General features: G+C 63.2%; 49 protein-coding genes, 2 pseudogenes and 2 CRISPR repeat arrays (1 of these 53 cut by a window edge). Of the genes and pseudogenes, 11 read left to right on the top strand and 40 right to left on the bottom strand.

Features of this window, described 5'->3' with window-relative positions; translation table 11 throughout:
- The 6 genes in view from LDZ24_RS14280 to LDZ24_RS14255 are tightly spaced (at most 29 nt apart) and all read right to left on the bottom strand, a layout consistent with a single transcriptional unit that may run on beyond the window.
- A protein-coding gene (locus LDZ24_RS14280; RefSeq protein ID WP_248322895.1) for an electron transfer flavoprotein subunit alpha/FixB family protein crosses the window boundary here: on the bottom strand, positions 1–204 show its beginning. The gene continues 963 nt to the left of window position 1, outside the view; 204 of the gene's 1,167 nt are visible here — the first part of the coding sequence; its start codon is at positions 202–204; its stop codon lies beyond the left edge, outside the window.
- A 3-nt stretch (positions 205–207) separates the two neighbouring features.
- A complete protein-coding gene (locus LDZ24_RS14275) occupies positions 208–2,121 on the bottom strand; it encodes a (Fe-S)-binding protein (protein WP_248322894.1) in 1,914 nt (637 codons plus the stop codon).
- A 15-nt stretch (positions 2,122–2,136) separates the two neighbouring features.
- A complete protein-coding gene (locus LDZ24_RS14270; protein WP_248322893.1) occupies positions 2,137–4,200 on the bottom strand; it encodes an NADH:flavin oxidoreductase in 2,064 nt (687 codons plus the stop codon).
- A 22-nt stretch (positions 4,201–4,222) separates the two neighbouring features.
- Positions 4,223–4,765: a DUF5943 domain-containing protein gene (locus LDZ24_RS14265; protein ID WP_175940849.1), complete on the bottom strand. Its 543-nt coding sequence runs from the start codon at positions 4,763–4,765 to the stop codon at positions 4,223–4,225.
- Between the two features lie 29 nt (positions 4,766–4,794).
- Positions 4,795–5,766, bottom strand: coding sequence for a dipeptidase (locus LDZ24_RS14260; protein ID WP_206469039.1), 972 nt, complete (start codon positions 5,764–5,766; stop codon positions 4,795–4,797).
- Between the two features lie 21 nt (positions 5,767–5,787).
- Positions 5,788–7,062, bottom strand: a complete 1,275-nt coding sequence (locus tag LDZ24_RS14255; protein WP_248322892.1) for a serine hydroxymethyltransferase — start codon at positions 7,060–7,062, stop codon at positions 5,788–5,790.
- Between the two features lie 449 nt (positions 7,063–7,511).
- Between LDZ24_RS14255 and LDZ24_RS14250 the strand changes: the two genes are divergently transcribed.
- Entirely contained in the window at positions 7,512–8,507 is a 996-nt protein-coding gene (locus LDZ24_RS14250; RefSeq protein WP_175940846.1) for a GlxA family transcriptional regulator, read from the top strand.
- Positions 8,508–8,564: 57 nt separating this feature from the next.
- Here LDZ24_RS14250 and fdhA read toward each other — a convergent pair whose 3' ends face one another.
- From fdhA to LDZ24_RS14150, 20 genes are all read right to left on the bottom strand, one after another.
- Positions 8,565–9,761: a formaldehyde dehydrogenase, glutathione-independent gene (gene fdhA / locus LDZ24_RS14245; RefSeq protein WP_206469037.1), complete on the bottom strand. Its 1,197-nt coding sequence runs from the start codon at positions 9,759–9,761 to the stop codon at positions 8,565–8,567.
- A 141-nt stretch (positions 9,762–9,902) separates the two neighbouring features.
- The gene (locus LDZ24_RS14240; RefSeq protein WP_248322891.1) at positions 9,903–11,321 is read right to left on the bottom strand and encodes an MFS transporter; all 1,419 of its coding nucleotides are present in this window, start codon (positions 11,319–11,321) and stop codon (positions 9,903–9,905) included.
- A gap of 1,209 nt (positions 11,322–12,530) precedes the next feature.
- Positions 12,531–12,845 carry a hypothetical protein gene (locus LDZ24_RS14235; protein ID WP_248322889.1) on the bottom strand — a complete coding sequence of 105 codons (315 nt, stop codon included), beginning with the start codon at positions 12,843–12,845 and terminating at the stop codon, positions 12,531–12,533.
- A gap of 715 nt (positions 12,846–13,560) precedes the next feature.
- Entirely contained in the window at positions 13,561–13,872 is a 312-nt protein-coding gene (locus tag LDZ24_RS14230) for a hypothetical protein (protein ID WP_248322888.1), read from the bottom strand.
- On the bottom strand, positions 13,872–14,264 hold the full coding sequence (locus LDZ24_RS14225; protein WP_248322887.1) for a hypothetical protein: 393 nt from the start codon (positions 14,262–14,264) through the stop codon (positions 13,872–13,874). The genes LDZ24_RS14230 and LDZ24_RS14225 overlap by 1 nt, the downstream gene beginning before the upstream one ends.
- Before the next feature lie 672 nt (positions 14,265–14,936).
- A CRISPR array of direct repeats spans positions 14,937–15,879; the repeat unit is 29 nt; unit sequence GGGCCTATCTCCGCGTACGCGGAGGAACC.
- A gap of 88 nt (positions 15,880–15,967) precedes the next feature.
- On the bottom strand, positions 15,968–16,267 hold the full coding sequence (gene cas2e / locus LDZ24_RS14220) for a type I-E CRISPR-associated endoribonuclease Cas2e (protein WP_248322886.1): 300 nt from the start codon (positions 16,265–16,267) through the stop codon (positions 15,968–15,970).
- A gap of 63 nt (positions 16,268–16,330) precedes the next feature.
- On the bottom strand, positions 16,331–16,843 hold the full coding sequence (locus tag LDZ24_RS14215; RefSeq protein WP_248322885.1) for a CRISPR-associated endonuclease Cas1: 513 nt from the start codon (positions 16,841–16,843) through the stop codon (positions 16,331–16,333).
- A gap of 290 nt (positions 16,844–17,133) precedes the next feature.
- Complete coding sequence (gene cas6e / locus LDZ24_RS14210) at positions 17,134–17,898, bottom strand: type I-E CRISPR-associated protein Cas6/Cse3/CasE (protein WP_248322884.1); 765 nt, start codon at positions 17,896–17,898, stop codon at positions 17,134–17,136.
- A complete protein-coding gene (gene cas5e / locus LDZ24_RS14205; protein WP_248322883.1) occupies positions 17,885–18,547 on the bottom strand; it encodes a type I-E CRISPR-associated protein Cas5/CasD in 663 nt (220 codons plus the stop codon). The genes cas6e and cas5e overlap by 14 nt, the downstream gene beginning before the upstream one ends.
- 102 nt (positions 18,548–18,649) lie before the next feature.
- Positions 18,650–19,825 carry a type I-E CRISPR-associated protein Cas7/Cse4/CasC gene (gene cas7e / locus LDZ24_RS14200; protein ID WP_248322882.1) on the bottom strand — a complete coding sequence of 392 codons (1,176 nt, stop codon included), beginning with the start codon at positions 19,823–19,825 and terminating at the stop codon, positions 18,650–18,652.
- Positions 19,826–19,871: 46 nt separating this feature from the next.
- A complete protein-coding gene (casB, locus tag LDZ24_RS14195; RefSeq protein WP_248322880.1) occupies positions 19,872–20,420 on the bottom strand; it encodes a type I-E CRISPR-associated protein Cse2/CasB in 549 nt (182 codons plus the stop codon).
- 74 nt (positions 20,421–20,494) lie between these two features.
- On the bottom strand, positions 20,495–22,108 hold the full coding sequence (locus tag LDZ24_RS14190; protein WP_248322878.1) for a type I-E CRISPR-associated protein Cse1/CasA: 1,614 nt from the start codon (positions 22,106–22,108) through the stop codon (positions 20,495–20,497).
- Between the two features lie 10 nt (positions 22,109–22,118).
- Positions 22,119–24,758, bottom strand: coding sequence for a CRISPR-associated helicase Cas3' (gene cas3 / locus LDZ24_RS14185; RefSeq protein WP_248322877.1), 2,640 nt, complete (start codon positions 24,756–24,758; stop codon positions 22,119–22,121).
- A gap of 333 nt (positions 24,759–25,091) precedes the next feature.
- Positions 25,092–26,812: a CRISPR direct-repeat array (repeat unit 27 nt; unit sequence GTTCCTCCGCGTACGCGGAGATAGGCC).
- A gap of 7 nt (positions 26,813–26,819) precedes the next feature.
- Positions 26,820–27,083 carry a hypothetical protein gene (locus LDZ24_RS14180; protein WP_248322876.1) on the bottom strand — a complete coding sequence of 88 codons (264 nt, stop codon included), beginning with the start codon at positions 27,081–27,083 and terminating at the stop codon, positions 26,820–26,822.
- The gene (locus LDZ24_RS14175; RefSeq protein WP_248322875.1) at positions 27,080–27,508 is read right to left on the bottom strand and encodes a dihydroneopterin aldolase; all 429 of its coding nucleotides are present in this window, start codon (positions 27,506–27,508) and stop codon (positions 27,080–27,082) included. Before LDZ24_RS14175 ends, LDZ24_RS14180 begins: the two co-directional genes overlap by 4 nt.
- A complete protein-coding gene (locus LDZ24_RS14170) occupies positions 27,505–28,170 on the bottom strand; it encodes a sarcosine oxidase subunit gamma (protein ID WP_248322874.1) in 666 nt (221 codons plus the stop codon). The genes LDZ24_RS14175 and LDZ24_RS14170 overlap by 4 nt, the downstream gene beginning before the upstream one ends.
- Positions 28,160–31,162 carry a sarcosine oxidase subunit alpha family protein gene (locus LDZ24_RS14165; protein WP_248322873.1) on the bottom strand — a complete coding sequence of 1,001 codons (3,003 nt, stop codon included), beginning with the start codon at positions 31,160–31,162 and terminating at the stop codon, positions 28,160–28,162. Before LDZ24_RS14165 ends, LDZ24_RS14170 begins: the two co-directional genes overlap by 11 nt.
- Entirely contained in the window at positions 31,159–31,458 is a 300-nt protein-coding gene (locus LDZ24_RS14160) for a sarcosine oxidase subunit delta (RefSeq protein ID WP_248322872.1), read from the bottom strand. Before LDZ24_RS14160 ends, LDZ24_RS14165 begins: the two co-directional genes overlap by 4 nt.
- Before the next feature lie 13 nt (positions 31,459–31,471).
- Complete coding sequence (locus LDZ24_RS14155; protein WP_175940837.1) at positions 31,472–32,716, bottom strand: sarcosine oxidase subunit beta family protein; 1,245 nt, start codon at positions 32,714–32,716, stop codon at positions 31,472–31,474.
- A gap of 25 nt (positions 32,717–32,741) precedes the next feature.
- Entirely contained in the window at positions 32,742–34,136 is a 1,395-nt protein-coding gene (locus LDZ24_RS14150) for an L-serine ammonia-lyase (protein ID WP_248322871.1), read from the bottom strand.
- Positions 34,137–34,444: 308 nt separating this feature from the next.
- Here LDZ24_RS14150 and LDZ24_RS14145 point away from each other — a divergent pair, with 308 nt between their 5' ends.
- The 3 genes from LDZ24_RS14145 (at position 34,445) to LDZ24_RS14135 (ending at position 36,752) form a co-directional block, all read left to right on the top strand.
- Complete coding sequence (locus tag LDZ24_RS14145) at positions 34,445–34,759, top strand: hypothetical protein (protein ID WP_244849699.1); 315 nt, start codon at positions 34,445–34,447, stop codon at positions 34,757–34,759.
- A 118-nt stretch (positions 34,760–34,877) separates the two neighbouring features.
- Positions 34,878–35,963, top strand: coding sequence for a GlxA family transcriptional regulator (locus LDZ24_RS14140; protein WP_248322870.1), 1,086 nt, complete (start codon positions 34,878–34,880; stop codon positions 35,961–35,963).
- A 24-nt stretch (positions 35,964–35,987) separates the two neighbouring features.
- Positions 35,988–36,752, top strand: a complete 765-nt coding sequence (locus LDZ24_RS14135; protein WP_248322869.1) for a class II aldolase/adducin family protein — start codon at positions 35,988–35,990, stop codon at positions 36,750–36,752.
- A gap of 39 nt (positions 36,753–36,791) precedes the next feature.
- Here the strand turns inward: LDZ24_RS14135 and LDZ24_RS14130 are convergent, their stop codons facing one another.
- From LDZ24_RS14130 to LDZ24_RS14100, 7 genes are all read right to left on the bottom strand, one after another.
- A complete protein-coding gene (locus tag LDZ24_RS14130; RefSeq protein ID WP_248322868.1) occupies positions 36,792–37,784 on the bottom strand; it encodes a GlxA family transcriptional regulator in 993 nt (330 codons plus the stop codon).
- A gap of 7 nt (positions 37,785–37,791) precedes the next feature.
- The gene (gene choW / locus LDZ24_RS14125) at positions 37,792–38,694 is read right to left on the bottom strand and encodes a choline ABC transporter permease subunit (protein ID WP_175940831.1); all 903 of its coding nucleotides are present in this window, start codon (positions 38,692–38,694) and stop codon (positions 37,792–37,794) included.
- Positions 38,687–39,865, bottom strand: coding sequence for a glycine betaine/L-proline ABC transporter ATP-binding protein (locus LDZ24_RS14120; protein ID WP_175940830.1), 1,179 nt, complete (start codon positions 39,863–39,865; stop codon positions 38,687–38,689). The genes choW and LDZ24_RS14120 overlap by 8 nt, the downstream gene beginning before the upstream one ends.
- Positions 39,866–40,120: 255 nt before the next feature.
- The gene (locus LDZ24_RS14115; protein WP_248322867.1) at positions 40,121–40,738 is read right to left on the bottom strand and encodes a flavin reductase family protein; all 618 of its coding nucleotides are present in this window, start codon (positions 40,736–40,738) and stop codon (positions 40,121–40,123) included.
- A 233-nt stretch (positions 40,739–40,971) separates the two neighbouring features.
- Positions 40,972–41,124 carry a hypothetical protein gene (locus LDZ24_RS14110; RefSeq protein ID WP_248322866.1) on the bottom strand — a complete coding sequence of 51 codons (153 nt, stop codon included), beginning with the start codon at positions 41,122–41,124 and terminating at the stop codon, positions 40,972–40,974.
- Positions 41,125–41,338: 214 nt separating this feature from the next.
- Positions 41,339–41,974 carry a hypothetical protein gene (locus LDZ24_RS14105; RefSeq protein WP_248323358.1) on the bottom strand — a complete coding sequence of 212 codons (636 nt, stop codon included), beginning with the start codon at positions 41,972–41,974 and terminating at the stop codon, positions 41,339–41,341.
- 120 nt (positions 41,975–42,094) lie between these two features.
- Entirely contained in the window at positions 42,095–42,778 is a 684-nt protein-coding gene (locus LDZ24_RS14100; protein ID WP_248322865.1) for an MgtC/SapB family protein, read from the bottom strand.
- 105 nt (positions 42,779–42,883) lie between these two features.
- Here LDZ24_RS14100 and LDZ24_RS14095 point away from each other — a divergent pair, with 105 nt between their 5' ends.
- Positions 42,884–43,996 (top strand): AGE family epimerase/isomerase, encoded by a 1,113-nt coding sequence (locus LDZ24_RS14095; RefSeq protein ID WP_248322864.1) that lies wholly within the window; start codon positions 42,884–42,886, stop codon positions 43,994–43,996.
- On the opposite strand, the gene LDZ24_RS14090 is transcribed toward LDZ24_RS14095, so the two are convergent.
- Complete coding sequence (locus LDZ24_RS14090) at positions 43,993–45,534, bottom strand: methyl-accepting chemotaxis protein (protein WP_248322863.1); 1,542 nt, start codon at positions 45,532–45,534, stop codon at positions 43,993–43,995. The two genes, LDZ24_RS14095 and LDZ24_RS14090, sit on opposite strands and share 4 nt — an antisense overlap.
- A gap of 247 nt (positions 45,535–45,781) precedes the next feature.
- On the opposite strand from LDZ24_RS14090, the gene LDZ24_RS14085 reads away from it, so the two are divergent.
- Positions 45,782–46,219, top strand: coding sequence for a PaaI family thioesterase (locus tag LDZ24_RS14085; RefSeq protein WP_206469020.1), 438 nt, complete (start codon positions 45,782–45,784; stop codon positions 46,217–46,219).
- Positions 46,220–46,286: 67 nt separating this feature from the next.
- Here LDZ24_RS14085 and LDZ24_RS14080 read toward each other — a convergent pair whose 3' ends face one another.
- The 4 genes from LDZ24_RS14080 to LDZ24_RS14065 are packed head-to-tail and all read right to left on the bottom strand — an operon-like array spanning position 46,287 to position 49,868.
- A complete protein-coding gene (locus LDZ24_RS14080) occupies positions 46,287–47,135 on the bottom strand; it encodes an ureidoglycolate lyase (RefSeq protein WP_175940823.1) in 849 nt (282 codons plus the stop codon).
- 45 nt (positions 47,136–47,180) lie between these two features.
- The gene (locus LDZ24_RS14075; protein WP_248322861.1) at positions 47,181–47,924 is read right to left on the bottom strand and encodes an SDR family oxidoreductase; all 744 of its coding nucleotides are present in this window, start codon (positions 47,922–47,924) and stop codon (positions 47,181–47,183) included.
- A 52-nt stretch (positions 47,925–47,976) separates the two neighbouring features.
- Positions 47,977–48,825 (bottom strand): amidohydrolase, encoded by an 849-nt coding sequence (locus tag LDZ24_RS14070; RefSeq protein ID WP_248322860.1) that lies wholly within the window; start codon positions 48,823–48,825, stop codon positions 47,977–47,979.
- Positions 48,822–49,868 carry an aldo/keto reductase gene (locus LDZ24_RS14065; protein ID WP_248322859.1) on the bottom strand — a complete coding sequence of 349 codons (1,047 nt, stop codon included), beginning with the start codon at positions 49,866–49,868 and terminating at the stop codon, positions 48,822–48,824. Before LDZ24_RS14065 ends, LDZ24_RS14070 begins: the two co-directional genes overlap by 4 nt.
- A 191-nt stretch (positions 49,869–50,059) precedes the next feature.
- On the opposite strand from LDZ24_RS14065, the gene LDZ24_RS14060 reads away from it, so the two are divergent.
- Together LDZ24_RS14060 and LDZ24_RS14055 are read left to right on the top strand one after the other, a co-directional pair.
- The gene (locus tag LDZ24_RS14060; protein ID WP_248322858.1) at positions 50,060–50,860 is read left to right on the top strand and encodes an IclR family transcriptional regulator; all 801 of its coding nucleotides are present in this window, start codon (positions 50,060–50,062) and stop codon (positions 50,858–50,860) included.
- An 87-nt stretch (positions 50,861–50,947) separates the two neighbouring features.
- A complete protein-coding gene (locus tag LDZ24_RS14055; protein ID WP_248322857.1) occupies positions 50,948–51,493 on the top strand; it encodes a hypothetical protein in 546 nt (181 codons plus the stop codon).
- On the opposite strand, the gene LDZ24_RS14050 is transcribed toward LDZ24_RS14055, so the two are convergent.
- Positions 51,490–53,916: a GNAT family N-acetyltransferase gene (locus LDZ24_RS14050; protein WP_248322856.1), complete on the bottom strand. Its 2,427-nt coding sequence runs from the start codon at positions 53,914–53,916 to the stop codon at positions 51,490–51,492. The genes LDZ24_RS14055 and LDZ24_RS14050 overlap by 4 nt on opposite strands.
- A gap of 240 nt (positions 53,917–54,156) precedes the next feature.
- Here LDZ24_RS14050 and parA point away from each other — a divergent pair, with 240 nt between their 5' ends.
- The 3 genes and pseudogenes from parA to LDZ24_RS14040 form a co-directional block, all read left to right on the top strand.
- Positions 54,157–54,819: a ParA family partition ATPase gene (gene parA, locus LDZ24_RS14045; protein ID WP_248322855.1), complete on the top strand. Its 663-nt coding sequence runs from the start codon at positions 54,157–54,159 to the stop codon at positions 54,817–54,819.
- Between the two features lie 24 nt (positions 54,820–54,843).
- Positions 54,844–54,949: pseudogene (locus LDZ24_RS28130) on the top strand (chromosome partitioning protein ParB); the annotation flags it as partial.
- A gap of 71 nt (positions 54,950–55,020) precedes the next feature.
- Positions 55,021–55,908 (top strand): annotated as a pseudogene (locus LDZ24_RS14040) (ParB/RepB/Spo0J family partition protein); the annotation flags it as partial.
- 43 nt (positions 55,909–55,951) lie between these two features.
- Here the strand turns inward: LDZ24_RS14040 and LDZ24_RS14035 are convergent.
- Positions 55,952–57,316 carry a replication initiation protein gene (locus LDZ24_RS14035; protein ID WP_248322852.1) on the bottom strand — a complete coding sequence of 455 codons (1,365 nt, stop codon included), beginning with the start codon at positions 57,314–57,316 and terminating at the stop codon, positions 55,952–55,954.

Raw genomic sequence — 57,316 nt, 5'->3', positions numbered from 1 at the left:
GCGATCGGTATGCGCCGCCACCAGCACGCTGCGTCGCGCGGGCTTCGTCGTGCGACGCGGCTTTGCCGCATCGCGATGCGCGGCATGCGCCGACGCGAAATCCTGCAGTGCGCCGGTACCGACTTCGCCCAGCGTGATCCGCCGCAGTCCCGCTGTCGTGACGATGAACGGCCGGCGCGGATCGATTCGTTTGATCGTGTTCATGCGTTACTCCAGTGCTGCGGCGACCAGCTCCGCCACGTCGAGCACTTCGGGACGAGCACCGACCACGCCTTCGAGCATCGCGGTGCATTGCGGGCAGCCCACCGCGACCACATCGGCACCGACCGCCTTCGCGTCCGCGATGCGAATGTCGGGAATGCGCTGCTTGCCGGGAATATCCGTGAGCGGCGCGCCGCCTCCGCCACCGCAACAGCGGGCGCGCATGCCGTGACGCTCCATCTCGACGACCTGTATGCCGATGGTCTTCAACATCTTGCGCGGCGCTTCGGTCTCGCCGTTATAGCGGCCGAGATAGCAGGGATCGTGATACGTGATCTTCTTGTCCGCGAGCACGGCGGCTGCCTTCGGCGTGAGCTTGCCGCTTGCCACGAGTTCGGCCATGAACGCCGTGTGATGCTGCACTTCGTAGAAGCCGCCGAGCGCGCGATACTCGTTGCGCAGGCTGTGCAGCACATGCGGGTCCGCCGTGACGATGCGCCGGAACGTATAGCGCGACAACGTCTCCATCAGCTTCGACGCGCATTGCTGGAACGTGGCTTCGTCGCCCAGGCGGCGAGCGGTATCGCCCGTATCGGTTTCGACGCCGCCGAGCACCGCGTAATCGACGCCCGCCTTGTTCAGCACCTTCACGAATGCGCGCAGCGTGCGTTGATAGCGCATGTCGAATGCGCCTTCGCCTGCTATCAACAACACGTCCACGGGGCGACCCGGCTGCGCGACCTGCACTTGCAGATCCACCGACCAGTCGTAACGCGCGCCGATGTCATAGCCGTTCGCGCTGCCGGTCTCGCGCAGATTGGCGAGCGTGATCGGACCTTTGCCCGGCACGTCGCCTTCGACGAGCGTCTGGTTGCGGCGCATATCGACGATCGCATCGACATGTTCGATCAGCATCGGGCACTCCTGCACGCACGCGCGGCACGTGGTGCAGGACCAGATGGTGTCCGCTTCGATCATGCTGGAGATCAGCGGCTTGCCCGGCGCGCCCGCATGCTTGCCGACGGGAATGCCCGGCGTGGGGCTGCCCGCATACGCCGCGTCCGTGCCGCCGACCATGCCGGTCACGAGATCCTGTATCAGCTTCTTCGGGTTCAACGGCTGGCCCGATGCGAACGCGGGGCACGCCGCTTCGCACTTGCCGCACTGCACGCAGGCATCGAAACTCAGAAGCTGGTTCCAGCGAAACTCGACCGGCTTGCCGACGCCGTATTCCTTGGCATCGAGCACGGGCTTCTTGAGCGCCGTGGGCGGCACCACGTCGTGTTCATGCTGCGCCTTGAAACGCTCCTGACGCGGATGAAACGCGAGATGCAGAAGACCCGCCATCGCGTGCTTCATCGGTCCGCCGCGCGCCGCGCCGAAGGTCATCGTGTAAGCGCCCGCCGCGATCGACAAGGCGACGATGATCGCAAGCGCGCCCGACATCCACGTTGCAGGCAGCAGCGTGAACAACGCGAGGCCGAACGCGAACGCGCCGAGCAAGAGCGGCAACGCGTCCCACGGTCCGCGCGACAGACGCGCCGGCACTTGCTTAGCGCCGTGCCTGCGCTTCCACACGAAGAACGTGCCGCCCAGCATGACGAGCGCCGCGATGAAGATCAGCTTGTCGATCCACGGCGAATAGATCGCGAGACCGTAGTTGACGAAGACGAGCGCCATCGCGAGAATCGCGCCGCCCGCTGTCGCGACGTGCGTCTTCGCGATGTACGGATCGCGCGCCACGACATGGTGCAGGTCGACGAAGTATCGCTTCGGGATACTAAGTAGATCGGCCCATCCGTACGCGCCGGCCGCGGTGGCGCGGCCTTCGCGCCAGTAGGCCGCGCGCTTCATGACGGCGAAGGCGAGACCCGCCACCGAAAGCCACAGCAAGGCGGTGATGACAAACACGGGGTTCATCGTGCAATGCCCTCGTCAAAAGTCTTTGCAAAGCCGCAGCGCGTCGTAGATCGCGCCGTGGATGTTGTGCATCGAGATGCAGTCGCCGACTCTGAACAGCAGAAAGCGCCCGTTGCCGAGTTCTTCGGACAAGCACGGCTGCGCTTGCGCCGCGAAGAGCGTGTGCACGTCCACCTGGCCGCGATTGAGCGATTCGGGCTTGAGCTTCCAGTACAGCGCGTCGTTGGGCGTGCTGCCGTTCTCGATCACCACCTGATCGACCGCGCGCTCTTCCTGTTCTTCCGTGTACTCGTTGCGCAGCACGGCGATCTTCTTGCCGTCTTCCTCGTACACCTTGTCGAGCCAGTAGTTCGGCGTATGGATGACCCCTTGCGCATACAGACGGCGATAGAAGATGGGGAACGTGGTGCCGCCCACGTCATCGGCCACTTTCACATCGGGCGTCACGATCTCGACGTTTCCACCGCGCGATGCGATGAAGTCCGCCACGCCCGCGCCCGCATGCGTGCTCACGCCGTCGTAGACGAGCACGTTCTTGCCCGGCTCGACCTTGCCCGAGAGAATGTCCCACGCGCTCACGGCGAGCCCTTGCTCGACGCCCCACGCAGGCACCTGATCCGTGAACGACGATCCGCCCGTCGCGAGCACGACGATATCGGGCTTCTCCGCCATGATGGCCTTGTCGTCGGCCGCGACACCCAAGCGCCGGTCCACGCCGAGCCGCTTCGTTTCCATGTCGAACCAGCGCACGATGCCCGCCATCTGCTCGCGCTGCGGCGCCTTCGCGGCAAGCATGATCTGACCGCCGACGTAATCGTTCTTCTCGAAGAGCACGACGTCATGCCCGCGCGATTTCGCCACGCGCGCCGCCTCCAGTCCCGCAGGCCCCGCGCCGACGACCACCACCTTGCGCTTCGGTCCACGCGACTTTTCGATGACATGCGGCATGGTCGATTCACGCGATGTCGCCGCGTTCTGCACGCACAGCACGTCGAGGCCGTTGTACTGGCGGTCGATGCAATAGTTAGCGCCGACGCATTGCTTGATCTCGTCCTCGCGGCCATCGCGAATCTTGATGACCATATGCGGGTCCGCAATCTGCGCGCGCGTCATGCCGACGAGATCGACCATGCCGTTCGCGAGCAGACGCTCGGCCTGCCCTGCATCGCGAATACTCTGCGCATGCATGATGGGCAGCTTCACCACCGACTTGATGCCCGCGGCCAGATGCACGAACGGCTCGGGCGGGAGCGCCATCGGCGGCATGCAGTTGGCGAGCGTGTTGTGCGTATCCGCGCCCGAGCCGATCACGCCGATGTAATCGATAAGGCCCGTCTCCGACATGGCCTGCGCGATCTCCTTGAGGTTCTCGTGCGACAGGCCGTCTTCATGAAACTCGTCGCCGCACATGCGCAGGCCCACGCAGAAGTCCGCGCCGACCGCTTCGCGCACGGCCTTCAGCACTTCCACGCCGAAACGCAGTCGGTTTTCGAGCGAGCCGCCCCATTCGTCCGTGCGAAAGTTGGTGCGCGGGCTCCAGAACTGATCGATCAGATGCTGGTGCGCCGCCGAGATTTCGATGCCGTCCATGCCCGCATCTTTCACGCGCTTCGCAGCGGCCGCGAAGTCTTCGATGATGCGGCGAATCTCTTCCACTTCGATGATCTTCGCGTTACCGCGATGCACCGGCTCGCGCACGCCCGAGGGCGTCATCAGATGCGGCCAGTTCTCGCCATGCCATGCCGAGCGGCGGCCCATGTGCGTGGCCTGGATCATGATCTTCGCGCCGTGGCGGTGCATGGCTTCGGCAAGACGCGAGAGCGGATCGATGATCTTGTCGGTCGACAGGTTCACCGACTTCCACCAGCCTTGCGGGCTGTCGATCGACACCGGGCTCGAGCCGCCGCACACGGCGAGCCCCACGCCACCCTTCGCTTTTTCCTCGTAATAGCGGATATAGCGATCGCCGGGCAGGCCGCCCGGTTCGGCATAAACCTCCGCGTGCGCCGTGCTGACGATGCGGTTACGCAGAGTCAGCTTGTTCAGCGTGAGCGGCTTGAAAAGGTTCGGGTAACGCATGGCGGACGACCTCGGATTGAAGCTACGCGTGGAGTTGCAACGGCGACACTTCGAACACGCAATGCTCGTGGCCTTCGGCCGCGCATTGCGTTTCGATGGATCGCGAGCGCGGGCCCTTCTTCGCGCTGTCTGATACCGTGTCGTTGACCCAGTCCATCGCGCCGGCGAACCAGCCCGCGAACATGTAGCAGAGCTTGCCCTGCTTGCCGGGCTGCGCGAGCACGAACGACGAGTGCCGCAAGTGGATGCGCGCCATCGCGCTTTGCGGGTCCGATTCGACGATATCGAAGAGACCCCAGCCGCGCTGCGACAGGCGCTTCAGGTAATGCTCGAACACGTCCATGCCGGCGATGCCGTGCTTCGCGGCTTCCTTGTCGCACCAGTGATACGCGGACTTGTAGCCGGCCTTGTAGAGAATCTCGGCATACGTCTCGCGTCCCAGTGCTTCTTCCACGGCCACATGGTTGTTCGTGAAGAAGTGACGCGGCACGTAAAGCATCGGCAGCGCGTCGGTGGTCCAGACGCCCGTTTGCGCGTCGACGTCGATAGGCAGTTGCGGTTGCATCTCAGATTCCTGTTCTTGTGTCGTTGCGTTCACACGTTCCAGACTTCGCCGAATACGCGCAGCCAGTTCTCGCCCATCACCTTCTTGATGCGCGATTCGCTCCAGCCCGCGCGCTCCATCGCCGCCGTCAGGTTGGGGAACTCGCCGATCGTTCGGATTCCTTCCGGATTGACGACCTTGCCGAAGTTCGTAAGCTGGCGATAACGGCCCTTGTCGTGCGTGATCCAGTCGAAGAACTCGGTGCTGTAGCCTTGCGTGAAGTCCGTGCCGATACCCACGCGGTCTTCGCCGATGAGATCGACCACGTATTCGATGGCCTCCAGATAGTCCTCGACGGTCGCGTCCGGGCCGCGCTTCAAAAACGGCGCGAACATCGTCACGCCGACGAAGCCGTTGGCGTCCGCGATTTCCTTCAGTTGCTCATCCGTCTTGTTGCGCGGATGTTCCTTGAGACCCGACGGGCAGCAATGCGAATACGTGACGGGCTTCTTCGAGCAGGCGATCGCATCCGATGACGTCTTCGCGCCCACGTGCGAGAGATCGACCATGATGCCGACGCGATTCATTTCCTGAATCACTTCGCGGCCATAGCCGGACAGACCGCCATCGGCTTCATAACAGCCGGTGCCGACGAGGTTCTGCGTGTTGTAGCAGAGCTGCACCACGTTCACGCCGAGTTCCTTGAACACTTCGATATAGCCGAGGTTGTCCTCGAACGCATACGAGTTCTGGAAGCCGAAGATGATGCCCGTCTTGTTCTCTTTCTTCGCGCGCAGGATGTCGTCGGTCGTGCGCACGAGCGTGAGGATCTCGCTGTAATCGCGGATCTGCTGCTTCATTTCCGCGATGTTGTCCACGGTCTTCTGAAAGTCTTCCCACACGGACACGGTGCAGTTCACCGCCGTGACGCCGCCCTTGCGCATGTCCTCGAACACGGAGCGCTCGAACTTCGAGATGTTGAGGCCGTCGATGATGATGCTGTTATCGTGCAGAGTGCTCATCGCTTGTTGCTCCGTGTGTGCTCAGTAGATGGGGAAGCGTTCGCACAGCGCGAAGATTTCGCGGCGCACGCGTTGTTCGGTTTGCGGATCGCCCTCGGGATGCGCGCGCAGCGAGTCGAAGACTTCGAGAATCAGGCGGCCGATATCGCGGAACTCGTTCACGCCGAAGCCGCGCGTCGTGCCGGCCGGCGTGCCGAGGCGAACCCCTGACGTGACGGTGGGCTTCTCCGCATCGAACGGAATGCCGTTCTTGTTGCAGGTGATGCCCGCGCGTTCCAGCGCCTGCTCGACCTGGTTGCCTTTCAGGTTCTTCGGACGCAGATCGACGAGCAGCAGATGGTTGTCGGTGCCGCCCGTTACCAGATCGACGCCGCCTGCCTTGAGCACTTCGCCGAGTGCTTGCGCGTTGGCGAGTACGTTGTCGATATAGCTCTTGAAATCGGGCTGAAGCGCCTCGCCGAAGGCCACCGCCTTGCCTGCGATCACATGCATCAGCGGACCGCCTTGCAGCCCCGGAAACACGGCGGAATTGATCTTCTTGGCGATGTCTTCGTCATTGGTCAGCACGAAGCCGCCGCGCGGACCACGCAGCGTCTTGTGCGTGGTGGACGTCACGACATGCGCGTGCTCCACAGGATTGTCATGACGCCCAGCCGCGATGATGCCTGCGATATGCGCCATATCGACCATCAGCTTCGCGCCTGCGTTGTCCGCAATCGCGCGCAGCCGCTTGAAGTCCAGCTTGCGCGGATAAGCCGAGAAGCCCGCGATGATGAGCGAAGGCTTGTGCTGCTGCGCCAGTTCCTCGATCTGCTCGTAATCGATGAGCAGGGTGTCGCGACTCACGCCGTACTGCACCGCGTTGAACCACTTGCCCGAGAGCGCCGGCTTCGCGCCATGCGTGAGATGGCCGCCTGCATCGAGCGACATACCGAGCACGGTGTCGCCCGGCTTCGCCAGCGCGAGCATCACCGCGCCATTGGCCTGCGCGCCCGAATGCGGCTGCACGTTCGCGAACTTCGCGCCGAAGAGTTGCTTGATGCGATCGATCGCGAGCGCCTCGACTTCATCGACGAACTCGCAGCCGCCGTAATAGCGCTTGCCCGGATAGCCTTCCGCATACTTATTCGTCAGAACGGAGCCTTGCGCTTCCAGCACGGCGCGCGACACGATGTTTTCCGACGCGATCAATTCCACCTGCGATTGCTGGCGCTCCAGCTCTTTCAGTATCGCGCTGCGCACCGAGGCATCGCGGGCCGCGAGCGGCGCTTCGAAGAAGGGATTCGAGTTCGACATGGGCTTGAGTCCGGGTCAGAAAGAACGGTCGTTGGATGAAGCTCGCGTCGCGTGTTTCAGGCCGCTCGTGTCTTCATCGTTGCGTCTATTCTTGACCCTCGCCTTGCTGGTCAATTTATGAATTCAGACGTGTTCTTGGCCTTTTCCGACATGCGCGTCCTTTTTCGACAAGTGGCGAAAAGGCTTTGGGTGTAGGGCGCTTTACTCGCGCGCGCTGCACTGCGGAGGAACGATCGTGCGCTTAATGAGTGCTTTGAAACGGGCGTTCGCGCCGCGTTAGTGCGTGCTTTGACGCGTGAATCGCCGATGCATGAAGCCGCTCAGGGTTTAGCCTGATGGCATGCTAGTTGCACTCGAAATCAAAATGCAGAAGTGTCAAACAATGACAGAAGCAACAAGCGCCGCGAATGACGGCGTCGAACATCAGATTCCAAGGAATCAACTCCCCCATGTCCTCCGATCGCACGGCGTCGCTGTCGCACTTCGCCTTCATGCCGCTTCCCAACTTCACGATGATGGCGTTCACCAACGCCATCGAAGTGCTGCGCATGGCGAACTATCTGACGGGACAGCCGCTGTATCGATGGTCCATCGTGAGTCCCACGGGCGGACCGGTCACGGCGAGCAATGGGCTTTCCGTCGATACGGGACCCGTGGAATGCGTGGGCCAGCCGGATATCGTGTTCGTGGTCGGCGGCATCGACGTGCAGCGTTCGACTGCGCTCGAGCATCTCTCGGCGTTGCGCCGCTTCGCGCGCACGGGCTGCGTGCTCGGCAGTCTGTGCACCGGCACGTATGCGCTCGCGCGTGCCGGTTTATTGGCGGGCTATGCCTGCGCGATTCACTGGGAGAACATGTCGGCGCTTAAAGAAGAGTTTCCGGACACGCGCTTCCTGAAGGAACTCTTCGTGATCGACCGCGATCGCGTGACGTGTACCGGCGGCGTCGCGCCGCTCGACATGATGCTGAATCTGATCGCCTCGCGCGTCGGCACTGCGCGCGTCACGCAGATCGCCGAGCAGTTCATCGTCGAACACGTGCGGGACACGAGCGCCCAGCAGCGCATGCCGCTGGTCGCGCGGCTCGGATCGGCGAACAAGTCCTTGTTCGAAGTGATCTCGTTGATGGAGAACAACATCGAAGAACCGTTGTCGCGCGAAGAACTCGCGCGGCTTGCCGGCATGTCGCAACGGCAATTGCAGCGGCTCTTCCGCGAGCATCTCGGCATGACGCCGACGCATTACTATCTGACGCTGCGTTTGCGACGCGCGCGCGAGCTGCTGTTGCAGACGGATATGTCGATCATGCACATCACGATGGCGTGCGGATTTCAGTCCGCATGCCACTTTTCGAAGAGTTATCGCGATGCATTCGGCACTGCGCCCACGCGCGAGAGAAGGAAGCAGGTGCCGCCTTTGAGTGCAGTGCCGGTGATGGTGGCTTAAGTTTGTTCGGCGGTACACGGAAATGCGCCCCTTCTTCAAGGGGCGCATTGTTTTTGTTTAGGCCGCTTTGAGCATGCCGTGCGGATCGAGCACGAACTTGCGCGGCGCGCCGCCATCGAATTGACGATAACCGTCAGGCGCCTGATCGAGCGATACCACCGAGACGTTCACGATATCCGCAATCGGCAAACGATCCCACAGAATCGCTTGCATCAAGTTGCGGTTGTATTTCATCACCGGCGTTTGCCCCGTGTGGAACGAATGCGACTTCGCCCAGCCGAGGCCGAAGCGGATACTGAGGCTGCCCTTCTTCGCGGCGGCGTCGGCGGCGCCGGGATCGTCGGTGACGTAGAGGCCCGGAATGCCGATCGCGCCCGCTGCCTTCGTGATTTCCATCAGCGAGTTGAGGACCGTTGCCGGCGCTTCGGCGTTGTGCTCGCTGCCATGACCGTGCGCTTCGAAGCCGACGCAATCGACGGCGCTATCCACTTCCGGCTTGCCGAGAATCTGTTCGATCTGTTGCGCGAGCGTCGCGTCTTTCGATAGATCCACCGTCTCGAAGCCCATCTTGCGCGCGTGCGCGAGACGCTCTTCGTTCATGTCGCCGACGATGGTGCAGGCCGCGCCCAATAGACGCGCCGATGCCGCCGCCGCCATGCCGACCGGTCCCGCGCCCGCGACATACACGGTCGCGCCGGGCTTCACGCCCGCCATGACGGCGCCGTGATAGCCGGTCGGGAGAATGTCGGAGAGACAGGTGAGGTCGCGAATCTTCGACATCGCCTGCGCCTTGTCGGGGAACTTAAGCAGGTTGAAGTCGGCGTACGGGACCATCACGTACTCGGCTTGTCCGCCGATCCAGCCGCCCATGTCCACATAGCCGTATGCCCCGCCCGCGCGCGACGGGTTCACGTTGAGGCACACGCCCGTGTGCTGCGCCTTGCAGGTGGGACAGCGTCCGCACGCGACGTTGAACGGCACGGACACGAGATCGCCGATGGCGAGCGTTTCGACGTCGCGGCCGATCTCGATGACTTCGCCTGTGATCTCGTGCCCCAGCACGAGACCGATGGGCGCGGTGGTGCGGCCGCGGACCATGTGCTGGTCCGACCCGCAGATATTGGTGCTGACGACTTTGAGAATGACGCCGTGGCCGATGTCGCGGCCACGCGGATCGACCATTCTCGGATAGTCGATGGACTGGACTTCGACCTTGCCCTGACCGAGATATACGACGCCGCGATTCGTGCTCATGTGACTCGTCTCCTTGGATTCGTGGACGGCGGGCGCGAGCTCGTTCTGTGCGATGCTCGCGGCCGTGCGGGAAGAGTACGCTCGGCCGCGAAAATCACTTGCGTCGAATGCGACGTGGGTTTGGTTGGGAGCGACAGGGGGTCAGTTCTCCGCCGAAGCCCAGACCTTCGCGCCTTCATCGTGCTCGGCTTCCGAGACGAGCTTTTCCAGCGCCACGCCTCGCGTCTCCACGCCCAATACCCAGACCGCCGATGCCGCCACCACGAAGCACAACGCCCCGAGCGAGAACACGCCGCCCTGCCCGAACACCGGCAACACGACGCCCACGACATACGGCCCGATCAACGATCCGACACGCCCGATCGCCGACGCGAAGCCCGATCCGGTGGCACGCGCGCCCGTTCCGTACAACTCAGGCGTGTAGGTGTAGAGCGCGGCCCACATCGCGAAGAGAAAGAACTGCATCGCAAGTCCGGCGCAGATCAGCAACGTGGGCGTCTCGGCGTGCAGCGCGGTTTGTCCGTAGAGGTAGGCCATCACGCCACTGCCGACAAGCGATGCGATGCACGTCGGCTTCCGTCCCCACCGCTCGACGAGCCACGCCGCGCACAAGAAGCCGGGCACGCCGCCGAGCGAGATCAGCACCGTGTAGAGCACGGACTTGGTGACCGCGAAACCCGCTTGCTGCATCAGCGCGCCGAGCCATGACGTCAGCCCATAGAAGCCGAGCAGCGCGAAGAACCACAACATCCACACCATGATCGTCCGACGCCTGTACGCCGCGCTCCAAATCTCACGAAATGCGCCGACGCCTTTCGCGACCGGCGGCTCGGCGAGCATCGAGGGCGGCGGCAACTGGCGCAAGCCGGTCGCCTTCATCACCTTCGCTTCGACATTCGCGAGCACGCTGTCCGCGTCCGCGGTGCGCCCGCGATGTTCGAGCCAGCGCGGTGACTCGGGCACCACGCGCCGCACGATCAGCACGAACACAGCGGGAATGGCGAGCAACGCGAACTCGGTACGCCAGCCGAAGTGCGGCAACACGAAGTACGACACCACGCCGGATGCGATGAACCCGAGCGGCCAGAAGCCATCCATTAGGGCAATCACTCTGCCGCGCGATGCGGTCGGCACGAACTCGGACAACAGCGTCTGCGCGATCGGGAATTCCATTCCCATGCCGATGCCGAGCAGCACGCGATAGAAGATCAGCGATTCGACGGAATGCGCCGTCGAACAGAGATACGACGCGACGCCCCAGAGCACCATGCTCCACTGGAACACGGGACGTCGGCCGAAGCGATCGGCGAGCAGGCCCGCGACGGCCGCGCCCAGCACCATGCCGAAGAAACTCGCGCTCGCGACGAGGCCGGCCGTCGCCGTCGACAGGCCGAACTCGGTTTTGATCGAGCCGAGCACGAAGGTCATGGTGCCAAGGTCGACGGAATCGAAGAAGAAAGCCACCGCGATGATGATGAAGATGGTGCGGTGATAGCTCGAGAACGGCAGGCGTTCGAGCCGCGCCGCGGCGCTCGCGCGGGGCTGTGTGGCGGTGGACATTTTTTGGTTCCTCTCGATGCGGTTTGTGGCCGCTTTGGTTCGTTGCAGGCCTTTTCAGTAGACGCCGACATAAAGCCGCGACATAGAAGGAATGCGTCATGGGGGTGGAATGGGGGCGTCATGGGGGGACGGGCTGGCTGGGGGTACGGGGGCAGCCGGCTCGATTAGGTCGTGATTTGGTCGGCGAACGGGGTTTCTCCGCGTAGCTGGAGGAAGCGGCTACAGCGGCGGCGGCATGATCGGCTCGATGGGCCTATCTCCGCGTGCGCGGAGGAACCGCGATCGCCGTCGAGCGCGCCTATCAGCGCTGGCGCATATCTCAGCGTACGCGGAGGAACCACATGCCGATGACCGGCCGTTTGTCAAGAATGGGGCCTATCTCCGCTTGCGCGGAGGAACCGCAGCGATTGACGAAGCGCAGCGTGGCCTCGTGGGCCCATCTCCGCGTACGCGGAGGAACCGGCTACGCCGAGCGGGCCATCGAGTATCCGCATGGCGTATCTCCGCGTGCGCGGAGGAACCGGCGGGTCGCTCGCGGGCATGACGCTCGCGCAGGGCCTATCTCCGCGTGCGCGGAGGAACTCCTAGCGGCGCGAGGTTTTCATCGATCCACCGCGGCCTATCTCCGCGTACGCGGAGGAACCCAACTCGCCGGCATGTTGCCGCGCGATCCTCAGGGCCTATCTCCGCGTACGCGGAGGAACCCGCGTTGATCTTGCGGATCGTGGCCTTCTCCAGGGCCTATCTCCGCCTACGCGGAGGAACCGGGGCTACGCGTCGCGCCTGTCCGCGGGCATAGGGCCTATCTCCGCCTACGCGGAGGAACCGCAGGACGAGATGTACAACCTCCGACTGATCAGGGCCTATCTCCGCCTACGCGGAGGAACCCGCTGGTACTGGCCCAGCCAGATGTGCGCGTACGGCCTATCTCCGCCTACGCGGAGGAACCTCGGCCATGTATTGCGAGTCTTGCATTTGACGGGGCCTATCTCCGGCTACGCGGAGGAACCTCTCTCTCATAACTCGATGATCGGAAAGGCAAAACGCCCAACCCCATCCGCCAAAGAATCTAGATTTTTAGAGAACAAATGTCAGCTCGCCTACCGCGCTTCTCGCCTCACCAGATACATCCCAACCATATAGGACTCGCTTTTTGGCGCGCAGCAAATTCGGCGTGAGAAGCCTCTACAGGATCAATTTCGTGGCCGCTTACCGATCGGATTTGCTTCTGTTGTCGATCGCGGCCCAATCCATCGTGTTTGCTGTCCGGAATTGGAAACGCGGTCGAAGTTCGGGAAACCGTGAACCAAGGTTGAGCATGACTAACCCGCCCAGTTCGTGCAATGCTTGATCTGTTATCGGCGCAATGCTGTCGTCTCCGCGTAGCGGAATGTTCAGAGCGGAGCCGCGCGCAACCTCTCGACTGATGCACTGCTGCACTTCTGCTTGATCCACCATGCAAACCTGGACTTGCTGCGATTGCTCATTGAAAAAGACGATGCTTACGCGTGCGGGTTTGGTCATCAAAAACTTCGACATGTTTGGCAATTGGAAAACGCTTTTCCTTTGCAGACTGCATAAGCACGATTGTCTTGGTCATCGCCCTGACGAATGCGCACCGGTCAAGCTCATGTTCTGTAAGCCGTGAAGCACTAGCTTTCGTCAAACTACTCGCCGGCCGAGGTACGGTATAGCAGCGCAACTGACAGAACAGTAGGGCGACTTCCGATGCATACGGGAGATCTCCGCGAGCGCCGGAGCAACCGGCAGATATTCGATCCCGGTCAATTAGCACCCGCAGTCGTCTTTCGGTTTCGTCAGCCCTGCATCAATTTCGCCCTATTCCATCGTGCCTGGAGTATCAAACCGGAACCGGCACCGAAGTTCGGGGTGTGCGATGCCTTGACTCAGCACCGCAACTCCAATGTGTTGTCGTCATCTGCACCGAGCGGCAGGTTCATGGCCAGCCCACGCGATAATCGTCGGTCGATCACGCTCTGCACTTCAGTCAGGGGCACGGTGCATAGCTGCAGTTGATGGCTCTTTGCGTTGTAGAAAACGATCGTAGCGCGTGGTAGTTTGGACATCACGGTTCTTTGTCGTCTTCCACGTCGTTGCGTGGCGCTCTTGTTTCAGTTCGGGCTGACCTAACGCCAGAAGGCTGGCCATGCGACGCCAAGTGCTTTCATCGCCAGCGGGCTGTCGCTACAAGCCCAATTGTTGAAGCGACAAACCGTACTCAGTTTCCGCCGTCTCGATCTTTTTCAGGCCCAGCATCCCAATGCATCGGCTCCTTGAGAGTGAGACGCAGGCGCGCTCGCAGTTCGGGATGGTTCTGTGCTTGACTAAGAATGGCCATGTAACCGATCTGACGTGCGTGTTCATCCGTCACAGGTTCCGTGCTGAAATCTTCTCTGTCAGTGGGAATATTGAATACAAAGCCGGCGCGATCGATGGCCGACTGCACGCGATCGCGGAATGTGCCGCATAGTCGAAGTTGCTGGGTGTCCTCGTCATAAAACACGACCGTTGCGTAAAGACGTTTAGTCATCAATATCCTCGACAGGCTTGATATCTTTCGAACGCACGCTCTTTGCAGAGCGCAAGCGTGCGCAGATCTTGGAAGGTGGCGCGAGCAGCCTCGCACATCGTCAGATTCATCTCATACTCGCCAAAGCAGTCCGCCTCATCGGCCTCGCTCACGCCTCTCGCTGCTAGGTTAAGCACATCGCCCAGCGAAGTATCCTCAGAATACTCGAATGGCGAAGCGTCACTGAGCGGTGTGCGGTCATCGCCGAAGGTCATCGCCTGCGAACTGGCGTCATCAGATTCGAGATCGTCGGTGGCCGCCCGTGCGACCGTCATCATGATTCCAGCGAACTGCGAGCCGCCCTCTGTCAGCGGCGTAGCGATGCGCCCGTCTGGCAGCACGTCACCCGGCATTGACCGGAAGATCGCAGGTCCGTCTTCAGCCGGAAGCCTCTGCCATGACCGGACGACGCGCCCGAGCGCGCTGTCTGGTCTTTCTGGCGCAGCTTTGCGATAAAGCTGCGAAGGCGTTACCGTCGCATAAGAGGGACGCGGTGGCGGCTCTGCTCGACCGCCCGAGTCTGCTTGTCGCGACTCCCGTGGGGACGAGACGGCCACAATGTCGCCGCTTGCCACCCCGTCCTTCAGCCGACGCAAGACGTCCGAAGGATGGGTGTCTGACGACAAGTATCCGCCGCTCGTATGCCTGCCTAGGAACCTGCGCAGGCTGTCCGAACCGTCTACCGATAGGTGAAGTGTTTGTGCTGATTCGATCGCTCGGCGCGCCTCGAAGTCTCCGCGTTTGGTCGATTCGTTGCGGGAATACAAGGTGACGTCAACAAAGCCAACCGATAACCGACAAGCCATGATGTGCTTCTCTGCCTGCTTCTTTTCATTAGGAACGCAGAATATCGACTTGGAGCGTTTATGTGCCGGCCGTTGCGCGTCAAAAATTGTGGGCGGTGTAGTAGGTATGGGAGAGGCTTTCCCGTTCCCATGAGGAAATCGCGTGCGGGCAGAACGGCAGAGACGAGAGTTGCAGTTGGTCAGCGTCTGCCTGCGCCGGCCGTGGCCCGCGATGACGACGGGCCTATCTCCGCGTACGCGGAGGAACCTACAAGACGGCTGGCGGACGAACACCACCGCCGGGCCTATCTCCGCGTACGCGGAGGAACCTGAGGTCCAGTCCAGAACCAACAGTCTCCCGACGGCCTATCCCCGCGTACGCGGAGCAACCCGGACGCCCGCCATTTGCGTCGTCGCCTTGTTGGGCCTATCTCGCGTACGCGGAGCAACCGCCAGCCCACTGGTGCTTGAGTTCCTTGCTGGGGGCCTATCTCCGCGTACGCGGACCAACCACACGGTCTCTCACCGTGAAGGGCGCCTTCGCGGGCCTATCTCCGCGTACGCGGAGGAACCAGGGCCGCGCCGTAGGCGCTTCGTGCTCGCCCGGGCCTATGTCCGCGTACGCGGAGGAACCCCGACAACATCAGGTCGCAGGCCGCTCTCAATGGGCCTATCTCCGCGTACGCGGAGGAACCCCTAAACATCAGTCCGACTATTGCCTTCATGGCGGCCTATCTCCGCGTACGCGGAGGAACCGCTGATCGTGACGGCGACTCTCGACATCACAACGGCCTATCTCCGCCTACGCGGAGGAACCCGAAGTGTCAATTCCGGCGGCTGCGCCACCTTGGGCCTATCTCCGCGTACGCGGAGGAACCCGAACCGGCGACATGCAGGATGGAAGCCTGCCGGGCCTATCTCCGCGTACGCGGAGGAACCCCGCGCGCCACAGAAACACACCGTATTGATTCGGGCCTATCTCCGCGTACGCGGAGGAACCCCCGCGCCCGCGAGCGCGGAGTCGATGCCTGGGAGCCTATCTCCGCGTACGCGGAGGAACCCCGTCCATCGAAAGCCACCAAAGCGGCGTCATGGGCCTATCTCCGCGTACGCGGAGGAACCTATGCGAACGACGGCGTGGCGCAGGTTGCTGCGGGCCTATCTCCGCGTACGCGGAGGAACCTCTCCCACATAACTCGATGATCGGAAAGACAAAACCCCCGCCCCATCCATCGAGAAATCCAGATTTTCAGAGAACGATGACGGCTCACCTACCGCGCTTCCCGCCTAACCAAATACATCCCATCCACATCCACGAGCTTCCTCGCAGGCGATCCCAACTGCGCGATCCCGATTCCGCCGACCGCATCGAGCTCCCGCCAAACCATCACGACGCTGCCCCTCGGCTCGGCGCCGTGCCACTCGGCGAGCACGGACCACGTCCGCTCGCGCACGCCTCTGTTTATCCGCGGCGCGACGTACACGCCAGCCGACACCTCGAGCATCACCGAGGCCAGATACCCCCGAAAGCGGTCCGCCACGTCGCGCGTCACCACTACGACCAGCGCCATCCGCCTCCTCCAGCTTCTCGTCGACCCGCAGCACCTGCTTGATACGATCGATCATCGCGGGAATCACCTGCTGCTTGCGAAAAACGCGCGCCGCCTCTCGTCGCACGAGCCGGTCGATGGTCTCCGCGCCACGCTCAGCTGCTTGACTGCGGCGAAGGCTATCGAGAGCGTCACGTCATCGCGGAAAAGATCAGCGATATCCAGGACAAATGCCTGACCCGAATCCTCGTGGATGAGCCCCAACTGAGGCACAGCCGCAAGCGCCTGCACGGCGATGGCCGCCGCCGCTTGCACAGCCGTCGCCGCGTGATTGATGGCCTGATTGGCGAGATCGGCGGCATCGGGATTCGCGCGGTCGTAGTGCCGCCCGTTCCAGTCGATGCCGAATTGCTGCGCGCGCAACCGATAGATCGTCTTCACGCGTGCCCCTTCGATGCCGCGCAGCGTATCCAGATCGCGATGCGGCAACACCTCGCCCAGCCGCAGCGCATACATGTGCCGCGCAACGGCCAGGCGTCGGCGCGCGCTGCCCCACAGCTCGGCCTGCCGCCGCGCGACGTCCGAACGATCCGGCATGAGCGGGTGTAACTGCGCATCCCGCTCGTGCCGACTGCGGCAAGCAGGGTGCCGTGGCGCGCGAGCAAACGCAGTGCGTCGTGCGTCACGCTGCCGCCCGGGCCGAGCAAAATCATGGATACCGACTGATGCGGAATCTGATCAACGTATTGGCCGCTCGTGAAATGCAGGCATCCATCGATGACGCTCAGTTCGCCGCGCTCCAGCCACAGCAGCCCGTGACGATCCCCATGCGGCACGCGCGACGTGTCGAGCGGGAGCCGCCCCTTCAGCACGTGGCGCCTGTGCGATCAACCGTCGATAGAGGCGGGCTTCAGCACCAGCATGCCGAACCCGAAAGCCCGATGCCGTCCGACGCCGCGCGCAAGCAGCCGAGCGAAGGCATCCGACTCTTCGACGCGCAAGTGTCCGGTGAACACCGCATCGGGGCCGTCGATGGAACGTGACTGCCGAGGCGTGTGGTCGCCGGATACGACTTGCGTGCGACGAAGCACCGGCGTGAGCTGAAATCGCGTCATGCGAGCTTCGACCACCCTGGCCGCTCCGGTCGATCGGAACTGTTCGTTGAGCCATTCGGCGTAGACGGCCTCGCGTCGCAGATCGTCGTCTTCGGGTCTTTGCGAGCACGCGACAAGGAACGCATCGCGTTCGCGGACTCTTTTCTCGTCGGCGCGCTCGCGGCGTCGGGTGGGCCGCACGCGCACTTCGAAGCCCAGCACGCGCCCTGGTTGCCATTGCGTCGGAAAAGCGCGGATGTTGAGGCCTGCGCTACGCGGGCCTGCATCGAGGCCGAGCGCATCCGCCAGTTCGGGCGCGGCGCAGAGCGCGCTCGCCTCGCGCAACGCTTGGGGCGAGTGCGGGGAATAGGCGATCAGCCCGGCGCGAGCGTCACGGTAATAGAAAGGCTTGGGCGCGAGCGGACCGAAGACTGCGTGCAGCGCCGCATGCAATGCGTAGCCGAGATCGCCGCCGGACGGCAGCACGCCATGCCGCGATGCCCACAGCCCGAACTTCTGCGGATCAGGCTGACAGTGAATGAGATTAAGCGCGGTCATACGAGAATTCCGGCGATATCGATGGATGTTCGACGAACGATGCCCGCTTCGCGCTCATTTCCAGAACGGGACGCCATCCGCCATGCACGCCGCTCGTCCAATTGCGCTCGTCGCAGACGTCGAGCGCCTCTGTCTTTGCCTCCGGCATCGTGCCTTCGTCTTTCGGCCATTGCATGCGGAAGGCGTCATCGGGCGCGCCTGAAGGCAAGGGGGCGCGCAGCAACGCATCGAGCACATGCTCGGCGTCGATGAAACCCGCGAACACGCGCGTGGACGGCAAGCATGGCTTGCGTCCGATAAAAAGCGGACGCTGCGGCCGGTCGAGCGCGCGGGCAATGTCGGCGAGCGTGGGCGACTCGTCGGCGGGTTCGAGCCGCAATGCGACGAGCGCATCGAGGCCGGCGTGATAATCGCGGTATCGCAGATGCGGGCTTTTGTACGTATCCTCGCCGCCATCGCGCGACTCGGGAATGCCTCGCCACGTCCAGCCGCTATCTTTCCTCGAGATCTGCGCCGTCTGAAAGTCGCAGAGCCGCTCGCCGGAATTGTCCAGCCGCGTTCCCATCACGAGACGCGTCTGAAGGCGATCATGTTTGTCGCATTCGCCGCGGTCCCAGCCGAGTGCGTTCGCGATCAGCCCGGTAACCATCGATAGCGCCGGTAAATCGCGGATCACGCCGTACCTGTCATTGCCTCGCCTCCGAACGCGACGAGCGGCGCACGCAGGCGCATCAACATGTGACGCCGCATCTCATGCGCCCTTGACGATGCGCGTCTGCACCCAATTCGCGAGCTTATCCAGCGAATAGTGCTTGGCGTTCGGGATATCGGCGGGATTGAGAGCGACAAAGCCTCGGTCCAGCGCGCCGTATGCGGCATCGTGCTTCTTCAACTCTTGCGCGATGCGATCGACAGCGGCGTTGCGTATGTCATGGCCCCTCAACGGCAACGCGGTTTCGAAGGCCGCGCTCAGGCTGCGCGGCTGCCAATCTCCCGTCTCGACCAGCATGAGATTCGCATAGCCGAAAGGAGCGGTCGATCCGCGTTTCGCGCCGGGGCTGACGGTAGCGATCAAATGTAACAGGTGATGCACGACCTGTGCGGCAAGCTCGCGCCGGTCCGGCGATGCATTGAAGCACTCGCTGGCGGCGATGCCTTCCAGATTCGCCACCAGTTGCGGAACATCCACGACGACGTAACCGTAATAGAGGCCCGATGCCAGTTCGGTATCGAAGATGCCGGCGGAGCCTTGCTCGCCCGCTTCCCGAAGAAGGTCGTCGACAACCGTGAAGTAGTCGTTCTCCACCTGCGCCTCGTGGACCGTGAACGCATGCGCGACGTACACAGCGGCATCGCGCTGAGCGAGCACGTCGGACGTCACCATGCGTCCGAACAACGCCGATTCGAGACCGCTGCCGTGCTTGAGCGCGACAATATTGGCGGACTCGTTCTTCAGGAAAGCCGCGACTGCCGCCTTGAGGCCGTCTTCATCCTGATGCTCGCGCGCAAGGGCCGTGCAACGTTCGACCAGGTACTTGATCTCCGCCGTGCCAAGCAGCACCGCCTGGCCTGTCTTGACTGCTTCGTCTCCTTTGCGGACTTTGCCGGCCTTGTCCAGAAGACCGCCGAAGCGCAACGCTTCGACGGCTGTCTGAGCCAAGGCTTCCGAGACGCCGTTCCTGACCAACTCGTCGCGGACCAGCGCGAGCGTTTCCCGAGAACGGACGGCCATCGGAACGCCGAGCGTCGAAAGCGCATGACGGTCTTCCGCAACGCGCCAGTGTCGCTTTAGACACTGCGATGAAATGCGCGTGCGAATGGCATCGCCCATAGGCAGCCGCTTGGCCATGCCGGAATCGTCGCGGTTGAGCAAGGCGGCGGAATAGCTGTGCAGCGTGTGAATCTGAATAAAGCGCGGATACGTCATTTCGTTATCCTAGACTTGTCGAACGTTGTTGCCAGCCTTCTCGTCTTCAATCGTGCCGCGACTCGCTCGGTCCTGCAGAGAAGAACGCATGCGCGATATCGCGGCGCGTCTTCTCAGCGATGCGCCGTCCCTTGTCATCGCGCGCGCCTTCGTTCAGGACGAGCCTCGCGAGTTGTACCCAGTTCGGTTTCACGCTTTTGCTCGCCAACAAGCGAAGAACACGGCGCAGCAACTGGAAGAACACCGTTCCGCGCGCGTCGAGCAGCCGCGTCACGCGTGCCTCCGACACACCGGCCGTCGCGAGTTGTCGGCCAAAATTTGCGCCGATGCCGCCGCTCTCCGCGCCCCGATCGTGCCCGGCAAGCGCGATGCCGTATGCGATGAACGCCCATCGGCGCCATCGGTCGAGACTCCAGTGAATGGTGTCCAGCTTCGCGCGCTCTGCCGCGTGGGTGAGCGCGGCGATTTGCGCGGTGGTGAGTTCCTCGGCTTCCGGGTCGAGACGCGCGAGCGCCACGCGGTCGTTCTTCGATGCCTTGACTCCCTCGCCGGCGTCTTTCAGAAATGCAGCGATGGCTTCTATTTGGTAGCTCATGCTGGGCGTCGCAGTTTGTACGGCAGCTTGCCCCGCAGACTGTTCCGGTGCTCCGGCCGATGTATCTGTCGACTTCATATGGCACGTCCTTGCATATCCGATTCCATAGCCGCCTTGCGCGCTTGCGAACGTTGCTTCAACACACGCGCCATGGTCTGCAGTTCCTTCTTTGAATGGATACTGACGCGAAACCGCGAGAGCGCTGTGCTCTGCGCACGGTATCGCCGCGTACTCGCACGCGGCCCCGCGACGAACGCGCGAGTCAGCAGCTGTTCCGCGCGATCCGCCAGTTCGCCGAGCCATTGCTTGTGCGCGAGTTGCCGTTCTTCAGACGTGTTGCCATCGATTTCCAAGATCAGGTCGTCAAAGAAGCGACGGTCTTCGGCCTGCTCGAATGACTTCGCAAAGCGACTCGCCTTGTCCTTCGCGTTGTCGGCAGCGGTGTCGTCCCCGTTGCCAAACAGAGCGCACAGCGCACTCCAAAGCACCGTGCGCATATCGCCGATCACGCTGATACGCCTGTCGGCGGCGTGGGCGAGTTCATCGATGCGGCCGTTCAGGAACGCCTCGCGCATACTCCGGGATATGGGCATGCGTCGTTCGTGATAGCCCTCTGTCTTTCCCTGCCCCCGCGCGACAGCTTGAGCAAGCAGCACGATGCCCTTCTCGCCGTCATCGCGCGTTATCTTGCGAGTGATCGTCTCGGCGTAGTCGCCTTTGAACGCGAGCTTGCTCATCAGCTTGTAATCGAAACCCCGAGCCGTGATGGACAACGCTTCGCCACCCGCGACGGCGACGGGCGTCCACGCATCGCCCGTTGCGCCCAGGCGGTCTTTTGCCGCGATGCGCGTGGTCTTGCTACTCGTCGTGAGCGCGAAGAGCTTGCCATTCGCCGAGTCCAGGCGCACGCGGCGGCACACTTCGATATAGAACGGATCGAGTTCGCCGAACGAAAGACTGCTAACGCCGTCCCAGGGCTTCGTCCAGACCAGCGCGAGTCCGTTGGTCTCCTTGAGCCCGATCTCGTCGACGATCTTCTGACGATGCTGGAGCAGCCGCCGCGTGTCTCGCTGCCACCGCTTGCCCCAGAGTCCTTGGGGAACGGCCCCGAAAGCCGGCCGGCTGGACAGACCGCCGTTCATGCGCGAGATGCCGTAGTTGCCGGCGCCCATGACGCCCTCTTGCGTCTGCAAACTCACGAGCGCGTACACCCAGTCCTCCGGCTGCGCGTTGGCCATGCGCGCGGCTTTCACGTCGTGATTGCGCGAAGTCACCAGCATGTCCAATGCGTCGGGCGTCACAAGCGGCGCTTTCTTCCACGTGTGCGATTCCCCTGGCGTGCAAGGCGCTTGCAAAAACGCGGGACGGTCGTCAGGCGCAACGAGCGAAAACGCCGCGCCATCCGGATCGTCCGGCGTCAAAGCGAGAAGCGCCGTCCGCCAATCGTCCGCTGTTTCGAACGGCTCCGATCGCCCCGCTGCGTGCAACGCGATCGCCGCCAGTTGTGTTAAGAACGCATGCCACGGATGCCGTTGATGCGGCCGCAGCGCAGGGAAGTCGCGGACGGTATCGGCCGTCATCGCGACGAACAGATCGGGCAGCGTGGCATTGTGCGCGTGACCCGAAGCATCGCGATAGCGCAGCAGGTGGTCGTCGAGCAAGCGATGGTGAAGGGTCATGTCAGTCATCGTCCATGCGTTACGCGTTCACTCGCTCGACGCCGTAGCGGCCATAGCGGAACACGTTGGTGCCAAGCGTGAATTCGAAGCCGTGCTCAATAAGCTCAATGCCGGAGGGTTTCGCGTCTGCATCGACGTCGTCGTCCAGCATGTGATGACGCAGCGCGAGACGCTGCACAGCGACGCCGAACGGACCGGGCACGGGTGGATCGAATTCGACCAAGCGGTCTTCCATGCCGAGCCGTGTCGTCAGCCGTCGCTCATCGTCCGGAAACAGAAGGTCGAGGAATGGCGTCTTGTAGTCGAGCGCATGCATGCGGGCAAGAGACCGCTCGGCCCCTTGTCCGCCTTCCAGTTGTTGACCGAGCTTCTCCCACTCGGGTCCGAGTTCGCTTTGAATTGCAAGCAAACAGTCGGGGTGCGTCGCGCGCTCGACCAGAAGACGGTTATCGCGAGGAATCACGCGGCACGGCGCTTCTTCGATGAGTCGTCGGGTGGCTTCGATCATGCTCAGATCGGGGTACACGCCGCCGCCGTTCTTCGATCGCCCGAGTCCATTGCGGGGCTTGTGGAGATACATTTCGAACGAATTGCCGGCTGGTGTCAGGACCCACGCGTGCGCGTCCCTGAAGCCTTCGGGCCGCTCTAGCGCATCTCGCTGGTGCCGATGCAGACGGCCAATGCGTTGCAGCAGCACATCCATCGGGCAAATGTCGGTGATGAGCAGATCGGCGTCGATATCGAGGCTCTGCTCGAGCGTCTGCGTGCCGACCACGATGCAGCCCTTTAGCGCCGCGCGTATCTTGCCGAGGCGCGATTCCACCGCTGCATCGAGCAGCGGACGGTCCTGGCGGCTGAACCGGCTGTGATGCAGCGTGACGACGCCATTAAGGTCGAACAGTATTTCTCGATCGCCCGAACCGTCGATGAGACTCTCGATGGCTTGCTGCGTCGCGACGGCCGACGGGACCGTGTTACGAACGATCAGCACGCGTGCGCCGCGGCTCGCTGCATCGATCGCCAAACGCGCGATGCGCTCGTGGTCATCCATTGCGTCGAGCGTGGACCAGTGGACGGTCTTGGACGCGCCACTGGCCGTCAAGCCACGGATTTTGGCGGCGTCAGTCAGCGCGGGATAAGGCAACGCGCAGGCTTGCTCCACGCTCGGCAAAGCGAGCGCCGCCGCCGACCGCTGCGCGATCTGCTGAAAGCGCGTGCGCTGCCTGGAACCGAGCGTCGCCGACAACAGCAATGCATGGCCGCCCGTGCCAACGTGCGCGCTCAACACCTGCTCCAGCAGTTCCGACATATAGATGTCCGACGCATGCACCTCGTCGACGACCAGCAACGAACGGCTCAGCAAGGCATGACGCATGTGCGCGTGACGGACCATGAGGCCGGCGAGCAGAACCTGGTCGATGGTGCCGACCGCGATGGTGGCCGCCAGAAAACGCTTCGGCGATTCCGCTGCCCAGCGGGTCGCGGCTCTCGCGTCGTCGGGGTGATCGGACCATTGCACGATGAAGTCCGGCAGCGCGATCTTGTCGCTGCCGTCGGCGCTTTCATAGCCCGGAAGCGCGCGAACGACAACAGGCGCATCGAGCGGCCATAGACAACGCACGAACTTCAGCACGCGCTCGTAGACCTGTGGAGCGGCGACGCGCGTCGGCAGCGCGAAGTACAGCGAATCAACCTTATGCTCGGCTAAGACCCGGACGAAGCGCCATAGCGCGGCTTCCGTCTTGCCGCTACCCGTCTCCGATTCGAGGATGAGCAACGGTCCGAGGTCACTGTCGCCAAGCGCGGCTTGCACGGGCCTCGGCGCTTTGCCCTCGAATGCGGACTCGAACGAGAGAGGGCGTTGCAGGAGTTCGATGCGCGCGGCGCACGCATCGAGGCCGATTGTCGATATAGCACGTGTCGCGCGTTCTTCGGCCTCCGCTCGCGTCCGGCGTGTGCCCGGCTCGCTGTAGGGAAAAAAGCCGGGATGTGATCCGAGCCAATCCGCGAACTGCATGACGCCCGCGAAAAGATGAACGAACGCCGGAGTCGACGGCAGCGATTCGCCATCGGGCTCCAACGCGCGGGGAAAGTCTCGCTGCAACTGCTCGCCGATTTTTCGTATTGCTTCTTTGGGACTATAGATAACGGAGCCTGCGCGGTCTCGCACCGGCTTCCAGATGATCGGGTCTTGACCGTTCGGAGCCGGCAATGGACGGCCGTGATGCGAAAGGCTCGCCAGCAGCAACGACTCCGCGTCCGGACTCCACGTTTTGATGGATTCGAGCGGCAAGCACGAAGCGAGGTCGTCGTCGCGAAACAGCAAGAATGCTTCGACGCCATGACCCGCGGGCGATGGCCAGCCAGCCGGCGCCTTGCCTTTCCAACGCTTTGCCTGGAAGCCGCTGTTCGCCTTGCCTAGATCATGGAGGCAGGCGAAGACCGCGAGCCGCTCGATGTCTTGCTCGCTCAAGACTCGACCCGCCACGGTGTCGAAGGCGTTGCGCAAACGCGTGCCTTCTTTTAGCGCGGTTAGAAAGCAGGCGGCGACGTCCAGCATGTGGTCGTACAGCGGGTGCATGCTGCGTTCGCCGATGCAGTCGGCGGCGTCGCGGCTCAGTTTTCCCCACGCCTCTAGCGGATGCGCTTGCGGTTCCATGATTGCCTGCTGTGGTCCTCGTCGTGCCTTATATCCCTTACAGCGATTTGTTCGGAATGCTTAGGTTAGCATCGACGACGCGAGGATAAAACTTCTTCAAGTGTCAAAGTTCATCGATGCAAGGAAGCAGCGATGTGAGCCGTTGCCTCATTGCTCCATTGCTTTCGATAGCTGCATTCGGACGGGCGAGGCCGTCCGCCGCACATGCAAACGGCGCTCAACGACCGCATTTGACAACGGATTGTCGACTCACCATACTCGCGCGCAGAGGCGCGAATCCCAAACATCGGATATGCGGTTTGTTCTTTAACATCATTGAGTTAGGCGGGAGGGGTTCCTCTGCGTACGCGGAGATAGGCCGCAGTGAGGACGTATAGCGCAGCTCCCACAACAGGTTCCTCCGCGTACGCGGAGATAGGCCCCCGGATCAAGTGTCCGACTACATGGTGGAATCGGTTCCTCCGCGTACGCGGAGATAGGCCGCGTGGCAAACTTTGCACGATACGTCGGCACGTGGTTCCTCCGCGTACGCGGAGATAGGCCCGAGACGTCATCCGTGTACTGAATGACGATGCAGGTTCCTCCGCGTACGCGGAGATAGGCCCGTAAAGCGCGGCCGCGCGGCGATGAACCGCGCGGTTCCTCCGCGTAGGCGGAGATAGGCCCTCAGCCATCCGTCCTTCAATCGCGTCAAGCTTGGTTCCTCCGCGTACGCGGAGATAGGCCGCATCGCCTGCTGCGCCGAGCGATAAGCCGGTGGGTTCCTCCGCGTACGCGGAGATAGGCCCTACGCGTACCGGTACGAGGAAGCACGGGAAGAGGTTCCTCCGCGTACGCGGAGATAGGCCCAAGTCCGACAGGATCACGCAGATTGAGGCCGAGGTTCCTCCGCGTACGCGGAGATAGGCCCATTCTCGGCTTCGACGCATCGACGGCCATCGAGGTTCCTCCGCGTACGCGGAGATAGGCCGCGGCGATTCTTGAGGCGACTGGCTGGGACAGGGGTTCCTCCGCGTACGCGGAGATAGGCCTCTTCCGCGTCCGCCGCAATCATCATCCCCGCGGGTTCCTCCGCGTACGCGGAGATAGGCCCTCGGCGTCCCAGATGAAGCTTCCAGGTACTGCGGTTCCTCCGCGTACGCGGAGATAGGCCTCAGCTATACGGCTGTCCGCCAGCTCATGAGCCGGTTCCTCCGCGTACGCGGAGATAGGCCCAACAGGAACGCAGTGAGCCGGTTACCGCGGACGGTTCCTCCGCGTACGCGGAGATAGGCCGCCTTTGAGCTCGTGATTTTTTGACGTCTCTAGGGTTCCTCCGCGTACGCGGAGATAGGCCCCGCAGCCCGCCGTAATCAGTGCAGCAATTTCTGGTTCCTCTGCGTATGCGGAGATAGGCCCGTACCGTTCTCAGCGTTTTCTTTTTCGTGTGCGGTTCCTCCGCGTACGCGGAGATAGGCCTTCACTCATCGACGCTTTTGGCGCACCGCCGCCGGCTCCTCCGCGTACGCGGAGATAGGCCCTACTGGATGTCCTACGCGCCGACATCGTGGTTCCTCTGCGTACGCGGAGATAGGCCCCTGTATCTCGACGCCTATGGGTATGCGATCGAAGTTCCTCCGCGTACGCGGAGATAGGCCCGCAATCTATCCGCTACGACCTGTTACCGCGCTGGTTCCTCCGCGCACGCGGAGATAGGCCCATGGGCGATGCTTACGCCGGGTCCTGAGGCGCAGTTCCTCCGCGTACGCGGAGTAGGCCCCGGCGAAGGTACATGTCCTCCTTCCAGAGTTCGGTTCCTCCGCGTACGCGAAGATAGGCCTTCGCTGTACGAGAGCGGCTTCGACTACAAAGGTTCCTCCGCGTATGCGGAAATAGGCCCTACTGGATGGACGGCCTACGCGCCGACATCGTGGTTCCTCCGCGTATGCGGAGATAGTCCCTACATCGGCATTACGATCTATGCAGTGCCGTTGGTTCCTCCGCATAAGCGGAGATCGACCGCACACGCTCTCGCTCTCGCTCTCGCGCTTCCTCCGCCCACACGGAGACAACACGAACCCCTCACCCCCCCAACCTCCCCCGCGCCGCCTTCACCACCCCCACCAACGCCTCCCCACTCAACCTCGAAGCAATCTCCTCAACATACACATGATGCCGCCCCTCCAGCGCCGCACCGAGATACTGCGCGTGCAAATACCGAATCAGCGCAATCCGCCGATGCCCCAACGCGATACTCCGATCAAGCAACGCCAGCGCCGCCTGCGCATCATGCTCTTTGCAAGCGCGTTCAGAAAGCCGCGCCGCCGCATCGCGCGATGCGTTCATGCGCTCGATACAGCCAACGCCTGCTGCGCACGCCACGCATCGTAATCCGCGCGCCGCCAGTCGAGTTCCAGCGCGAGCCTTCGAGTGCCCTCGCGAATCTTCGGCTTGGAGAGCGCGAGCGTCAGCGCATCGAGCGCCGGCCATGCATCGAACGATAACGCGGCAATTTCCACCGCAAGCGTTTCGAGCAAGCGCGTATGCGTCTTCTCTTGCAGATACGCCGTCACGCGATTGCACCACGCCTCGTAATCGATCAGCTCGTCTTCGCGAGGCATGCCGCGATACCGCAGGCTCGCATCGATGGATAAAGCCTGCGGCGCGCGATGCTCGTGCTCATAGAGCCCGACGCGCGTCATCACGACGAGTTCATCGACGATGACGCGCCATCCTTGTCCGCCCGCATGCAACGGCTCGTACGGCTTCATGCGAGCAGCGGCTCGGCCGCATCGAGCATGATCTTCACGAAGTAATCCGCGAAGCTGCGACGCACGATGATTTCGAAGCGATCGCCGCCCAGCGGCACCAGCGTGATCGACGCCTTGAAGTAGTGGCTCTGCGCACACTGTCCCGCGCCGAAGACCTTCGGATGCAAATCGAGCGGACAGCCGCGCGAAAGCACATCGCGCGTGCGAGGACCATCGATATCGAGCACCGTATAACCGCTGCCGATATCCACCGCCGATGCGAACGCGCCCGCGAAGGCATCGCGCAGTCGCGCTTCGAGCGGCGCCGCGCGCGATGCATCGTGCTGCGCCTCGGACACCACGAGCCATTCGTCCGGCCCGAGCCACAGCATGTCGTAGCCGTTGCCCTTCGCGATGGTGTTCGGCATCGAAGGCGGCGCGCAGCCGATCACGCTTTCCGCCGCGCGCATGAACGCGGAATCGCGTGTATCGCCGCGCACGTTCACGAGTTGCAGGAACGGACGCTCAGTCAAGCGAAACGCCTTCGATGCGCCCGCATGATGCGCCTTCATCAGCGCATCCGCGCCCACGAGCGGCGACTCCTGCCACGTCGGGCCGAGGCTGCTCTGCCCGACCGTCATGCGATCCACAACGTTCGAGGAACCTTTGGTTTCATTCCACATGTTGACGTGCTCCTTCGCTGTCGTAGAACACCGAACTGGTGATTTTCGCGTTGATCTGCTTGCCGCTCGCAAGCGGAATCGTGACGGTTTCGCCGATCTTGTCGAGCCCGCCCTTCACCACGGCCAACGCAATCGAACGCTTCAAAACAGGGCTGTAATAGCTGGACGTCACGTGACCGAGCATCGGCGCGGTATCGCCCTGGAACGGACCCGCGACGATCTGCGATCCCTCCGGCAGCACGAACGAAGGATCGTCCGTGAGCAAGCCGACGAACTGCTTGCGTCCCGCCTTCGCGGTATCCGAGCGCGTGAGCGAGCGCTTGCCGATAAAGTCCTTCGACTTCGCGACGAGGCCGCCCATGCCGAGGTCGAACGGCGTCATCGAGCCATCGGTATCTTGTCCGACGATGATGTAGCCCTTCTCCGCGCGCAGCACGTGCATCGTTTCGGTGCCGTACGGCGTGATGTCGAACTCCGCGCCCGCTTCCATGATGGCTTCCCACACCGCGCGGCCCACGTTCGCCGGCACGTTCACTTCGTAGGCCAGTTCGCCCGAGAAGCTGATGCGCATGACACGCGCCGATGCACCCGCCACCGTGCCATCGCGATAGCTCATGAACGGGAACGCGGCGTTGGCGAAGTCGATGTCCTGACACACCTTTTGCAGCACCTTGCGGCTATTCGGTCCGACCACGGCGAACGTCGCCCAATGGTCCGTCACCGATGCGAGCCGCACGCGCATGTCGGGCCATTCGGTTTGCAGCCAGCGTTCGAGCCACGTGAGCACGCGCGCCGCGCCGCCGGTGGTCGTCGTCATCATGTAATGATGTTCGGCGAGGCGCACGGTCACGCCGTCGTCGAAGATCATGCCGTTCTCGTCGAGCATCAGGCCATAGCGGCATTTGCCGACTTCCAGTTTGCTCCACGGGTTCGTGTAGACCCAGTTCAGCAGCTTCGCGGCATCGGGGCCTTGGATGTCGATCTTGCCGAGCGTCGATGCATCGAGAATGCCGACGCTCTGACGCACCGCGAGCGATTCACGCGCGACCGCCGCATGCATGTCTTCGCCGCCCTTCGGGTAGTACCACGGGCGCTTCCAGTTGCCGACGTCCTCGAACTTCGCGCCGTTCTGCACGTGCCATTCGTGAATGGCCGTCTTGCGCACGGGATCGAGAAACTCGCCCAGTTCGCGGCCCGCGAAGGTGCCGAACGTGACAGGCGTGTAGTTCGGGCGGAACGTCGTGGTGCCCGTCTCCGGAATGGTCTTGCCGAGCGCCTGCGCAAGAATCGCCATGCCGTTGATGTTGCCGAGCTTGCCCTGATCCGTGCCGAAGCCCATCGCCGTATAGCGCTTTACGTGCTCGACCGATTCGAAACCTTCGCGCGCGGCGAGATAAATGTCGGCGGCGGAAACGTCGTTCTGGAAATCGACGAACTGCTTCGGTCCGCGCGTCGCGAGTTCGCGTCCGCCGACGAGCCACAGCGGCATGATCGGCGCTTCCGCGATCTCCGCGACCTTCACCGGCTGCGTCCGCGCCACGATATGTCCCGCTGCGCGCGCTGCTTCTGCGCCCGCTTCGAGACCGAAGCGAATGCCGCGTGCCAGCGTGAAGTCGCCCGCGCATGCGCCGACGCTCGTCTCCGCCTGCATCGCCTTGCCGGGGACGAAGCATGCCTTCTCTTCGTGCCAGTGCGCCTTGCCGCCGGATTGCGCGAAGAGATGCAGCACCGGGCTCCATCCACCGGACATCGCGACTAGATCACAAGGCAGGTCTGCTTGCTTCGCGCCGACCGCGCCGTTCGCATACGAAGCCACTTCCACCGACGACACGCGCAGCTTGCCGTGCGCTGCCGTCACCACGGCGTTGTTCATCACGCGCACGCCGTAGCGTCGCGCGGCCGCGGGCAATGCGCCCTTCGTTTCGGCCGGACGCGGATCGACAACCGTGACCTGCGCGCCCGCCGCCTTGAGATCGAGCGCGCATTGATAGGCGTCGTCGTTGTTGGCGAACACCACGGCGTTGCGGCCCGGCAGCACCGCATAGCGATGCAGATACGTCGATACAGCGGACGCCAGCATCACGCCTGGCAGATCGTTGTTGCCGAACACGATGGGACGCTCGTGCGCGCCCGTCGCGAGAATCACGCGCTTCGCCCGCACTTTCCACATCAGTTCGCGCGTGCCCTTGCGCATCGACACGGGCAAGTGATCGGTCAGGCGCTGCGTCACCGTCACGAGATTGTGGTCCTGATAGCCGAACGCCGTGCTGCGCGAAAGTATCTTCACGTCCGGCATCGTGCGCAGTTCGGCTTCGATCTTCTGCACCCAGTGCAGCGCGGGCTTGCCGTCGATCTCCGCGCGACACGAGAGCAGCGAGCCGCCCAGTTCGCGCTGATCGTCGACGAGAATCACGCGCGCGCCGGACAAGCCCGCCGCATACGCCGCGGCGAGACCCGACGGCCCGCCGCCGACCACGAGCACGTCGCAATGCGCGAAGCATTTGTCGTAGCGGTCCGCGTCGCGTTCCTCGGGCGCCTTGCCGAGACCGGCCGCATCGCGAATCACTTCCTCGTACTTCGGCCACAGCTTGCGCGGCCACATGAACGTCTTGTAGTAGAAGCCCGCCGGAAGGAAGCGCGCGAACTTCTGATTGATCGCCATGCGATCGTTCTCGATGTTCGGCTTCGCGTTCACGCTCTCCGCGACGAGTCCCTGATACAGCTCCACTTCGGTCGCGCGCGCGTTCGGCACCGTATAAGCGCCCTTTTCGAGCTGCACGACCGCATTCGGTTCTTCCACGCCCGCCGTCACGATGCCGCGCGGCCGGTGATACTTCCAGCTACGCGCGACGAAGTGCTGCCCATTCGCGAGCAGCGCGGACGCGAGCGTGTCGCCCTGATAGCCTTGATACGTCTTGCCGTTGAACGTGAAGGTCAGCGCGATGGCGCGATTGATGCGCCCGCCCGTGGCGAGTCGGTCTTTCTGGCTCATTTCGACGCTCCCTCCTTGTTGTCCATCGCAGCCAGCGGACGGTCGAACGTCTCGTAGCCCTGAATCTCGTAGGTTACCGTGTCACGCTGCGCCTTGAACCAGCGGCGGCAGCCTTGCGCATGCATCCATTGCTCGCGATGCACGCCGCGCGGGTTCTTGCGCATGAAGAGGTAATCGCCCCATTCTTTGTCGGTGAGCTTTTCCGTTTCCAGCGGGCGCGCAATGTCCGCTTCGCCGCCGCACGAAAATTCGCTTTCGGCGCGCGGCCCGCACCAGGGGCATTCGATCAGCAACATGTTCAGTACTCCTTCAGTGCGCCACGGCTGCCGCGCCGTGTTCGTCAATCAGATGGCCGGTATAGAAGCGGTCGAGCGAGAACGGCGCGTTCAACGGATGCGGCTCGTCTTTCGCGATGGTGTGCGCATACGCCCAGCCCGAACCCGGCGTCGCCTTGAAACCGCCCGTGCCCCAGCCGCAATTGAAGTAGAGGCCCTTCACGTCGGTCTTGCTGATGATCGGGCATGCGTCCGGCGAGACATCGACGATGCCGCCCCACTGGCGGTTCATGCGCACGCGCGAAAACACGGGGAACATCTCGACGATCGCTTCCAGCGTGCCTTCGATGATCTGGAAGCTGCCGCGCTGCCCGAAGCCCGTGTACTGATCGACGCCCGCGCCGATCACGAGATCGCCCTTGTCGGACTGGCTGATGTACGCGTGCACGGCGTTCGACATGACCACTGTGTTGACCACCGGCTTGATCGGCTCGGACACGAGCGCCTGCAACGGATGGCTTTCGAGCGGCAGCCGCACGCCCGCCATGTCCGCGAGAGTCGTGGTATTGCCGGCCGCGACGATCGCAACTTTCTTCGCCTTGATATGGCCTTTGGTGGTATCGACGCCGGTCACGCGGTTGCCCTCGCGCCGAATGCCCACCACCTGACAGTTCTGGATGATGTCCACGCCCGCCTGATCCGCGCCGCGCGCGAAGCCCCAGGCCACCGCATCGTGACGCGCGACGCCGCCGCGACGCTGGATCGACGCGCCCAGCACCGGATAGCGGCTATTGAGGTTGATGGTCGGCTCGATCTCCTTGATCTGCGCGGGCGTGAGGAACTCGGCATCGACGCCATTGAGCCGGTTCGCGTTCACGCGGCGCTCGGTATCGCGCACGTCTTGCAGCGTGTGCGCGAGGTTCATCACGCCGCGCTGGCTGAACATCACGTTGTAGTTCAGGTCTTGCGAAAGACCTTCCCACAGCTTCATCGCCTTCTCGTACAGCGCGGCGGATTCGTCCCACAGATAGTTGGAACGCACGATGGTCGTGTTGCGCGCGGTATTGCCGCCGCCGATCCAGCCCTTCTCCAGAATCGCGACATTGGTAATGCCGTGCTCTTTCGCCAGATAGTAGGCCGTCGCGAGGCCGTGCCCGCCGCCGCCGACGATCACCACGTCGTATTCGCGCTTGGGCTCCGGGCTGCGCCATTGGCGCTCCCAGTTCTCGTGATACGACATGCCGTTGCGCAGCAGGCTGAATATCGAATAGCGGCTCATGTGTCTCTTCCTTCGTAGCGGTGTTTCAGCACTCGATGACGTTCACGGCCAGCCCGCCGCGCGACGTCTCCTTGTATTTCGTCTTCATGTCCGCGCCCGTTTCGCGCATGGTCTTGATGACCGAATCGAGCGACACGTAATGCTGGCCGTCGCCCTTCATCGCCATGCGCGCGGCGTTGATCGCCTTGATCGCGCCCATCGCGTTACGCTCGATGCACGGAATCTGCACGAGGCCGCCGACGGGATCGCACGTCATGCCGAGGTTGTGTTCCATGCCTATTTCAGCGGCGTTTTCCACTTGCGCGGGCGTGCCGCCCATCACGGCTGCGAGCGCGGCGGCGGCCATCGAGCACGCGACGCCCACTTCGCCCTGACAGCCCACTTCCGCGCCGGAGATCGAAGCCGTCTCCTTGTAGATGATGCCGATGGCTGCCGCTGTTAGAAGAAAGCGCACGATGCCTTCGTCGTTCGCGCCGTGCATGAACTTCACGTAGTAGTGCAGCACGGCGGGAATCACGCCGGCCGCGCCGTTGGTCGGCGCAGTGACCACGCGCCCGCCCGAAGCGTTTTCTTCGTTGACGGCCATCGCGTAGAGGTTCACCCAGTCGAGCATCGAAAGCGGATCGCGCAGCGATTCCTCGGAACGCGAGCGCAGTTGCGCGCACAGGTCCGCGGCGCGGCGCTTGACCTGCATCGGTCCCGGCAAATCGCCGCGCTCCTTGCAGCCGCGCTCGACGCACGCGGCCATCACGCGCCACACGGCCAGCATCCCCTCGCGCACTTCGTGTGCGCTGCGATTCGCGCATTCGTTCTTCATCGCGACATCGGCGATAGACAGACCTGTCTCCCGGCAGATGCGCATGAGATCGTCGCCGGTGCGAAACGGATACGGCACGCTCGCCCCCGCGCGCACGCCGTTGACGCGCTCGCCTTCGCGGTTCGTAACGAACCCGCCGCCGACCGAGTAATACTCTTTCTCGACGAGCAGTTGACCGTTTTCATCGAACGCCTGAAAACGCATGCCGTTCGGATGCACCATGCTCGATCCTGCCGCGCCCGGCATCAGCTTGCGATAGAAGCCGATATGCTCGCGCTCGTCGAACACGATCGCGCGCTTGCCGAGCAAGTTCAGACGCTTCGTCGCGCGGATGTCGGCGAGGCGCGGCGCGATCGCGTCCGGATCGATCAGATCGGGGAGATTGCCTTCGAGGCCGAGCAGCACGGCCTTGTCGGTGCCGTGGCCCTTGCCCGTCGCGCCGAGCGAGCCGAACAACTCGGCCCGCACGCGGGTGACGAAGCCGAGCAGGTTCGCGTCCTCGATATGCGACGCGAAGCGGCATGCCGCGATCATCGGCCCGACGGTATGCGAGCTGGAAGGTCCGATGCCGATCTTGAACAGATCGAAAACGCTGACATTCATGGCGTGGCCTCAAGGTTGGCGGTTCGCGTCGTTCGAATGAGCGAGCGCGTTCGACATGGCCTCATTGCACCAAACCGCAATTCCGGCAGATAGAACAAAAACGGCATGGAAATGGGATGGCGGCGTCAGCGCTTACCAGAGCGCGCAGGCCGCAGCGCGTTCCTGCGCAGTTTCGTTGCAAACCGGGGCATTTTTGAGATTGCTCCGAACGGCTAAACAAATACGTCTCGGTATATTCCCTAGGTCCGTGAGAGCCCGCGCGAATGCGTCTCTCGTCTTCCAGTCCCCCGTTTAACCGGTTTGCAGCAATGGAAAGTCACGCTCTTCCCGATCAGTTCTTCAAGTCCTGGGTCTTCGCGTTTCTTGTCGGCGTCGGCGTCGTCGGCGCGCTTCAGGCGACAGGCGTCCTCGCTCCCGAACACGTCCTCACCCGCGAAGCGCCTTTGTGGGCCGCGCTGATGCTGGTCTGCTCGATCGATCCGGTTTTGCGCTACTTCGGCGTGTTGAAGGCCGAGGTCGAGCAACGCTGGGGCGATTACACCGTCGCGAGCCTGCTCGGCCGTTCGACGGGCGCGCTGATCGGCGGCGTGTTCGCCTGGGCGTTCGCGGTTCTCGGCGCCTGATTCATCGCTTCACGCCGCGCGTTCTGCGCGGCGTTTCCTTCCTTTCTGACGATGCGCCCGTTGCGCGCGCCCGGTGTTATGCTCGCCGCATACCCCAGAGCCGCCGCATCGCACGCGCATGAATCCCGCAGAATCTCTTCCGCCGCTCTCCATCGACGGCCAATCGAAATCGCGCATCCGCTTCGGCATCGTGCTGTTGCCGAACTTCACGCTGACCGCGTTCTCCGGCTTCGTCGATCTGCTGCGTCTTTCCGCCGACGAAGGCGACTTCAGCCGCCCGGTGCGCTGCTCGTGGAGCGTGATCGGCGAAACGCTCGCGCCGGTGCGCGCGAGCTGCGGCATCCAGATCACGCCGTGGGAAACCTACGAGCAGGCCGAACCGTTCGACTACGTGGTCGTCGTAGGCGGCCTGCTGCATTCCGGGCCTTCCGCGAGCGATGCCACGCTGCAATTCATTCGCCGCGCCGCCGCCCGCGACGCGACCATCGTCGGCATGTGCACGGGGGTTTTCACGCTGATGCGCGCGGGCGTGCTCGACGGCCATCGCGTCTGCGTGAGCTGGTTCCACTACTGGGACTTCGTCGAGCGTTTCCCGCAAGCGGATGAGCAACTGCTCGTCGCGGACCGGCTATTCGTGATCGACAGACGGCGCATCACATGCTCGGGTGGGCGCGCTTCCATCGACGTGGCCGCCGCCATCCTGCTGCGGCACTTTGAGACCGCGACGGTGCAAAAGGCGCTGCGCATTCTGCTCGTCGACGACCTGCAGAAAGGCAACGCGCCGCAGCCGCATCCGCCGGGCCTCGCGCCCGCCACGCATCCGAAGGTCAAGCGCGCGATTCTTCTGATGGAGCAGCACGTCGGCCGTTCGCTCACGCTCGATGAACTCGCGCACAAGCTGGATATGTCGACGCGGCAACTCGAACGCCTCTTCAAAGCCGAGACAGGCAAGGCGCCGCAGGCGTACGCCAAGCAGGTGCGGCTGCGCACGGCCGCCTGGCTGCTGACGAGTTCCGACAAGACAGTGGCCGATATCGCGTCGAGCTGCGGTTTCTCCGATGCATCGCATCTCGGCCGCGAATTTCGCAAGCAGTTCGGCCTGCCGCCGATGATGTATCGCGAGCAGCGCGGCGCAGACACCGAGGAAGTGCATCACGCAATGGACTACGACGAGACGTTTCCCGGCCGCGCGCAGGCCATCTGACCAATTCCAACGAAGGAGACTGGCATGGAGACTCACGGATATTCGGAGCAAGAGTGGGCGCTACGCTGTGACCTGGCGGCGCTGTATCGCGTGATCGCGCATTTTCGCTGGACCGACATGATCTTCACGCACATCAGTGCGCGCGTGCCGGGGCCGGAGCATCACTTCCTCATCAACCGATACGGCGTGCTCTTCGACGAAATGCGCGCGTCGGACCTCGTGCGCATCGACAGCGAAGGCCGTCCGGTCGATGCGAACGCGGCCGAGCATCCCGAGCGGTATCGCGTGAATCCGGCGGGCTTCACGATTCACTCGGCCATTCACATGGCGCGGCCGGATGTGGTCTGCGTCGTGCATACGCATACGCCGGCGGGCGCGGCGGTCTCCGCGCAGAAGCAGGGGCTCTTGCCCATCAGCCAGCATGCGCTGAAGTACTACGGGCAGATCAGCTATCACGACTACGAAGGCATCGCGCTGGATCTCGCCGAGCGAGACCGTCTCGTCAACGATCTGGGCCCGCATAACGCGATGATTCTGCGCAATCACGGCCTGCTTGCATGCGGCCGTTCGATTCCCGCTGCGTTCCAGGAAATCTATTTTCTGGAACGGGCCTGCGAGATTCAGCTGCGCGCGCTCGCGGGCGGCGGCGAGTTGAATCTGCCTTCGCCCGAAGTGTGCGAAACGACGGCCGCGCAGTATCGCAGCGACAGCATGGAAAGCATTACCGCGCTGCAATGGCAGGCCGCGTTGCGCATGATCGAAGGCGGCAAGACGGATTATCGAACGTGATCGTCAGCTAGCGTCGTGACGCAACGCGCAGCGGCGGCGTCAAGCGGAAAGACGCCGCTCTGCGCTCGGCGCATGGCCGAATTGCGCGCGATACGCCTTGCTGAAGTGGCAAGGCGAATGAAAACCGCAGATGCTCGTCACGCGCGCAATCGATGCATCCGTGTTGCGCAACAGATCGCGGGCGCGTCGCAGGCGCAGCGTCAGGTAGTAGTGCGTCGGCGACACGCTGAGGAACATCTTGAACATGCGCTGAAGATGCCGCTGCGAAAGATGCACGAGCCGCGCGAGTTCGTCGAGCGAAAGCGGCTCTTCGATATTCGCTTCCATCAGCCGCACGACTTCCACCAGTTCCGCCCGCGAGAAGCCGACGCGCGCATCGACCGGAATATGCTGATAGTCGGTCGAGCCACGTATGCGCTCGACGATGAACTGCTCCGACACTTGCGCCGCATGCGCCTGCCCGAGCCGCAGGCTCACGAGATTGAGCATCAAATCGAGCGGCGCGGTGCCGCCCGTGCAGGTCACGCGGTCACGATCGATCACGAAAAGCTCGTCGGCAAAGCGCACATGCGGGAAGCGCTTGTTGACCGGCGACATGTCTTCCCAGTGCAGCGTGCAACGGTAGCCGTCCAGCAGCTTCGCCGCGAGAAGCGCATACGGCCCGGTGCAGATGCCGCCAAGCGGCACGCCCGCTTCATGCGCGCGCTGCAAGAGCGCGATCACCGTGTCGTCGACATAATCGGCGACGTGCCAGCCGCCGCACACGATCAGCACGTCCGGCATGCCCGCTTCGTCCAGCGTCGTCGCGGGCTTGACCGTCATGCCGTTGCTCGCGCGCGCCGGCTCGCCGTCCGGCGTGATGACCGACCATCTGTAGTGCTCCGCGCGGCCGATGTAGTTCGCCATGCGCAGCACTTCGACCGCGCTCGTGAACGCGATCATCGAGAAGTTCGGCAGCGTCAGAAAGCCGAAGTGCGCGAGATGGGCGAGCGGCGATTCGGCGGCTGCGGGGGCGATCGCATCGCGCTTCATGGGCGCATCAACCTTGTTGCGCGGCCGGCGCGCGGCGCACGCGCATCACCGACTTGAAGCCCGAGAGAAGCGGCGCGCGAGCCATGCCCGGCGAACGTCCGAAGCTCTCCGTGATGCGATCGAGAATGATCGCGAGCAACACCACGGACAAGCCGCTCTCGAAGCCCAGGCCGATATCCAGCCGCTGAATGCTCGCCAGCACGTCGTTGCCGAGGCCGCCCGCGCCCACCATCGACGCGATGATGACCATCGACAGCGCCATCATGATGGTCTGGTTCACGCCGGTCATGATGGACGGCAGCGCGTTCGGAATCTGCACCTTGTAGAGCAGTTGCCACGGCGTGCAGCCGAATGCCTGACCCGCTTCCACGATCTCGCGATTCACATGCTTGATGCCGAGCGACGTGAGACGCACTGCGGGCGGCATCGCGAAGATGACGGTCGACAGAATGCCGGGCACGCGGCCGAGGCCGAACAGCATCGCGGCCGGAATCAGATACACGAAGGCAGGCATGGTCTGCATGAGGTCGAGCACGGGGCGCACGACCATTTCGACCATCTTGCTCTTGGCGGTCCAGATGCCGAGCGGCACGCCGAGCAACAAGCTGATAAACGTTGAGGACAACGTAAGACCTAGCGTGATGACCATCTGATCCCAGAAGCCTGTCGCGTAGACGAGCAGGAGCGAGAGCAGCGTGAACGCCGCGAAACGCCAGCCGACGCGCCACAAGCCGATGCCGACGAAGATCGCCATGAGCGCCCACATCGGAATGGCCTGCAGACCGTGTTCGATGAGCGCCGCGAAGCTCTCGATGACCTTGCCGATGGAGTCGAACGTTTTGGCGTCGTGATCGAGCAGATAGTGGACGCCGTGATCGACCCAGCTACCGAGCGGAATGATTTCAGACATGGGAACCTCGATGGCGCGTTAAGACCTGGAGCACGTTCGTCTTGTTGACCGAACCACAGTACGAACCGTCTGCATCGACGACGGGCAGCGGCGCGGGGCTCGCGACCACGCGATTCACCACGTCGTCGAGCGTCATGGTTCGCTGAATGCATTCGACATGATGGATTTGCGGCACGGCGTTGCCCGTGGCGTCGCGCCCGACGAACCCGCGAATGCGGCGCTCGGCGTCCAGCACGAACGCGTATTCCGCGCTGCCGTTGAGTGTCTTCGCGACGCTCGATGCGTCGATCTGCGGCGAATGCTTCATGACCGGCACGGCGTCCGTCTGCATGAGATCGCCGGCCGTGAGGTAACGGCTAGTGTCGATGCCTTCGAAGAAGGCCTGCACGTAGTCGTCGGCGGGATTCTTGATGATTTCCTGCGGCGTGCCGATCTGCACCACGCGGCCGCCTTCCATGATCGCGATGCGCGTGCCGATGCGCATGGCTTCTTCGAGATCGTGCGAGACGAAGAGAATCGTGCGGCGCTGCTCGCGCTGAAGGTCGAGCAGCACGTTCTGCATTTCCTTGCGCTTGAGCGGATCGAGCGCGGAAAACGCTTCGTCCATGATCATCAGCGAAGGATTGACGGCAAGCGCCCGCGCAAGGCCCACGCGCTGCTGCATGCCGCCCGACAACTGCGACGGCAGCTTCTGCGCGAACGGCGCGAGGCCCACTTGTTCGAGCACGGTCATGGCGCGCGATTCGCGTTCCTTGCGTCCGACGCCCGCCACTTCCAGCCCGAACGCGGCGTTGGACAGCACCGTGCGCTGCGGCATCAGCGCGAACGACTGGAACACCATGCTCATGTCCCGGCGGCGCAGCGCCGTGAGTTCCGAGCGCGGCACGGCGGCCACATCGCGCCCGTCGATCAGCACCTTGCCGGCGGTCGGATCGACGAGCCGGTTGATGAGGCGAATCAGCGTCGATTTGCCGGAGCCGGACAGGCCCATCAGCACGAAGATCTCGCCTTCCCTGACATCGAACGAGACGTTGTGGACGCCGACAATCTGGCCGGTACGCGAGAACACTTCTTCCTTCGACGCACCGCCGGCCAACAGGTCGATCGCCTGTTTGGGGTTGCTGCCAAACACTTTGCACAGCCCTTCGACCACTACCTTGGGGGAATCCATCGACATTCTCCAGAACCGTGGCGGACGCGCTTCCGCGCTCTGCATACATAGTTGCCAGAAAAAAGTGCCGTGAGCCGACTATTTGCGACAATCACATGTGGAAATACGACACCGATTTGTCGCAGTTTCGCGGCAGACAGCCGGACGCCCTTGATAGACAAGGCTTTGCGGAAGAACGGAGAGAAGCGCGCAACGGGGGATGCGTGTCGCGCCACGACAAGTCGCGGCGCGAAGCCGATGTTTTCGCCTTTGGGGTCAGGCGCTCGGGCGAATCATCTGGAACATTTCGCCAATCTCGGCGTAGTCCGCGCGATAACCCGCGCGCATGATCGGGCGCGCGGCGGCGGTATCGAAGAGACCGTCTTTCAAAAACTCGCTGCGGATATGCACGCCCACCACCTGCCCAAGCGCGAGCCAGTTGTTCATCGGCTGGCCGGCGAGGTCGTGGATGCGCACCACTTGCAGCAGCCGGCATTCGAGCGCCGCCGGCGACTCAGCCACATGCGGCACGTCGACATTGCGGCCGGGCGCTTTCGTCAAGCCTGCGAGCTCGAATTCGTCGATCTCCGGCGCCACCGGCGCGGATGTGCGGTTCATGCGCTCGGCGAGCGGACGCGTCGACATATTCCAGACGAATTCGCCGGTCGCCTCGATGTTGCTGATGCTGTCCTTGCGGCCTTCGCTGGAGAAGCCGATCACGTAAGGGAACGTCGCAAACGCGCCGAAAAAGCTGTACGGCGCGAGGTTCACGCCGCCTTCGGCGGTGCGGCTGGAGATCCAGCCGATGACGCGCGGCGCGACGATTGCCTTGAATGGGTCATGCGGCAGGCCGTGGCCTTCGCTCGGATCGTAGAAGTGGATGTCGCCGGTCATGAGGGGCCGCGCAATGCGCGAGGGTTCGTGAGAACGAAAGGATACCGCGGCAGCTCGTCGGACGACGGGCGCGGAAAAACTGCGGGGGAGACGATGCCGTGTCGCGCGCCTGGAGCGCGGAAGTGAGATGCTGGAGAACTGCTAGAAAAACTACAGAACTGGCGGGCGGGTGTACGGCGCTTGCCGTCGCATATTGCTTCTAGTGTGTGTCCCGCGCCGCCTTTAGCCGCGCATTACAGATGAATGCCGAAAGCCGTGCCGCGTGCCTTGCGCTGACGCTCCGATTCGCGGAAACGCGCTTGATACGAGTAGTCTGTGTCCAACGGCAGGTGCGGCGATTCGAACATCGAAGCGAGTTTTTGCAGCAGTGCGAAGAGGTAGCTCATGTGAGACTCCGGTTGGTGATTGAGGGTTTTCCCTTAGCCATGATTATAGGGTTTGCCCTGCCGGATTCCTAGTGCAATGCAGCATTTCCTTCCCAAAAATGTTGTAGTTTTTCTACAGACACGGCTTTTTTGACCGGCTGGAAAATGGGGGCGGGGCGTAAAGGGCCGCGCGGCGGTCATCCCGCGCCAATCCGAGGCACGTTGCCGCAGGGGACTATCGCGCGTTGAAGACGTCGGGGAGGGTCGGAAGGCAGGTCACCGGCTGGGCGATGACGGTGGCGTAGGTCGCGAGCATCGCGCACAGAAGCCAGGCGAACGACTGAAACGAGTGCGAGGCAACCGCCGCTACTTGCCGATCGAGTGAAACGGAATCGGGCGCCTGAAAAGTGGTCGCGGTAGCAAGGAGCGTCGGACCTTCATCCGCCGAACCGGGGGAGTTGGGCGAATCCGCGATCAGATCGCCTTGCATCGGCGTCTCTGCCGGCGCTTCGGCCGGCGCCGCTGCACGCGCTGCGCGCCGCCTCGCCGACGATTCCACTGCCGCCAGAAACACCTCCGGCAACTCGAAGCCCTCGAACGTGCCCTGACGGATATCGGTGTTCATCGCCTGCTGGGTGGCGCGTTCCGCGTCCTCGGCGAAGAGGTCGAGCGTTTCGCCGGGGCGGATCGCTTCGCGCAGTTGGGCGACGCGCTGCGCGGTGCGCGCCGGACTCCGGCGGCTGGCTTTCGCGGAAGGAACGGTATCGTCCGATGAGACGTCAGGATTTCGGGGTACAGCGGAATCTGGCATAGGTCGGAAGCTGCGGATCGAAAGACTGCGGCCTGAACTGCTGGCGCGCAGCGCGCCCACGCGGTCCGGCAATAAATTTCGAGGCCGCATTGTCGCACGGCTGCGGGCCTTATCCAGCGGCTTTGCGCGATGTTTCAGCGTTCAATCTCGCATCCGTGCAATGCACTCGCGCGCCGCCGCTCAGACGTTGCCGTCTTCGCGAAACTCGCGGACGACGTCGAGTTGCCGCAAGCGCGCGCAGATCGACCGATACTCCTCTTCCGACACGCGCGACAGCTCGACTTGCACTTCGTCCGAATCGGGCGACTCTTCGCTCTGCTGCACGACGAACTGCTTCACGCGCACGCTGCCCGGCCCGAGCGCCTCGTGCAGCGCATGAAACGAGAGCGAGCCGCGATCGACGAGCATCGTCAGTTGTCGGCGCTGCCTCACCGAGATGAAACGTCGCTCGAGCGGCTTCAGCCCCGCCAGAATGACGAGGATGATGGCGGTCGCCGCGATCGACGCCGTGTACAGGCCGCCGCCGACCGCGAGCCCGATTGCCGCGACGGACCACAGGCTCGCCGCCGTCGTCAGGCCGCGGACGATCTCGCCACGCAAAAGAATCGAGCCCGCGCCGAGAAAGCCGATGCCCGATACGACCTGCGCCGCCACGCGCGATGGGTCCAGCACCACATGCTCCGCCTTGAGCGCATCCGCGAATCCGAACGCGGACACGATCATGATCAACGCCGAGCCAACGCACACGAGCATATGCGTGCGCAGCCCGGCGGCCCACGAAAGCCGCTCGCGCTCAAAGCCGATCACGCTGCCAAGCGCGGCGGCCATGACGAGCCGGGAAACAAGTTCGACGTTGTTCAACATGTTTTTCTCTCCTCGTGATGCCGGCTTGTCGCGCGACGAGCGCCGTTTGCTATGCTTGCCAGGCTACGCCGTAGCGCCTCTCGGAACACTTCTAAAGACTGTCGCATGCAACATCCATCCACGCCCGGCGCGCCATTGACGCCGCCCGCGAATCTTCAATCCGGCGCGGCGCTGCGCGCGCATTACGCGAATGTCGTGCTTCCGCTGTGGCGCGGCCCCGGCTTCAACGCGACGCTGCGTCTGCCGTTCGAAGCCGTCGGTCCCGACGACCACGCGCCGCTGCCGCCCAAGCGCTATCGCGCGATGGCGTGCGCGCGCCAGCTTTTCGTTTTCGCGGATGCGGGCGATCTCGATCACGCCGCGACCTTGTTCGAGTCGTTGCAGCACTACTTTCACGACACGCGCAACGGCGGTTGGTTCTATAGCGTGGATGCAAACGGCGCGCCGCTCGAGCGGCAAAAGGACTTGTACACGCACGCGTTCGTCGTTTTCGCGTGCGCGCACTACGCGAGCAAGAGCGGTTCGGCGCGCGCGTTCGCCGTTCTCGATGAAACGGCGAAGCTCATCGAAACGCGGTTCGCGCATGTCGGGGAAGTGCTGAACGCCGTCGTGGCAGAAGACTTCGCCGCGACCATGGAAGGTCCGCTGCAAAACCCGCTGATGCACCTCGCGGAAGCATGGCTCGCTGCGCGGGAAGCAACGGGCGACGCCGCCTACGACGCACGCCTCGCCACGCTCGCCGAATGGATCGCGCGCATGTTCGTGCACGAGCCGACAGGCTGCATCGCCGAATTGCCTATCGGCGCGGCGGACAACCGGCTGGAGCCGGGGCATCAGTTCGAATGGTATTTCCTGGTCAAAGGCAGCGGACATGCTGCATTCAAGGCCGTCGCGCTGGACGAGCGGCTGGAACGCGCGTTCGACTTCGCGCAGAAGCACGGCATCGAAGAGAAGACGGGCAGCGTGTTCGCCGCGCTCGATGAGACCGGCCGTGTGATCGACGGCACGCAGCGCATCTGGGCGCAGACCGAATATCTGCGGGCGCTCGCCACGCGCGGCGACGCGCTCGGCGAGCAGATCGGCCGATACGCCGCGCGCTTCTTGCACGCGCGGGGATGGGTGGAATGCCGCGCGGCCGATGGCAGCATCAGCCGGGCGGAAATGCCGTCCACGACGCCGTATCACCTCGCCACGGCGTACGCGTCGTTGCCTGCTTAGGCCAGCTGGAACACGGAAACCGCCGCCTTCAACTGGCGCGTCTGCTCGTGCAACGAAGACGCGGCAGCGGCGGCCTGCTCGACGAGCGCCGCGTTCTGCTGCGTCATCTCGTCCATCTGCGTGACCGCCTGATTCACCTGCTCGATGCCGACGCTCTGCTCCAGAGACGACGCGCTGATTTCCGCCATCATCTGCGTGACGCGCGAGATCGACGTGGACACTTCGCGCATCGCGGAGCCGGCGCGCTCGACCAGTTCCGAGCCGTCGCTGACCTGAGCGACGGATTCGCCGATCAATTCCTTGATTTCCTTCGCCGATTGCGCCGAACGCTGCGCGAGGCCGCGCACTTCGCCCGCCACGACCGCGAAGCCGCGGCCCTGCTCGCCTGCGCGCGCCGCTTCGACCGCCGCGTTCAACGCGAGGATGTTCGTTTGGAACGCGATGCCGTCGATGACCGAAATGATCTCGGCGATCTTGTCGGAGCTTTGCGCAATCACGCGCATCTTGTCGACGACGTCGTCCACGACGCTCGACCCGCGCGACGTCGCTTCGAGTGCTTCGCCCGCGAGCGCGTTGGCTTCGCGCGCATGTTCGGCGTTCTGGCGCACGGTGGCAGTCAGCTCTTCCATGCTCGATGCGGTTTCTTCCAGCGAAGCCGCCTGATTCTCGGTGCGCGCCGACAAGTCCGCGTTGCCGCTCGCGATCTCGTCCGCGCCGAAGTTGATGGATTCCGACGTTTCGCGCACGGTCTTCACGGTGTTCGCGACGCTCGCCTGCATGGCGGCCAGACCGGCGAACAGGCGGCCGATTTCGTTGCTGCCGCGATCCGCGATGTGCTCGTCGAGGCGGCCTTGCGCGATGCGCTCGAAGTGGCGGCCGGCTTCTTCCAGCGGCGCGATGACGCCGCGACGCAGCGCGATGTGCACGAGCACGACGCCGGCGATCAGCGCGACGGCGATCGCCATGCCCACCGCGCGGAACCACGCGTAGCGCGTGTCGATCGATTCGAGGTACGCATTGCTCGACGCATTGCCGAAGTCGACGAACTTCTGCTGTTCCGCGAGATAGCGGTCCTGAAAGCCCTGCGTCGGCTGATCGAGAAACGCCTGGATATTGCCAGCGTCGAGATACTGCACGAGTTCGGAGAGCGCCTTCGCGTACTCGGCGTACTTCGCCTGCAGCGCGTTCATGCGCGCGACGTTTTCATCGCCGGTCTTGGGCGCGTTCATGAAAGCGCCGAACGACTTCTCCGCGCTCGCGATCTGTTCGCGCGCGTGCTGCACGATCTCCACGGGTTCCGCGCCGCCGCGCACCATGCGCGTACCGGCGCGCGACAGGTTGATGCGCGCGTCCATCAGATGCTGCGTGGTCTTGTTGACGGCGTTGACCTGTTTCAGCGCGATGTCCGACAGATTGTTGACGTCGTCGTGCGTCCTCGAAAGCGACCAGAAGCCCAGCCCTTCGGTCACGAGTTGAAAGACACAAAACACGACGAGTACCGCGAGCAAGCCCGATGCAACCTTGATTTTTCCAAACATCACTTCCACCCGTACTGACGATTGACCGTTCCATGACGGCGACAGTGCGGGTTTACGGCAGGCAACGCGACAAGCTTGAATCGCTAGCCGGAAAGCGTGTCTATGGAGGATCGATGCCGGTGGCGCCGGGCGCCGTGGCACGCCGAAACGCACCGTTGCACGATTTTTGCCGAACTTCCTTGCGAAGCGCGCGATCGCTATCTATTGTCTTTGCAGGACGGCGCCGAACCCACCAAGGAGTGTCCGAATGGCCGAGATTGTCGATATCGCACGCGGTGCACTGAACGCGCAGCCGTTCAGCGCCTTGCTTGGAACCAAGCTGATGCAGGTCGATTCAGCGAGTCTCACGCTGTGTCTGCCGATCCGCGACGAATTGAGGCAACAACACGGCTTCGTGCATGGCGGCGTGGTGAGCTATTTGGTCGATAACGCGCTCACCTTCGCGGGCGCGTTGCGGCTCGGTCCTAAGGTGGTCACGGGCGAATTCAAGATCAATCATCTGCGCCCGGCGGTGACGGGCACGCTGATGGCGCGGGCGCGCGTGGTTCATGCGGGCATGGCGCAGGCGACTTGCCAATGCGATGTTTTCGTCACCGACGGCAATACCGAGCGGCTCGTCGCGGTGGCGCAGGGCACGATCACGCGCATCGGCGACGGCGCGGCCGAAGCGCTCTACGACGCGTAGGTCTCTTACCGTCCAGAAGCAAAAAACCTCGCCGCGGCGAGGTTTTCTGTTTGGAACGCGCGGCGTATTACTTGGCCGCAACGGTCTTCTGTTGCTGCTCGCCGAGGCCCTGAATGCCGAGACGCATCGTCTGGCCGGCCTTCAGGAACACCGGGCTCGGCTTCACGCCCATGCCGACGCCCGGCGGCGTGCCGGTGGAGATGATGTCGCCGGGCTGCAGGCTCATCGTCTTCGACAAGTACGCGACCAGTTGCGCGACCGTAAAGACCATCGTCTTCGTGTTGCCGTTCTGGTAGCGATGACCGTCCACTTCGAGCCACAGGTCGAGCTTCTGCGGATCGTCGATCTCGTCCTTCGTGACGAGCCACGGACCGATCGGGCCGAACGTGTCGAAACCCTTGCCCTTGTCCCACTGCGTACCGTGTTCGAGCTGCCATTCGCGCTCGGACACGTCGTTGATCACGCAATAGCCCGCTACGTAATCGAGCGCGGTGGCTTCATCGACGTATTTCGCTTCTTTGCCGATCACGACGCCCAGTTCGACTTCCCAGTCCGTCTTCTTCGAGTCGCGCGGAATCTCGACGTCATCGTTCGGGCCGCAAATGGCGCTCGTCCACTTGCCGAAGATGACCGGCTCCGTCGGCACCGGCAAGTTCGACTCTGCGGCGTGGTCCGCGTAGTTCAGGCCGATGCACACGAACTTGCCGACCCGCGCCACGCACGGTCCGATGCGCGGATTGCCCTCGACGACGGGCAGCGACGCCGGATCGACGGCGCGCAGTTTCGCCAGGCCCGCATCGGTCAGCGTGTCGCCGGCGATGTCGCCCACGACCGACGAAAGGTCGCGAATCTGGCCGTCCGCGTCGAGCAGGCCCGGCTTTTCCTGACCCTTGGGGCCGTAACGAAGCAGCTTCATCTGATGTGATCCTCGTGGTTCTAAAAGTTGAAAAGCGACGGACGGTCAGTTGGACCAGCCGCCATCGATAACGTGAATCTGACCCGTGGTGAACGACGACTCGTCGGAGCCGAGATACAGCGCGAGCGCCGCAATCTCGCTCGCGCGGCCGACGCGCCCCATCGGCTGGCGCGCGACGAACGCGGCCTGCACCTGCTCGACGGTCGCGCCTTGCGCCTGCGCCTGCTCCGCGATGCGCTCCTTCAGCGACGGCGATTCCACGGTGCCCGGACAAATGGCGTTGCAGCGGATGCCGCGCGTGACGAAATCCGCCGCGACCGACTTCGTCAGGCCGATGACCGCCGCCTTCGACGCGCCATACACGAAGCGGTTGGGCACGCCCTTCACGCTCGACGCCGCCGACGACATGTTGATGATCGAGCCGCCGCCCTTTTCCAGCATGGCCGGCAGGAACGCGCGGATCGTCCGATACATGGCTTTCGCGTTCAGGTCGAAGGCGAAGTCCCAGTCGGCTTCGGTCGCTTCCAGAATCGAGCCGGCGTGAACGTAGCCCGCGCAGTTGAACAGCACGTCGATTGCGCCGATCTCGTTCGCGAGATCGCTGATGGCCTGAGCGTCGAGAACGTCGAGCTTGCGCGCCTCGAACGGCTTGCCTTCGAGCGATTCGATGCGGATATCCGTCGCGATCACGCGCGCGCCTTCAGCCGCGAACATTTCGGCCGTCGCGAGCCCGATGCCTTGTCCGGCCGCCGTGATCAGCGCGGTCTTGCCTGCCAGTCTTTGTACCATCCACTGCTCCAGTCCAGGTTAATTTTGAGACATGCCGGGTATATGGCAGGTCTCAGAGACGGTAGAACGCGCGGGCGTTTGCGCCGAAAATCGCCGCTTGCCCGGCCTTTTCGAGATGCGCGGTGAGGCACGTGGCGGCAGCATGCCACTCAGTGTAGCCGCCGTTGAGATTCAGCACCGGCCAATCGCTGCCCCACATCAGACGTTCTGCGCCGAATTGCTCGATCAGATGCACGACGTAGGGTTGCAGCGTCGCCTCCGTCCAGTTTGGCGCGGCTTCGGTGGCGAGGCCGGACAGCTTGCAGTAGAGCCGCTGCGGCAGCGCCGCCAGTTGCGCGATGCCATCGGCCCAGGGTTGCCAGCCCGCGTCGATGCCGTCGCGAATCGGCGGCTTCGCGCCATGATCGACGACGATGCGCAGCAACGGATACCGCCGCGCGAACTCGATCAGCGACGGCACGTGCCGCGCGAAGATGAGCGCGTCGAAGGCGAGATCGAGCTCGATGAGGCGCTGTATCGCGGCTTCGCGGGGCGCGTGAGCGATCCATGTATCGTCGGGCAGGTCCTGAAGCATCGGGCGCACGCCTTTGAACTTCGGATCGCGTGCGAATTCGTCGATGATTTCAGGCGCGTCGTCGGAATCGAGCGGAACCCAGCCGACGACGCCCGCCACCGATTGATCGTCGCGGGCCAGCGCAAGCAGATAGCGGGTTTCATCGACGGTCGGCGCAGCCTGAACGACGACGGTGCGAGCGACGCCCGTCGCCTCGCGCAGCGGCGCGAGATCGTGCGGTCCGAAGACGCGATAGAGCGGCTCCAGCTCGGGCGTGAGCCAGCCGTAGTCGCCGCGCGCAGGGTCCCAATAATGCTGATGCGCGTCGATTGAGTCGTCCGGCATCATCGCGGCACCGGCGCGTTCGGGTGAAGCAATCCTTCGGCGCGCAGCGCATCCCACAGCGCGGGCGGAACCGGCGTCGCGAACGAGGCGGCGTTCTGGCGCACTTCGTCAGGCGTGCGCGCGCCCATCAGGACGGTGGCCACAACTTTATGCGCATAAGGAAACTGGAGCGCCGCCGTGGAGAGCGCGACGCCGAAGTCGCGACAGACCCGCTCCAGTTTGCCGACGCGTTCGACGATTTCTTTGGGCGCGTCGCCGTAGTTGAACTTGAGATCGCCGTGCGCGTTCGTATCCAGGCCACGCGCGAGGATGCCCGAATTGAACGCTCCGCCCAGCAGAATGCTGACGCCGCGCTTCTCGCATTCGGGCAGCAAAGCGTCGAGCGTGTTCTGTTCAAGTAGCGTGTAACGTCCGGCGAGGAGCGCGCAGTCGATGTCGTATTCGGCCATCGCTTCCATGACGGCTGCGCCTTCGTTGACGCCGAGTCCGACGGCTTTCACGCCGCGCGTTTGCTTCAACTCATCGAGCGCGCGAAAACCGCCCTCGTCCGTCAATTGACGCCAATAGTGCGCGTTCTTTTCGCCGTGCGTGTATCGGCCGATATCGTGAATGAGCACGATGTCGATATCGATCATGCCGAGCCGATGTTGACTGTCTTCGAACGAGCGGAGGATGCCGTCGTAGGTGTAGTCGTAGATGGCCTGAAACGGCAGCGGATTCGCCCAGCCTTCGCTTCCGTCATCGGGCGTCGTTCGCGGCACGAAACGGCGGCCGACCTTGGTCGAGAGAACAAAGTCTTCGCGCGGATACCGGCGCAGCGCATCGCCCAGACGATGCTCCGCCTTCGTGTGACCGTAGTGCGGCGCAGTGTCGAAGAAGCGGAGGCCCGCTTGCCACGCGGCATCCACCGTGGCGCGCGCTTCATCTTCGGTCAGTTCGTGATAGAGGCCGCCGAGCGGCGCAGTGCCGAGCGACAGCGCCGTCACTTCCAGCGAAGTCGATCCGATTCGGCGTCGGGGCAAAACGTCCTGCGTTTCAGCGGTCATCTGCAAGCCTCGGAGAGTTGATGCGATGGACTGCGGATCGAGCGGTTGGCGAATCTAGCGCTCGGGGTGGCGGCACATTCATTAATGAACGTATTATTCATAGACGCACAAAACCAAGTCAAGGATGGCGCGGCCCCGGGCGCTCGGTGTATTCCCTAAGACCGCGGCCGGACCCGAGCGCACGCCGAAACATGAACCGACAGACGCCAACTGCCGTGGACGCGGAAGACAACGACGCCGACCGATATCGCGCGCCGGCCCTCGACAAAGGACTGGACATCCTCGAATTGCTAGCCGAGCAGAAGTCGGGGCTCACGCGTGCGGAAATCACGAAGCTGCTCGGGCGCAACGCGAGCGAGATGTATCGCATGCTCGAGCGGCTGGTCGCGCGCCAGTACGTCGCGCGCTCGCCCGAAGGCGACCGCTACTCGTTGAGCCTCAAGCTGTATGCGCTCGCGCACCGTCATCCGCCGATGAACCGGCTGATCGCAGAGGCGTTGCCCGTCATGCAGCGTTTCGCCGACGCGGCAGAGCAATCGGTCCATCTCGCCGTCTATGACCGCGGCAACTTGCTCGTCATCGCGCAGGTGGACGGCCCGGGCGCCTGGGGCATTTCCGTGCGTCTCGGCTCGCGCGTCGGACTGATCGACACCGGATCGGGCCGCGTGATATTGGCTTTCCAGACCGACGAACAGCGCGATCACATGTTGGCCGAGCATACAAAGGTCAAAGGCGAATTGCCGATCGACCGCAGCGTGCTCGACGCCGATTACCGACGAATTCGGGAAGCAGGCTTCTCGAAGAAGGAGAGTCAGCAGACCTTCGGCATCACGGACGTGACGTTCCCGCTGCTCGGTCCGTCCGGGCAAGCGATCGCGGCGCTGACGTGTCCGTACATGCGGCGGATCGACGAATATGTGGCGCCGTCCATCGAAGAAGTCACCTCGCTGCTGAGAGATGCCGCGGCCGCGCTTTCGATGTCGCGCGTTTAGCCGCGCGCGGATCACGTTAGAATGGCGGCCCTCTCAAAATAGCGGCTGCCCATTGCGAGCCGCCGTGCCTATCTCGACGCATCATCCATGGCGAAACTTCTCTCCGATTCCGAGTTCCTGCGCTTTTCCGAGCTTCAACAAAAACAAGCGAGCTTCACCATCACCACCGACGAGGCCGATGAACTGCGTGACATCGTCGCCCGCGCACAGAAAAAGCGCGACGATCGCGCCGCCGCCATGCAGGCCATCGAAGCACACATCGCGCAGTTCGACATTAGCCCGGACGAACTCTTCTCGCCCGAGCAGATCGGCGAAGCGGCGCGCACCTACGGTCTGATCCCCGCCGCGAAAAAAGAGCGCACGCTGCCGCCGCAATTGACGTACAACGGCAAGCCGTATCAGTGGACGTCGCGCGCGTTGCCCGACGAAATTCGCACGCCGCTCTTCGAAGCGTTCACGGCGGGACATTCCGTGAAGGCGTTCATCGCGACGCCGAAGGACGCCGCGCGCTGCGCACTCACCATCGCGCGGCTCGAACGCGAAACCGGCGCATCGTATGCCGAAGCATTGTTGAGCGAACTCTCGCTGTCACGCGAACAAATCGACGACGCGCTTTCAAAAATCGGCGCCTAACTGCGCGCGACGGATGGCGGCTGTGCCGGCGTCTCGCCGAGCCGCATCTTGAAACCGACGACGCCCGGGTCGTCCGTGCGCGTCAGTTCGAAACCCAGCTTGCGCGCCAGCCCGATCATGCCCGCGTTCTCCCGCAGGGCTTCGCCGATCATCCATCGCGTGCCGCGCTTTTTTTCGTAATCGATGATTCGCGTGAGCAGCAGCGAGCCTAAACCCTGCCCTTTCATGTCGGAGCGCGCGGCGAGCGCGAACTCGGCCGTCTCGTTGTCCGGGTCGGCGATGGCGCGGGCGACCGCAAGCGTCTCGGACGCGCCGTCCGCGTTCGCTCGGGTCACGATGAGCGCCATCTCGCGGTCGTAGTCGATTTGCGTCATGCGCGCGAGTTGCGAATGATCGAAGCTGCGCACCGCGCCGAAGAAGCGCAAGCGCAAATCTTCCGCCGTGTTCGCAGCGACAAATGCCCGATGCGCGTCTTCGTCTTCCGGTCGAATGGGGCGCACGGTGATGCGCATGCCGCGCCAGTCGAGCGTCTCTTCCATCACGCGCGGATACGGGACGATCGCAAGCGGCTTGCGGTGCGCGCCCAACGTCAGTTGCGGCTCGTGCACGGCAACGGAGTCGCGGGTCACCTGCAAGGTCAGCTTAAGCGCGACGATTTCCTCGACGTAGCAGACGAGTTGCGACAATGCGGTGAGCGCCTGAAGCAGCATGTCGCCCGGCAACTCCCGTGAGCGCGGCGAGCGTGCGATCAGATCGCGAGCAAGCACCGGATTCAGCGGCGGCAGCGAGAATTCATGTAGGGCATCCGCGAGCCCAAGCGCGCCTTCTGCCCGAAACTCGAACACAGGGCCGAAGACGCGATGGTTGAGAAGGCGCGTCTGTATTTCGAGTCCGTCGCTGGACTTTGCTTCGCAAGGGCCCGGCTTCACGGCGATGCCGAAGCGAACGAGAATGCGCGCTGCGCGTTCCCCTTCCAGTTCAACCGTGCCGTTCGCCAACGCCTCGCGCACCTCCTTTTGCGCATCGTCGATATCTTTCGGCACGTCGGCGGGCAAGCCGTCGGGCGTCTGCATCAGCAGTTCGCGGCCGTGCCGGAAGTCGACCAATCGCGCGAAGCCACGTGCCAATCGATGCGGCGTCGTGTGCACAGGGATCCCGGCCGCATGAAGATCATCGCGCGTGGCAGCATCGATGCATCCGAAGAAGCAGGCAAGCACACCGCGATAGGTATGCTTGCGCTCCGCGATCAGCGTGCGCGCAACGTCCGCCACCGGTGCGCTGTGCGTCGGCGCGTGCACGACAAAGGCCGTACCGGTCTCGCGGTAGGGTGCGAGCGTTCGCAGCGCGTCGCCGAAATCACTCGCCGATGCGTCGTCGCCGAGCAGCAGCGGATTGCCGGCTTGCGCTCTCGGCAACGCAGCCGCGACGGCGTCCCGTGCTGCCGCAGGAAAGGTGGCGAGGCCGCCTCCCGCCGCGCCGAACGCGTCTTTCGCGAGAGCCGCCACGCCGCGATCGCTAGTGATGACGGTCGCCGCGTCGCTTGAGGCGACGCGCCCGACGCCGAGGGTTTCGATCTCGTCGAGGAGGTCGTCGAGTGAGTCGACGCGCACCAGCCCTGCGCGTCGAAATGCAGCGCCGTAAAGGCGGTCGAACGGATCGTCGTGACCGGTCCGGAGTACCAGCACAGGCTTGTTTCGCGCGGCCGCACGCGCGGCGGACATGAACTTTCGCGCTGCGCTTATCGTCTCGATAGCGAGCAGGATCGCCCGCGTCGACGCGTCGCTCGCCAGGAAGTCGACGACGTCCCCGACGTCAACGTCGGCTTCGTCGCCGAGCGCGACCACTCTCGAGAAACCGAGGCCGCGAGCACGGGCCCAGCCCAAAACGCCGTTAGTCAGCGCGTTGGATGCCGACACCCATGCGACTCCGCCCGATTTCACTTCGCACACCGGCGCGCCGAGACAGGCGCCGATCGACGGCGTCATGACGCAGAGACTTGCCGGCCCAACGACGCGAAGCAGATGCGGGCGAGCGGCAGCCAGCGTGCGACTTGTCCATTCGTGCTGCGACGAAACGGCTGATGGCTCATACGACGCAGCTGGGCCGGCCTCATGTGCTTCGCCGACGATCACGACCGCTTTCGTTCCTCTCCGACCGAGACTCTCGACGAGCGAAGGCCAGGTTTCGGGCCGCGTGCACAAGACCGCCACACTTGGCGCATCAGGAAGATCGTCGACGTCAGCGAAGACCGGTTGTCCGCCCAGCGAGGCGTGTTTCGGATTGACGGGCCACACCGGGCCTGCGAACCCGGAAGACGTCGCGCGTTTCCACACCATCTCACCGATGCTTCTCTCTCGCGAGGATGCGCCGATTATCGCGATCGACTGCGGAGCGAACAGAGTATCGAGGTTGCGGACGGTCATAGCGGCTCTCACCAGGTTGGTCAACGGTAAGCATAGGCGATCTGGCCAGCCCGTCGAATAAGCACACAGCGTTGCGCATGTCCGCGAGCTTTATGCGCATAAAGCAAAGTGGGCGCAGTGCTGCCGGTTTATGCGCATAAAGCCTCGTCCGTTTGGCTAACGCGTGGCTTTACGACGAATATTGCTGGAAAAAGTTTTAGCGCTATGTAGAATTCCAAACGTACATTTTCGGAGCAAAACGTGGCGGCGGAAATCATAGCGATCACGCAACAGAAGGGTGGGGTCGGCAAGAGCACGATAGCGATGCACCTCGGCGCAGCCTTTTATGAGAAGAACAAGCGCGTGCTCGTCGTCGACGCGGATGGTCAGAACACGCTCATTCATTGGTCAAGCGCCGCCTCGGAAGACGCGTCGGGCATTTCGTTTCCGGTCGTCAACCTCTCCGAGGCGGGCGGCCAAATCCACCGCGAAATCAGGAAGTTCATCAACGACTACGACATCATCGTCGTCGATTGTCCGCCGTCGATTACGGAGAAGGTTTCGGGCGTGGTCCTTCTGGCCGCGAGCATCGCGGTCATTCCGACGTCTTCCTCGCCCGCGGATTATTGGTCGAGCGTCGGACTCGTCAAGCTCGTGCAACAGGCGCAGGTCATGAACGAAGATTTGCGCGCGGTCTTCTTGCTTAACAAGACCGAGGAGAAACGCATGCTCACGCGAGAACTGAAAGTCGCGCTGGAGGAACTCGGCTTTCCGCTGCTCAAGACGCAGATTCCGACGCGCGAGTGCTACAAACAAGCAATGGCGCTTGGCCAGACCGTACTGCAGATGACGGATCGCGGCTCACGGCTCGCGGCGGCAGAGATCCGCGCGTGTGCCGACGAGATCCTCGCCATGCTCGCCTGACTTTATGCGCATAAAGGACCCTGAATGAAACCGTCGCAGTTCGCAAAGGGCTTCAAAGCCCGTCCCGATACCACGAGCAGTGAAAAGAGAACCGCGCTCGATCGAATCAACGCAATTGACGGCATCGTCGACCTGCAGCAGGTGTCGCAGGCCGCAGCCAACGGCCGGTCGAGCGCATTCGTCGCCGACGATCAATCTGACGCGAACGCGGCGCACGAATCCGAGCCATACCGAGCTTGGCGCAGAGCGAATCGCTACACGGTAGGGCAGGTGATCGAGTTGCCGCTCAAGGCCATCAAGGCGAGCCCCTTCAACCCGCGCCATTTCTACCTGAAGGCCTCGATCGCCGAACTGGCAGTCAACTTGGCGAAGCAAGGTCAACAGCAAGCCATTCACGTCATTCCGGACTACGACGAGCCGGGCACGTTCTTCGTGAGCGACGGCGGTCGGCGCGTGCGCGCGCTCAAGGAGGCTAACAAGGAGACGGTGAAGGCAGTCGTCGTCGACTTGCCGATCGGCATCGAGAGCTACAAGCTCGGATACGACCTCAACGTTCAGCGCGATTCGCAGACCGTCTTCGACAACGCGGTCGTCTGGCGTCGCTTCCTCGACGAGCAACACTTCCAGAGCCAGCGTGAACTGGCGGAACATCTTGGGCTGGATGAATCGACGATCGCCGTGGCGCTATCCATCGCGAAGCTGCCGGAAAACGTGATGCAAGAGATGGTCGCCCGGCCGGACCGGTTCGGTTCCAATATGGCGTATCAGATCTCCCGCTACCACGCAGCGCGGGGCAGCGACGCGACGCTTCGGCTTATCAACAAGATCACGTCGGACGACTTGAGCACTCGCCAGGTCGCGGACATCGTCAAGGGGCGCGCCAGCGGGCAGGAGACGCCGAAGCCCGTCGGCCGCCAGCGGTATGCGCAACGCCTGGAAGTCAAGCTTGACGGCGTTGCAGTCGGGGATCTCAAATCTTATGGCGAGGACCGGCTCGAATTGAGGCTGCGGGGCTTGTCACGCGAGAAACGTGACGAGTTACTGCATCAGATCGAGACGATGCTGGAAAAAGCGAACACGCAGAATTAACAGTAGGCAGCCGGCGGCATGGACGCCGCCTCGCTTAAGGCTGTCAGCTCGCTCGCGACTGGCTCAGCGTAAAAGCGAGCAAGTCCCCATCGGTCGGCTCGCCCCACGTCCGCCGGGCGAGCCAGTCGAAGAACGACGTTTCCGCGAGCTTCGAGTCTAGTCCGCGCTTTCGCCAATCGTCGCGCATATGCGCCCCGAGCTCCGGCAACAACTCTTGCTCGAAGCTCTGGCGCGCAAGCTCCCGTTCTTCCTCACCTTGCTCTTCGTACATCGCGCGGGCTTCCTTGCGTCGGAAAGCCGAGAATTCCCCCAACAGCCGGGCTTTGAGATCATCCGCCGCCGAGGCGCTCGGCGCGCCGGCCCGCGTTGAAGCGCCATTCGCAGCGGACGGCAACGCGTCGACCGGCGGCGCATAGCCCTTCTTCAATGCGTCTTTGAACAAGGCGGCGGCACTGCGGACCGGCGGCAAAGTCGTGCTGCGCATGCGCTGCTCGGTCATCAGCAAAGCGGCTCGGATGCGGTTCTCCTCGCTATCGGCATAGAGGGTTTGCGCCTCCTTCAGCGGAATCCCGATCTTGACCATGCGGTCGACGAGCGTGCTGTCGAAGACATTCGGATGCTCGTCCAACGCAAGCATCGGCTGCTTGCGTTCGGTCACGCGGAATTGAATCTCGGCGACGCGCCGCCCCTCTCGATGCTCCACCAGTTCGACGAAGATATTGGTGACGGCGTTGACTTCCGCAATCGCGGGGCGCAGGTAATCGCGCTTGAAGTATTTGTACTCGCGTTTCGCCTCGTCGCCGGCTTCCGTATCGGGCGTGCCGGACAGGATCGGCCGCCACCACTCCCAGGTTTCGCGCATCGTCAGATGGCTGGGATTCGTCAGATACCGGACGCAGATCTCGTACAGCGCAAGGCCGGCGCTGCTGCGCAACTGGCTCTGGAATTGCAGGCTCAACCTGGCATACTGAACTGGGTCAAGCAGCTTCTTCTTGATCTTCGGGGCGAATGAGAACTCGACCCAGACCCGACGCGTAGAGGGGTCTTCAAGAATTTCCGCGTCGGCGATCAGCGTGGATATGCCCCACTTGCGGCCGGGCTTCTGGCTCGACGTACCGGTGCTCCACTCCACTTGCACTGAAACCATGCGGCGCAAGTGTTCTTTGACGAGCGCCGTGTCGTTCGAATCGAAGGCCGAATTCGCGACAATATCCGAAAGCAGCGCGCGATACGTGTCGCCGGATTCATCCGCTTGCTGCGCAACGGCGAGCAAGACGTTAAACAGCTTGCGCGTCAGCAGCGTGATCTTCCCGCTCTTCGGCTGAATCGCGATGGCCTCAACGGCCTTGCGCAATTCCGCCGAACTGGGGCTGACTACGTCGGTTTTCTTTGCGCGCCTGGTCGCCAT

Source organism: Caballeronia sp. Sq4a (assembly GCF_023170545.1).
Classification (GTDB): Bacteria; Pseudomonadota; Gammaproteobacteria; order Burkholderiales; family Burkholderiaceae; genus Caballeronia.
The sequence above is the reverse complement of the archived record's forward strand: the minus strand, read 5'-3'. Positions and strand labels throughout refer to the sequence as shown.

Coding starts and splice junctions, on each gene's coding strand:
- LDZ24_RS14275 (WP_248322894.1), bottom strand. CDS start 2,121: ATGAACCCCGTGTTTGTCATCACCGCCTTGCTGTGGCTTTCGGTGGCG.
- LDZ24_RS14270 (WP_248322893.1), bottom strand. CDS start 4,200: ATGCGTTACCCGAACCTTTTCAAGCCGCTCACGCTGAACAAGCTGACT.
- LDZ24_RS14265 (WP_175940849.1), bottom strand. CDS start 4,765: ATGCAACCGCAACTGCCTATCGACGTCGACGCGCAAACGGGCGTCTGG.
- LDZ24_RS14260 (WP_206469039.1), bottom strand. CDS start 5,766: ATGAGCACTCTGCACGATAACAGCATCATCATCGACGGCCTCAACATC.
- LDZ24_RS14255 (WP_248322892.1), bottom strand. CDS start 7,062: ATGTCGAACTCGAATCCCTTCTTCGAAGCGCCGCTCGCGGCCCGCGAT.
- LDZ24_RS14250 (WP_175940846.1), top strand. CDS start 7,512: ATGTCCTCCGATCGCACGGCGTCGCTGTCGCACTTCGCCTTCATGCCG.
- fdhA (WP_206469037.1), bottom strand. CDS start 9,761: ATGAGCACGAATCGCGGCGTCGTATATCTCGGTCAGGGCAAGGTCGAA.
- LDZ24_RS14240 (WP_248322891.1), bottom strand. CDS start 11,321: ATGTCCACCGCCACACAGCCCCGCGCGAGCGCCGCGGCGCGGCTCGAA.
- LDZ24_RS14235 (WP_248322889.1), bottom strand. CDS start 12,845: ATGACCAAACCCGCACGCGTAAGCATCGTCTTTTTCAATGAGCAATCG.
- LDZ24_RS14230 (WP_248322888.1), bottom strand. CDS start 13,872: ATGACTAAACGTCTTTACGCAACGGTCGTGTTTTATGACGAGGACACC.
- LDZ24_RS14225 (WP_248322887.1), bottom strand. CDS start 14,264: ATGCCGGGTGACGTGCTGCCAGACGGGCGCATCGCTACGCCGCTGACA.
- cas2e (WP_248322886.1), bottom strand. CDS start 16,267: ATGGCGCTGGTCGTAGTGGTGACGCGCGACGTGGCGGACCGCTTTCGG.
- LDZ24_RS14215 (WP_248322885.1), bottom strand. CDS start 16,843: ATGCCGGATCGTTCGGACGTCGCGCGGCGGCAGGCCGAGCTGTGGGGC.
- cas6e (WP_248322884.1), bottom strand. CDS start 17,898: ATGACCGCGCTTAATCTCATTCACTGTCAGCCTGATCCGCAGAAGTTC.
- cas5e (WP_248322883.1), bottom strand. CDS start 18,547: ATGGTTACCGGGCTGATCGCGAACGCACTCGGCTGGGACCGCGGCGAA.
- cas7e (WP_248322882.1), bottom strand. CDS start 19,825: ATGACGTATCCGCGCTTTATTCAGATTCACACGCTGCACAGCTATTCC.
- casB (WP_248322880.1), bottom strand. CDS start 20,420: ATGAGCTACCAAATAGAAGCCATCGCTGCATTTCTGAAAGACGCCGGC.
- LDZ24_RS14190 (WP_248322878.1), bottom strand. CDS start 22,108: ATGACTGACATGACCCTTCACCATCGCTTGCTCGACGACCACCTGCTG.
- cas3 (WP_248322877.1), bottom strand. CDS start 24,758: ATGGAACCGCAAGCGCATCCGCTAGAGGCGTGGGGAAAACTGAGCCGC.
- LDZ24_RS14180 (WP_248322876.1), bottom strand. CDS start 27,083: ATGAACGCATCGCGCGATGCGGCGGCGCGGCTTTCTGAACGCGCTTGC.
- LDZ24_RS14175 (WP_248322875.1), bottom strand. CDS start 27,508: ATGAAGCCGTACGAGCCGTTGCATGCGGGCGGACAAGGATGGCGCGTC.
- LDZ24_RS14170 (WP_248322874.1), bottom strand. CDS start 28,170: ATGTGGAATGAAACCAAAGGTTCCTCGAACGTTGTGGATCGCATGACG.
- LDZ24_RS14165 (WP_248322873.1), bottom strand. CDS start 31,162: ATGAGCCAGAAAGACCGACTCGCCACGGGCGGGCGCATCAATCGCGCC.
- LDZ24_RS14160 (WP_248322872.1), bottom strand. CDS start 31,458: ATGTTGCTGATCGAATGCCCCTGGTGCGGGCCGCGCGCCGAAAGCGAA.
- LDZ24_RS14155 (WP_175940837.1), bottom strand. CDS start 32,716: ATGAGCCGCTATTCGATATTCAGCCTGCTGCGCAACGGCATGTCGTAT.
- LDZ24_RS14150 (WP_248322871.1), bottom strand. CDS start 34,136: ATGAATGTCAGCGTTTTCGATCTGTTCAAGATCGGCATCGGACCTTCC.
- LDZ24_RS14145 (WP_244849699.1), top strand. CDS start 34,445: ATGGAAAGTCACGCTCTTCCCGATCAGTTCTTCAAGTCCTGGGTCTTC.
- LDZ24_RS14140 (WP_248322870.1), top strand. CDS start 34,878: ATGAATCCCGCAGAATCTCTTCCGCCGCTCTCCATCGACGGCCAATCG.
- LDZ24_RS14135 (WP_248322869.1), top strand. CDS start 35,988: ATGGAGACTCACGGATATTCGGAGCAAGAGTGGGCGCTACGCTGTGAC.
- LDZ24_RS14130 (WP_248322868.1), bottom strand. CDS start 37,784: ATGAAGCGCGATGCGATCGCCCCCGCAGCCGCCGAATCGCCGCTCGCC.
- choW (WP_175940831.1), bottom strand. CDS start 38,694: ATGTCTGAAATCATTCCGCTCGGTAGCTGGGTCGATCACGGCGTCCAC.
- LDZ24_RS14120 (WP_175940830.1), bottom strand. CDS start 39,865: ATGGATTCCCCCAAGGTAGTGGTCGAAGGGCTGTGCAAAGTGTTTGGC.
- LDZ24_RS14115 (WP_248322867.1), bottom strand. CDS start 40,738: ATGACCGGCGACATCCACTTCTACGATCCGAGCGAAGGCCACGGCCTG.
- LDZ24_RS14110 (WP_248322866.1), bottom strand. CDS start 41,124: ATGAGCTACCTCTTCGCACTGCTGCAAAAACTCGCTTCGATGTTCGAA.
- LDZ24_RS14100 (WP_248322865.1), bottom strand. CDS start 42,778: ATGTTGAACAACGTCGAACTTGTTTCCCGGCTCGTCATGGCCGCCGCG.
- LDZ24_RS14095 (WP_248322864.1), top strand. CDS start 42,884: ATGCAACATCCATCCACGCCCGGCGCGCCATTGACGCCGCCCGCGAAT.
- LDZ24_RS14090 (WP_248322863.1), bottom strand. CDS start 45,534: ATGTTTGGAAAAATCAAGGTTGCATCGGGCTTGCTCGCGGTACTCGTC.
- LDZ24_RS14085 (WP_206469020.1), top strand. CDS start 45,782: ATGGCCGAGATTGTCGATATCGCACGCGGTGCACTGAACGCGCAGCCG.
- LDZ24_RS14080 (WP_175940823.1), bottom strand. CDS start 47,135: ATGAAGCTGCTTCGTTACGGCCCCAAGGGTCAGGAAAAGCCGGGCCTG.
- LDZ24_RS14075 (WP_248322861.1), bottom strand. CDS start 47,924: ATGGTACAAAGACTGGCAGGCAAGACCGCGCTGATCACGGCGGCCGGA.
- LDZ24_RS14070 (WP_248322860.1), bottom strand. CDS start 48,825: ATGATGCCGGACGACTCAATCGACGCGCATCAGCATTATTGGGACCCT.
- LDZ24_RS14065 (WP_248322859.1), bottom strand. CDS start 49,868: ATGACCGCTGAAACGCAGGACGTTTTGCCCCGACGCCGAATCGGATCG.
- LDZ24_RS14060 (WP_248322858.1), top strand. CDS start 50,060: ATGAACCGACAGACGCCAACTGCCGTGGACGCGGAAGACAACGACGCC.
- LDZ24_RS14055 (WP_248322857.1), top strand. CDS start 50,948: ATGGCGAAACTTCTCTCCGATTCCGAGTTCCTGCGCTTTTCCGAGCTT.
- LDZ24_RS14050 (WP_248322856.1), bottom strand. CDS start 53,916: ATGACCGTCCGCAACCTCGATACTCTGTTCGCTCCGCAGTCGATCGCG.
- LDZ24_RS14035 (WP_248322852.1), bottom strand. CDS start 57,316: ATGGCGACCAGGCGCGCAAAGAAAACCGACGTAGTCAGCCCCAGTTCG.